We start from the raw sequence: 55,266 nt of genomic DNA, 5'->3' as shown, positions 1-55,266 counted from the left end.
TAGAGGGCTGCTTCCCCGGTTATTCGTCCGATTGCGGGTTGCGCCTCGCCCCTAATATCCATCCCATGTGAAAAAGCCTTCCCGGCGCGCGCATGCCGTACGCTTGTCGTCGCCCGGGAGCCGTCAACCGTCACTCGTCTCGCGCCGCGAGTCGAAGCCAAGCTTGGCTGGCAACGGAGAACGCTCGATGCTGGATCAACTCGATGCCAATTTCGCTTTCAACCGCGAGGCGCTCGATGTGCGCGCCTATCGGCAGGAATTGCTGTCGTCGAACATCGCGAACGCGGACACGCCGGGCTACAAGGCGCGCGACGTCGATTTCTCGTCGTCCCTCGCCGGCGCCCTGAAGAAGGCGGGTGCGTCGGGCAGCTCGAGCGCGACGACGATGGCCGGCACCTCGAACGCGGCGCCGCTGCCGATGGCGCAGCCGGCCGGCGTGACGGTGAGCATGTCGATGGCGGCGACCGAGGCCGGCCACATGTCGGGCAACGCGAAGCTGATCCCGGTCGGCGGCGACAGCGGAAGCTATGGCCAACTCGCGTACCGCGTTCCGAGGCAGCCCGCGCTCGACGGCAACACCGTCGATCTCGACGCCGAGCGCGTGCAGTTCGCCGACAACTCGCTGCACTACGAAGCGGGGCTCACGGTCGTCTCGCAGCAGATCAAGGGAATGCTCGCGGCGATCACGTCGGGCGGCTGACGCCGACGCGCGCCTAAAACGATGAACGATAAGCGACCGATGAATTCGATAAAACGCTACGGGGTTAATACCAAAGGCCGCAAGGAGGCTATGCCGCCATGTCATTGATGAACATCTTCACCGTCGCGGGTTCGGCGCTTTCGGCCCAATCCGAACGGCTCAACGTCACCGCGTCGAATCTGGCGAACGCCGACAGCGCGACCGGCCCCGATGGTCAGCCTTACCGCGCGAAGCAGGTCGTCTTCGCGGTGAAGCCGATCGGAGGCGCGGCCACGAGCTCGGGCCAGCAGGTGGGCGGCGTCGAGGTGACGAACGTCATCGACGATCCCACGCCGATGAAGACGACTTACGACCCGAGCAACCCGGCGGCCGACGCCAACGGCTACGTGACGATGCCGAACGTCGACCCGGTGCAGGAAATGGTGAACATGATCTCGGCCTCGCGCTCGTATCAGGCCAACGTCGAGACGCTGAACACCGCCAAGAATCTGATGCTGAAAACCCTGACGATCGGCTCGTAAGGAGAGACCTGTTGAGCTCCACTTCCAGCACTTCCAGCGCGAGCAGCGTCTCGCAGCAGCTGCTCAATACGATGAACGGCACGTCGTCGTCGTCTTCGACGACGAGCTCGTCATCGTCGACGGGCTCGTCGTCCGCGAGCGATCTGCAGACCACTTTCCTGAAGCTGCTCGTCACGCAGCTGCAGAACCAGGATCCGACGAACCCGATGGACAGCTCGCAGATGACTTCGCAGCTTGCCCAGATCAACACGGTGTCGGGCATCAGCCAGTTGAACACGACGCTCACGTCGCTCGCCTCGCAACTGCAGGCAGGACAGAACGCGCAATCGTCGCTGCTCATCGGCCAAAACGTGCTCGTGCCGGGCACTTCGGCGATCGTCTCGAGCGGCAAGTCGCCGGGCTTCGGCGTCGAGCTCACTTCAGCCGCAACCGACGTGCAAGTCACGATCAAGGACTCCTCGGGCAACCTCGTCAACACGATCGACCTCGGTGCGCAATCGGCAGGCACGATTCCCGTCTCGTGGACGCCGACCGATTCGTCGGGCAAGACACTCAGCGACGGCACCTACACGATTTCGGCCGCGGCGACGGTCGGCGGAAAGACGAGCAGCGTCACTACGCTTTCCGGCGAGCAGGTGCTCTCCGTCATCCAGCAAAGCTCTGGCACGACGGGCCTGCGGCTCTCGGACGGCTCGACAGTCGACGCGACGAGCGTCGCCGCGATCCTCTAATCGAATTCCGGACTATCCGAACGGAGACCAGCAATGGGCTACCAGCAAGGTTTGAGCGGCCTGGCCGCGTCGTCGAGCGACCTCGACGTGATCGGCAACAACATCGCCAATGCGAACACGGTCGGCTTCAAGCAGAGCACGGCCGAGTTCGCCGACGTCTACGCGAACACGATCGCCACGTCGGTCAATAACCAGATCGGCATCGGCACACAGCTCGCCAACGTTCAGCAGGACTTCGCGCAGGGCACGATCAACACGACGGGCACGGCGCTCAACGTCGCGATCAACGGCCAGGGCTTCTTTCAGATGTCGAACAACGGCGCGCTCGAGTACTCGCGCAATGGCGTCTTCCAGCTCGACAAGAACGGCTTCATCACGAACGCTCAGGGCCTGAAGCTCATGGGCTACGCGGCCAGCGCGGGCGGCGTCGTCAACACGGCGCAAACGGTGCCGATCCAGATTCAGACGGCGAACATCGCTCCCGTGGCGACGCAAAACATCACGGCGCAGCTGAACCTCAACTCGCAGGACACGGTGCCGACCGTCACGCCGTTCTCGGCCACGAACGCGCAGACCTACAACTACTCGACCTCCATACAAGTCTACGATTCGCTGGGCGGCTCACAGCAAGTCAACATGTACTTCGCAAAGACGGGCTCGGGTACTTGGGATGTCTACGCCGGCACGAGCGGAGCGGTGACCCAGATCGGGACGGTCGGATTCAACTCGTCGGGCGGATTGACGTCTACCACCGCGACCGGGACCGCCTCGACGTCGGGCACCGGCCTTCTGACGTTCCCGATTACGACCAGCGACGGCAGCACGTCGCCACAATCGGTCACGCTGAACCTGACGGGCACGACGCAATACGGCAGCACGGACGGCGTCAACAATCTCGCTCAAGACGGTTATGCAAGCGGCCAGTTGTCGAACTTCACGATCGGCGCGGACGGCACGGTCACGGGCAACTACTCGAACGGCAAGACGCAGACGCTCGGCCAGATCGTGCTCGCCAACTTCTCGAACCCGAACGGCCTGCTGAACCTGGGCGGCAACGAGTTCCAGCAGACGTCGGATTCGGGCGTGGCGCAGATCTCGGCCCCGGGCAGCACGAACCACGGCACGCTGACGGGCGGCGCGGTCGAGCAATCGAACGTCGATCTGACGACGCAGCTCGTCGACCTGATCACGGCGCAACGCAACTATCAGGCGAACGCGCAGACGATCAAGACGCAGCAGACCGTCGATCAGACGCTCATCAACCTGTAACGGCTGACGTTTCGATCGATATCGCGGGGAGTTGAGCGAATGGACCGATTGATCTACACGGCGATGACGGGCGCGAGCCAGGCGCTCGAGCAGCAGGACGTCGTCGCCAACAATCTGGCGAACGCGTCGACGACGGGTTTCCGGGCACAGCTCGCGGCGTTTCGCGACGCGCCGCTCGCGTTCGGCGACGGCACGACGATCAACACCGACACGACGCGCACGTTCGTGCTCTCGTCGACGCCCGGTGCCGACTTCTCGCCGGGTCCGATCTCGCAGACGGGCAACCCGCTCGACGTCGCCATCGAGGGCCCGGGCTGGCTCTCGGTGCAGACGCCCGACGGCAATGAAGCGTACACGCGCGCGGGCAATCTGCATGTCGATCAGAACGGTCAGCTCGTCACGCCGAACAACCTGCAGGTGATCGGCACCGGCGGCCCGATTTCGGTCCCGCCGGGCGCCGATGTGACGATCGGCAAGGACGGCACCGTCTCGGCGCTGATCCCGGGCAATCCGCCCACGGCGATCGCCACCATCGATCAGTTGAAGCTCGTGAATCCCGATCCCGCCACGCTCCAGCGCGGCAACGACGGGCTCTTCCGCACGGCCGACGGCCAGCCCGCGGACGCAGACCCGACGGTGCAGGTGGCCTCGGGCGCGCTCGAAGGCAGCAACGTGAACTCGGTTGCGGCGATGGTCGCGATGATCACGAACGCGCGGCAGTTCCAGATGCAGACGAAGCTGCTTCAGACCGCCGACCAGAACGACCAGTCGGCCAACCAACTGCTGCAGTTCAGCTGATCCGCGCACCTCGTGTGAGCCGATCGATCTACCAGGAGAAGTTTAACCGTGAACCGCTCGCTCTATATCGCCGCCACGGGCATGAACGCCCAGCAGGCCCAGATGGACGTGATTTCGAACAACCTGTCGAACGTCAGCACGAACGGGTTCAAGGGCTCGCGCGCCGTGTTTCAGGATCTGATCTATCAGACGCTGCGCCAGCCCGGTGCGAACTCGACGCAGCAAACCGAGCTGCCGTCGGGCAGCCAGGTCGGCACCGGCGTCGAGCAAGTGGCGACCGAGCGTCTTTACACGCAGGGCAACCTGCAGCAGACCGGCAACTCGACCGACGTCGCCATCAACGGTAACGGCTTCTTCCAGGTGCAGATGCCTGACGGCACCACGGCCTATACGCGCGACGGCGGGTTCCAGAAGAACGCGCAGGGACAGCTCGTCACGGCGAGCGGCTATCAGCTCATTCCGGCGATCACGATCCCGAACAACGCCACGTCCCTCACGATCGGCACTGACGGCGTCGTCAGCATCACGGTGGCCGGCTCCACGAACACGCAGAACATCGGCACGCTGCAGCTCGCTACGTTCATCAACCCGGCCGGCCTCGAGTCGAAAGGCCAGAACCTCTTCTCCGAGACAGCCTCGTCGGGCACGCCGAACGTGACAACGCCGGGCCTGAACGGCGCGGGCATGGTCCAGCAAGGCTACCTGGAGGCGTCGAACGTGAACGTCGTGCAGGAGCTCGTCAACATGATCGAGACGCAGCGCGCGTACGAAATCAACAGCAAGGCCGTTCAGACTTCGGACCAGATGCTGCAGACCCTCAGTCAGATGTCGGTGTAAGGGTCGGCCGTGTCGTCGTCGAAGATCAGGCGGTAGAAAAAGATGTCGCAAACGAGCCCCATTCCGTTTCGCATGCGCACCCTGCGCGCGGCGCTCTCGCTGGTTCATGCGGGCGCGTTGGCCGGCATGCTCGCGGGCACGCTGGCCGGTTGCGCCCAGATCGAGCACCGGCAGCCGATCACGCAGCAGCCGATGACGGCCACGCCGCCCGTGCCGCCGCAGCTTCAGCCGCCGGGCTCGATTTACAACCCCGGCTTCGCCGGCCATCCGCTCTTCGAAGATCAGCGGCCGCGCAACGTCGGCGACATCCTGACGATCGTTATCCAGGAAAACATCAACGCGACGAAGACGTCGGGCGCGTCCGCGAATCGGAACGGCTCGACGGGCTTCTCGGCAACCGGGCCCACCGGCGTGCTGCCCGGTCTCTTCAGCCACTTGAACGGCTCGGGCACCGGGACCAACACGTTCTCTGGCACGGGCGGCGCGAACGCGTCGAATACGTTCAGCGGCACGATCACCGTGACCGTCACGAACGTGCTGCCGAACGGCAATCTCGTCGTGAGCGGCGAGAAGCAGATGCTCATCAATCAAGGCAACGAGTTCGTCCGGTTCTCGGGCGTGGTGAATCCCAATACGGTCACCGGCGAGAACACCGTCTATTCGACGCAGGTGGCCGACGCCAAGATCGAATATTCGGCGAAGGGCTACATCAACGAAGCCGAGACGATGGGCTGGCTCCAGCGTTTCTTCCTCAACATAGCGCCGTGGTGATCATGAAGACGGACTTCGCCCGACGCGTACATGCAGTGTTGCACCGAATCGCCGTACTGACGCTTGCCGCCGCCACGATCACTTGCGGCGTTTTTGCCGGTGTGGACGCCGCGCACGCCGAGCGCCTGAAGGACCTCGTCTCGATCCAGGGCGTGCGCGACAACCCGCTCATCGGCTACGGTCTCGTCGTCGGACTCGACGGCACGGGTGACCAGACCTCGCAAACGCCGTTCACGACGCAAACGCTCGCGAACATGCTCGCGAACCTCGGCATTTCGCTGCAAAGCGGCAGCGTGAACGGAGGCAACAATACCGCGCCGAGCAGTATCTCGAACATGCAGCTCAAGAACGTCGCCGCGGTGATGGTGACGGCGACGCTGCCGCCTTTTGCGCGCCCGGGCGAAGCGATCGACGTGACGGTCTCCTCGCTCGGCAACGCGAGCAGTCTGCGCGGCGGCACGCTGCTGCTCACGCCGTTGAAGGGTGCCGACGGTCAGGTGTACGCGCTCTCGCAGGGCAACGTGGCCGTGGGCGGCGCAGGCGCGCGGGCCAACGGCAGCCGCGTGCAGGTCAATCAGCTCGCGTCGGGCCGGATTCCGGCGGGCGCCATCGTCGAGCGCGCGGTGCCGACGCAAGTCGCGCAGGCAGGCGGCACGATGCAGATGGAGCTGAACGACATGGACTACGACACGGCACAGCGCATCGTGTCGGCGGTCAACAGCCGGTTCGGCGGCGACACGGCCACGGCGCTCGACGGCCGCACGATCCAGTTGCGCGCGCCGGTCGACCCGACGCAGCAGGTGGCGTTCGTGGCCGAGCTCGAGAACATCGACGTCAAGCCGGCCCAAGCCGCGGCCAAGGTGATCCTGAACTCGCGCACCGGCTCGATCGTCATGAACCAGATGGTGACGCTGCAAAACTGCGCCGTCGCGCACGGCAATCTGTCGGTCGTCGTGAACACGACGACGGCCGTCAGCCAGCCCGGCGCGTTCTCGAACGGAACGACCGTGGCGACGCCGCAATCGCAGATCCAGTTGAAGCAGGACAACGGGGCGCTCAAGTACGTCACCGCCGGCGCGAATCTCGCCGACGTCGTGAAGGCGCTGAACGCGCTCGGCGCCACGCCGGCCGACCTCATGTCGATCCTGCAGGCAATGAAGGCCGCCGGCGCGCTGCGCGCGGACCTTGAAATCATTTGATGCGCGGCTTACGGAGACGCAGATGGACTCCAATCTACCGAATGCCAACGTCGACTTGACGCAGCGCTTCGCGCTCGATTTGCAGGGCTTCGACAGCCTGCGCGCGCAGGCAGGCGCCTCGCCGCAGCAAAGCCTGAAGACGGTCGCCAAGCAGTTCGACGCCGTGTTCCTGCAGATGATGCTCAAGAGCATGCGCGAGGCGACGCCGAGCGACGGACCGCTCGATTCGCAAGACGGCAAGCAATTGACCTCGATGCTCGACGAGCAGCTTGCGCAGTCGATGTCGTCCAAAGGCGTCGGCGTGGCCAATGCGCTGATTTCGCAACTGTCGCGCAACGCCGGGCTTGCCGGCAGCAATGCGAGCGCGGGCGGCGGCGCGGCCGGCATGCTCGGCGCGATGACGGGCGGCGGCAACGCCGGCGGCGCGGACGCGGGCAACACGGCCATGCTCAATGCGCTTGCGCGCGCCTACTCGAACTCGGCGGCGAACGGGGCGCTGGCTGGCGGCTCGGGCTACTCGGCGGCGAGTGCGCTGACGCCCCCGTTGCGCGGCAACGGCGAGTCGCCGAAAGTCGATGCGTTCGTCGAGAAAATGGCCGCGCCGGCCCAGGCGGCGAGCGCGGCGACGGGCATTCCGGCGCGCTTCATCATTGGCCAGGCCGCGCTCGAATCGGGCTGGGGCAAGGGCGAGATCAAGAATGCGAACGGCACGCCGAGCCACAACGTCTTCGGCATCAAGGCGACGAAGGACTGGACCGGCAAGACGGTCACGGCCGTTACGACCGAGTATGTGAACGGCAAGCCGCAAAAGGTCGTCGAGAAATTCCGCGCCTACGATTCCTATGCCGATGCGATGACCGACTACGCGAAGATGCTGCGCAACAATCCGCGCTACGCTTCCGTCGTCAACAATTCGCATGACGCGGCGAGCTTCGCGCGCGGGATGCAGCGGGCCGGCTATGCAACGGATCCGCACTATGCGCGAAAGCTGATTTCGATCATGCAGCAGATGGTTTGATCGAGCGGCAAAAAACGGGAAAAACTCACGCAACGCGCTGCGGCTATATCGAGTGCGACGGGGCCAAGCGGGAGAAAAGACGGTGAAGACCGGCCGTACGAAAGGCGGCCGGTCGAAACCGCAGTCGATGCCCAACCTGGGCGGGGTGCGCTCGTCGTCACGATTGCACCCAAAAAACAGAAAAATCAGTCAAACTATAAAAAATTTTCTGAAGGGCTACTAAACTTTGCACGTTTGATGCCGCTAATCAGATAGTCCCTGTTCGGATCGCTGTAAAGCATTCGAAAGCATGCGCGCAGGCGCCTTCGGGGCAGCGCGTTACTACGCATACGGCAAGACCATGGATACCAATCAGGCGAACGACTCGACTTCGGATGCCGCTCCGCACGCCGCTGAGCCCGAGTTCGATTTCGGCCGGCGCAACCCGCTCGAGATCGGCGTGCAGTTGCGCAACCTCGCCAATCGGGGAGACTTCCTGACCGTCCAATACAAGGGCGGCCAATTCGTGACGCGCATTCTCGAAGTCGACGTGCGCGCCCGCACGTTCCTGTTCGATTGGGGTGCGCTGCCCGAGCAGAATCGCGGCGCGCTCGCCTCGCCGGCGCTCACGTTCCGTGCCTCGCCCGAAGGCGTGCGCGTCGAATTTTCGACGGCCACGCCGACGGAAATGCGCTTCGAGGGGCTTCCCGCATTCGAGGCGGCGTTCCCCGAGGTGCTCTTCTACGTGCAGCGGCGCGAGTACTTCCGCGTCGACGCGCCCGTGCTCGATCCTTACTTTTGCCGCGGCACGCTGCCCGAGGGCGACACGTTTCGCTTCGAGATTCACGATCTCTCGCTCGGCGGCATCGGCCTGCGCACGACGGACGAGCGGGTCAGGGAACTGCCGATGGGCGTCACGCTGCCCGAGGTCGAGGTCAATCTTTCCGGGCACGGCACGCTTTCCGTCGACCTCGAACTCGTCTCGATGCGCTCGACAGAGCTGCCAAATGGCCTCAAGCGCTTCCAGCTCGGCATGCGCTTCGTTTCGCTGCCGGGCAGCGCCGAGAACACGCTGCAGCGGATCATCACGCAACTCGAAATGAAGCGGCGCTCGCTCGTCAGGGCGTAGGTCAGGGCGTAGCCGGCGGGGAGCGGCGTAACGCGACGAAATGCGCTCTCGCCCTTAAATTTTCTTACCGACGGCCGATATACATCTGTTGGCACTCTCTCAACAGGCGGCGGCACGTATGCCGGCCGCCCTCCAGGATGAAGCATGTCAAGCAGCGATATCTTCGGCATCGGCTTGTCGGGCCTCGCGGCCGCCCAATGGGGCTTGACGACGGCGGGCAACAACATCAGCAACGCGTCGACGGCGGGCTACACGGTCGAGACCAATGTCTACGCCGAGTCGGCGGGACAGTACACGGGTTCGGGCTATTTCGGCAGCGGCGTGACGACGGTCACGGTCCAGCGCAACTACAGCCAATACCTCAGCACCGAGCTCAATAACGCCAATTCGACGGGAAGCGCGCTGACCGCCAATTACACCATGGCGTCTCAGCTCAACAATCTCGTCGGCAGCCCGACGACGGGCATCTCGGCCGCGATTTCGGCCTATTTCACCGGATTGCAGAACGTCGCCAATGCGCCGAGCAATCTCGCCAATCGCCAGACGGCGATCAGCGACGCCCAAACGCTCGCGTCGCAGCTCAATGCCGCCGGTCAGCAATACGATCAGCTGAGGCAAAGCGTCAATCAGCAGCTCACGCAGTCGGTCAACCAGATCAACAGCTATACGCAGCAGATCGCACAGCTCAACGTTCAGATCAAGAACGCGAGCTCGCAAGGCCAGCCGCCGAACCAGTTGATGGATCAGCGCGATCAGCTCGTTTCGCAGCTCTCGCAGCAAGTCGGCGTGTCGGTCGTCCAGAATTCGGACGGCTACAGCGTCTTCCTCTCGAGCGGCCAGCCGCTCGTCGTCGCCAATTCGAGCTTCGATCTCGGGACGGCCGTGTCGGCGGGCGATCCGAGCGAGCTCGCCGTCACCTACAACGGCCTGCACGGTGCGGCCCCGGCGTCGGCGACGAAGCAATACGTGTCCGACAGCACGCTGTCGGGCGGCACCTTGGGCGGACTGCTCGCATTCCGCAGCCAGACGCTCGACCCCGCGGAGTCGCAGCTCGGCGCGATCGCGACGAGCTTCGCCGCTCAGGTCAACGCGCAAAACGCGCTCGGTATCGATCTATCCGGCAGCGCGGGCGGCAACCTGTTCACCGTGGCCGCGCCGACGGTTTATTCGAATTTGCAGAACACCGGTAACGCCACGCTCTCGGTTGCATTCGCGAATCCATCGACGCCGACAACCGACGACTATTCGCTTTCATTCTCGGGCGGCACCTACACGCTGACCGATACGACGACGGGCTCGGTCGTCGGCACCTCGGCGTCCATCGCGACAGGCAGCCCGGGCACGACGATCGGCGGCCTCGTGCTCACCATGCCGTCCGGCTCGATGAACGCCGGCGATTCGTTCACGATCCAGCCGACGCGCGGCGCGCTCAACAGCTTCGCGCTCGCGACGACGAACGCCTCGTCGGTCGCCGCCTCGTCGCCGGTGCTCGTCACGGCCTCGAGCACGAATACGGGCGCGGCGACGGTCACGCAAGGCACGGTCTCAGCCGGCTATTCGCTGCCGAGCAACGTCACGCTGACCTATACGGCCGGATCGCCCGGAACGATCACGGGTTGGCCCGCGGGCGAGCAGTTGTCCGTCAATGGCGGAGCGGCGATTACGACCACGGGGGCGACGTCGATCAGCTATGCGTCGGGCGACAGCTTCACGCTGAACGGCGTGTCGTTCACGATCAGCGGCACGCCGTCCAATGGCGACACGTTCACGATCGCCAAGAACACCGGCAATGACGACGGCCGCAACGCGCTCGCGATGTCGAACCTCGTGTCGAGCACCGTGTTCTCGAACAACACGACGCTCACGGGCGCCTACGCCAACTACGTCAACAACATCGGCAACGCCGCGAGCCAGCTCAAATCGGCGAACACGGCGCAATCGGCGCTCGTCTCGCAGATCCAGTCGGCCCAGCAGTCGGTGTCGGGCGTGAACCTCGACGAAGAAGCCTCGAACCTGCTCAAGTATCAGCAGCTTTATCAGGCGAACAGCAAAGTGATTCAGACCGCCGAGACGATGTTCCAGACGCTCATCGGCGCCATTCAGTAAAGGGTCCAGGCCATGCGCATCTCGACGGCACAGTTTTACAGCCAGAGCGTCCAGTCGATGGACAATCAGCAAGGCGAGCTCAATCAGCTCTACCAGGAGATTTCGACCGGCAAGTCGCTGCTGACGCCGGCCGACAATCCGGTCGGCGCCGCGCAGGCGGTGCAGCTCACGCTGACGTCGGAGACGCTCACGCAGTACACGACGAATCAGAACTCGGCGCTTTCGGCGCTGCAGCTCGAGGACAAGACGCTCCAGAGCGTGACGAGCGTCATGGCGAGCATCAAATCGCTGATCACGCAGGCGGGCGACGGTTCGCTCACGGACTCGCAGCGAGGGGCGATCGCGAAGACGATGGAGGGCTACCGCAGCCAGCTGCTCTCGCTCGCGAACACGAGCGACAGCAACGGCAGCTATGTCTTCTCGGGCTTTCAGTCGAAGACCGCGCCGTTCTCGAACAACGCGTCGGGCGGCGTGAGCTACCTCGGCGACAACGGCGTGCGCGAAGTGCAGGTGGCGAACACGACGACGATCGCAACGAACGACAGCGGAGCGAACGTCTTCCTGACGGTCCCGGGCCTCGGCACGTCTCCCGTGGCGGCAAGCTCGCCGTCGAACACGGGCAACGGCACCATCACGCAGCAACCTGTCATCACGGACCCGACCGCCGTGTCGAACAGCGACAGCTACACGATCACGATCGGCGGCACCTCGGCGGCGCCGACCTACACGATCGCGGACACCTCGCCGACGGGCGGCACGACGACGACGGGGCCGTTCACTTACAGCGCGGGGGCGTCCATTGCGCTCGGCACCGGCATGTCCGTGACGCTTTCGGGCAACCCGAACCCGAGCGACACCTTCACCGTGACGCCGTCGACGGCCTCACAGAACAGCAGCCTCTTCACGTCGATCGACTCGATCATCTCCGCGCTGCAGACGCCGACGACCGGCAGCGGGGCGGCGGGAGCGTCGCTGGCGAATGCATTGTCGGCGGGGACCGTGCGCTTTCAGAACTCGTTGTCGGCCATCAGCGTCGTCCAGGCATCGGTCGGTGGGCGCGAGCAGCAGCTCAACGCGCTGCAGACCGTGACGCAGACCAACTCGGTGCAGACGCAGAGCAACCTCTCGAACGTGACCGATATCGACATGACGTCGGTCATCAGTCAATACGAGCTTCAGCAGACGTCGCTGCAGGCCGCTCAGCAAAGCTTCGTCAAGATCCAGGGGATGTCGCTGTTCCAGTATCTGTGACGTGCGTCGACACGCTCGGGGCTAGCCCCGGCGTGCCAACATGAGGCAGGCCCCTTGCTGTGCGAGGGGCTTTTTTTCAACCGTTCAACGCATCCCCGCCGCGACGCGACCCATCGCCTCGGTGCCGAGATCGAACAGCCTGGCGAAGAACGGGATCATGTTCGGCAGCATCAGTTGCAAGAGCAGCAGGCCCACGAGCAGCGTCACCGAAAAGCCCACCTGAAAGATGCCGATCTGCGGCGCGGCGCGGTTGAGCACGCCCAGCGCGAGGTTCGCGATCAAGAGCGCGACGACGACGGGCAGCGCGAGCAGCAGCCCCGCCGAGAAGACGGCGCCGCCCCATTGGACGAGCGCGTTGAATCCGCCTCGGCCGAGCATGTCGGCGCTGACCGGTATCGTCTGGAACGAGGCGGCGAGCGAAGTGATGAGTTGCAGGTGGCCGTCGAGCGCCAGGAATGCGAGCATCGCGATCGTGCTCATGTAACGGGCGACGACTTCGGCCGAGGCGTTCGAGGTCGGATCGAAAAACGTCGCGAACCCGAGCCCCATCTGCAGGCCGACCAGCGTGCCCGCTTGTTCAACGGCCGCGAACGCGAGCTGCATCGTGAGCCCGAGCGCCGCGCCGATCACGAACTGGTTGACGAGAATCCAGATGCCGGTCGCCGAGAACACGGTCGCCTGCGGCAGCGGCGCGAGCGTCGGCGAGACGACGAGCGTCAGGAACGCGGCGAGACCGATCTTGACGCGTGCGGGCACCGACGACTGACTGACGACGGGTGCCGTCCCGATCACGGCCGCGATGCGCGCGAAAGGCCAGAGGAACGCCGTCATCCAGACGTTCAACTGCGCATAGGTGACGGTGAACATCGGGTCCGTTGAAGAGACAGAGCGGGAGACGAGCCGCGCCGGCCTACCCAGCCATCGAAGGAATGCTCGTCAGCACCTGGCGCATGTAGTCGAGCACGATCGAGAGCATCCACGGCCCCGCGATGACGAGCGTCAGCGCCACGGCGACGAGCTTCGGAATGAAGCTCAGCGTCGCTTCGTTGATCTGCGTCGCGGCCTGAAAGAAGCTCACGAGCAGCCCGACCACGAGCGAGATGACGAGCGGCGGCGCGGTAATGAGCAGCGCGACGTACATCGCCCGATGCGCGAGCGTGAGGACGGATTCCGGCGTCATTCTCTGCGACTCCTGGCGAATTTATGAGGCGAAGCTCTGAGCGAGCGAGCCGATCAACAGCTGCCATCCGTCGACGAGGACGAACAGCATCAGCTTGAACGGCAGCGAGATCGTGATCGGCGAGACCATCATCATCCCCATCGACATCAGCACGCTCGCCACGACCATGTCGATGATCAAAAACGGGATGAAGATCGTGAAGCCAATTTGAAAGCCGGTCTTCAGCTCGCTCGTGACGAACGCCGGCACGAGCAGCGAAAGCGGCACATCCTCGGGCCCTTGCATCGGCGGCGCGTGCGAGATCCGCGCGAAGAGCGCGAGATCCGATTCGCGCGTCTGGCGCAGCATGAACGTCTTGAACGGCGCCAGGCCGCGCTGCACGGCCACGTCCATCGAGACCGCGCCCTCCGAGAATGGCTTGTAGCCGTCGTTGTACGCCTTGTCGAGGACCGGCGACATCACGAACAGCGTGAGAAAGAGGGCGAGGCCGACGAGCACCTGGTTCGGCGGCGTCGTCGCCGTTCCGAGCGCCTGTCGCAGCAGCGAGAGCACGATCACGATGCGCGTGAAACTCGTCATCATCAGCACCATCGCCGGCAGGAACGACAGCATCGTCAACACGAGCATCGTCTGCACGGTCAGCGAATAGGTCGTGCCGCCGTTCGCGCCCGGTGTCGCGGTGAGGGCGGGGAGACCTGCGGCCTGCGCGAACGAGGAGGTGGGCGCGAGCGTAAGCGTCAGCGCGATCAGCGCGAAAGTGACGGACGATGCGGCTCGCGCGAGCCGCGCCGCCCGCGCGGTCGAGCACAACGACATTTACTTGCCTCCGCCCGAGGGCAGGAAAAAACGCTTCTTCGCCTCGGCCGCGAGCGCGGCGCGAAAGCGCGAGCTGAATGAGGTAGGAGACGCGGGATGCCCGCCGTCGGGCCCGCCCGAGCCCAATCCGCCGCCCGCGGTATGCGCGGCATCTTTCGAGCCCGCCGGCAGCGTATGGAGCAACCGCACGTTGCCGGGCGCGGCGCCGAGCACGAGCCAGGTGTCACCGATCTCGACGACGGCCACGCGCTCCTTGCCGCCGAGCGAGACGCCGCCGACCGTCCTCACGATGTGGCCGCGCGCACCCGGCGCGAAGCCGGTGCGCCGTGCGACCCATGCGCAGGCGAGCACGAGGGCCACGACGGCGGCGAGGCCGAAGAGCGTCTGCAAAACGGCGCCGATGCCGAGCGACGGCGCCGCGGTGCCGGCCCCGACGGCCGACGCGATGCTCGCGGCGTGATTGACGGCGTTCATGTCGGCGGCGAGCGCGCTGCCGGGCAGCGCGAACAACGCGAACAACACGAACAACACGGCCAGCGCGCCGGCCGCGGGCCGGCGCAGCACTTCGATCATCGGTTCAGCTTCCGGATGCGTTCGGACGGCGTGATGATGTCGGTGAGCCGGATGCCGAACTTGTCGTTGACGACGACGACTTCGCCCTGCGCGATGAGGCAGCCGTTCACGAGCACGTCCATCGGCTCGCCGGCGAGGCCGTCGAGCTCGACGACGGAGCCCTGTGCGAGCTGCAGCAGATTGCGGATCGCGATCTTCGTGCGGCCGAGCTCCACGGTCATCTGGACCGGGATGTCGAGGATCATGTCGATGTCGTTGCGCGTCGACGTCGGCGCGACTTTCGAGAGCGGCTGGAACACGCCGGCCGCGGCCGTCGGCGCCTCGTTCGAGTTCTGCTCGGCGAGCGCGCTCGCCCAGTCGTCGAGGCTCGCTTCGTCGCTTGCCGCGGCGGCGGCCTGGGGTTCCATCGCCGCGGCCATCTGGGCTTCGGCCGCGTGGGTGCCTTCGTTGGGCGTGGCGTTGAGGTCACTCATATCCAGCTTCCTTCATCGTATCGGCCGCGCTGATCATCTTTTGCACGCGCAGCGCGTATTGACCATTGAAAATTCCGTAGCCGCATTCCATGACGGGCACGCCATCGACCTTCGCCACGATGTGCTCGGGGATGTTGATCGGCAGCACGTCGCCGGCCCGCATGTTGAGAATGTCCTCGAACGTCACATCGATGGCGGCGAGCTCGGCCGTCAGCTCCACTTCGGCCGCCTGCACTTGCTGCGACAGCACGCGCACCCAGCGCCGGTCGACTTCGAGCGCTTCGCCCTGGATCGGCGAGGAGAGCACGTCGCGAATCGGCTCGATCATCGAGTACGGCATGCAGATATGGAGCGTGCCGCCTGTCGGCCCGAACTCGATCGAGAACTGTGTGACGATGACGATTTCGTTCGGCGTCGCGACGTTGGCGAACTGCGTATGCATCTCCGAGCGTACGAACTCGAATTGCAGCGGCCGCACGCTCTTCCAGGCCGTCGTGTAATGCTCGAAGACGAGGTTCAGCAGCTTGCCGATGATGCGCTGCTCGGTGGCCGTGAAGTCGCGCCCCTCGACGCGCGTATGAAAGCGCCCGTCGCCGCCGAACAGATTGTCGACGACGAAAAAGACGAGGTTCGGATCGAACACGAACAGCGACGTGCCGCGCAGCGGCTTCACGTGCACGAGATTCAGGTTCGTCGGAATCGGCAGGTTGCGCGTGAACTCGCTGTACTTCTGCACCTTCACAGGCCCGACGGAGATTTCCGCCGTACGGCGCATGAAGTTGAAGATGCCAATGCGCATGAGACGAGCGAAACGCTCGTTGATGATCTCGAGGCCGGGCATCCGGCCGCGGACGATGCGCTCCTGCGTGGCGATGTTGTAGGGACGTACGCCCGATTTGTCGCCGTGCTCGGCAGCGGAGTCGGACTCGCCCGTAACGCCCTTGAGGAGTGCATCGACTTCCTCTTGGGACATGAACTCTTCGTGGCCCATCGCGCTTGTTCGTCCCTCGTTTGATGAGATCGCTCAGGTGGCGTCGGTTGGTGCCCGGTGTGTCATGTCATGCACCCGGGCGCGCACGCCGCTACTGGACGACGAATTCCGTGAACAGCACTTCCTCGACCTGCACGGGCGGCGCGCCCGCATCGGTCGGTTGCTGCACGAGCGACTGCAACTCTTTCGCGAGCGCGCGCTTGCCGTCGAGCGTCGAGAGATCCTCGGGGTGCTTATTCGACAGGTCGAGCAGGATCCGGCTGCGCAGCTCGGGCATATGCTCCGTCAGGCGCGCTTGCATCTTTTCGTCGGCGAGCTTGAGCGTCAGGCCGACGCGCAGGTAATGCTGGCCGTCGTCGGAGAGCAGGTTCACCGTCATCGGCTCGAGGGCGAAGAAGACGGGCGGCGCGGGCGGAGGCGGCGGCGCCGGCTTGCCCGGGGCGCTCTTCGCCAAAAAGAAGTACATGCCGCCCGCCGCCGCGCCGGCCGCGACGAGAGCGATCAGGAGGATCAGCACGATGCGCTTAACCTTGCCCGTCGTGGCAGGCGGGGCGACGTTCTGCTGAGTGGCTGCGGTCGTGGAGGCCATGAAAATGCGTTGCGTGTGAGCGGTAGGATGGATTGTTGGCCAAACGGGGCGCCAACGATAAGCCGAAAAGAAGGGACATTCGACGCCATCTCGTCCGTTTGGCGCGGGCTGGCGAGCGGATCGCGCCCGCGTTGACGTCGGCCGCCGCCGGCGCGCCCAAATGCGACTTTCTCGGAGGGGCGACGCCGAGGGGCGCGTTCAGGGCGCGCGCTTATGCTGATTGCCTCAGCGGCGACACGCCCCGATGCATCGTCGATGCTTCAAGCGAACGTGTCGACGAGCCCCGTCGTGCGGCGCGAGGGTAGCGTGCTCGTCGTGGCGACGGTGCCGTCGATCGCATCGTCGGCGCCCGCGCGCCGCGAGCCGTTCCGGCCTCCGCCGCCCGATTGATATTGCTGGTTGGCCTGGCGCGCGGACCCGTCGCTGACGCTTGCGCTGCCGAGGCTCAAGCCCCCCGATTCGAGCGCGTCGCGCAGCTTCGGCAACGCCGCTTCGACGGCTTCGCGCACTTGCTGGTGCTGCGAGACGAAGAGCGCATGCGCATGGTTGTCGGCCACTTGCAGCACGACCTGCAGCGGGCCGAGCTCGGGCGGGTTGAGGGTGAGCTCGGCGCTTTGCTGATGCGCGTTCGAGAGGAAAACGACCTTCTGGGAGAACGCGTCTTCCCACTCGTCCGTGCCGACGGTCGGCGCAAGCGAGGCGGCGCTTGCTGCCGCGCTGGCCGTCGTCGTCGCGCCGGCCGCGCTCGATGCCTGAGCGGTCTGTGCCGCCTGCGCGGCTTGCGCCGTCTGGGCGTCCGTCAATGCGGCATGGGCCGCGTCGGCGACGCCCTTCAGCGCCGCGGCGTCCTGCGAATCGCCGCCGCTCGCCGCCACTGCCTGCGCGGCCGTCGAAGCGGCCGTGCCGTCTTGCGAGACGGTCGTGCCTTGCACTGCCTTCGCGGCTTCCGGCGTGCCCATCGCCGGCGCGCCATTGGCATTCTTGCCTTGGCCCGTGAGCGAAGCGAGCGCCTTCGAGGCCAGCGGGGAAGCGCCGGCGCCCGTCGTCGAGCCACCGCTGCCGCCGAGCATATGCGTGCCCGTGCTCGCTGCCGACGATCCGCTCGAGGTGGCGGCCATGCCGGCCGCGGTGGCCTGCGTGCCCATCTGCGCGGCAAGCGCGGCTTCGATCGCGTCGCGCACCGACTTCGGCGCCGTGCTTGCCGGCTTGGCGTTGCCCGTCGCCGTTACGCCGGCGAGAGCGGGGTCGCCGCCGTCGGAGCTCGACGACGTGCCGGCGTCCGTTTGCGTGCCGCCTTGTCCCGCGGCGTTGCCGGCCTGTGCCTGCGCCTGGGCGGCGGCAGCGGCTGCCGCCGCGGCGGCCGCGGCTTGGCTTGCCGCGTCGGCACCGGCGTTTTGGGCGGCGCTCGTCTGCCCGTCGCTCGATTTGCCGTTCGTCGCCTTGCCGGTGCCGCTTGCGCCGTTCGCGCCGTTTCCGCTCGCCTGAGTCGAGCCTTGCGCCGATGCCGAGCCGTCGCTGGCGCTCGTGCTGGCCGTGCTCGAGTTATCGCTCGCACTGCTAGACGCGTTCGCGCTGCCCGCGTTGCTTGAACCGCTAGCGCTGCTCGAGCTGCTCGATGCGGCCTGCGTGGACGATGAGGCATCCGACGAAGCGCCGGAACCGGCGTTGCTCGACCCGCTGCTTGGCGGTTGCGCCGCGGCCTGCTGCTGAGCGTCGATGCTTTGCTGCAAGGTTTGCGCGAACGACGGGCCGCCGGACGCGCTCGAGCTCGCCGAGCCATCGGCCGCGCTCGCCGGCGTGCCGGCGCCGACGCCCGTGAGCGAACCGAGGAAAGAAAAGAGCGACATGGGAAAAGTCCTCTGACAGTCAGTTCAGCTGATCGCGGCGCTCCATGCGCAGCATTTTCGCGGCATGCTCGTCCGCTTCGCGCTGCTCGCGCCGCGCGGCGACGCGCGCCTCGGCGGCTTCGCCGCGCGCGGCCAGCACCTCGTACGAGCCGAGCTTGCGCTTCTGACGCTGCCATTCGGGCTTGGCCGCCTCGACGCGCGAGGTGGCCGCCGCGAGCAGGCGCCGCTGTTGCTCGATGGCGCCGTCGAGCGTGTCGATGAACGCTTGGAAGTTGCGCCAGTTGCCGGCCGGCATGCCCGATTGCGCCGCCGTCGAAAAGCTCGCGTGGTATTCGTCGCGATAGCGGATCAGCGCTTCCAGCTGCGCTTCGACATCGGCCCGTTCGCGCTGGACGCGACCGAGCTGCCGCGCGGCCGCGTCGACATCGTCCTGGGCCAGATCGATCAGCGTCTTGATCGGAAAATCGTTCGTCATCGCCGGACTCCTGGGTCTGCCTCGTTACTCGAACAACGCGCCGAGCAAGTCGAGGCTCGGCGCGAACGGCGCACATTCGCGATAGCCTTGCTGCAGGAACGCTTCCATTCGCGGGTAGAGCGCGATTGCACGGTCGAGCAGCGCGTCGCGCCCGCTCGAATACGCCCCGACGTTGATCAGGTCGCGGTTGCGCTGGTAGCGCGAGAGCAACTGCTTGAACATGCGCACGCGCTCGAGATGTCTGTCGTCGATGAGTGCGGTCATCGCGCGGCTGATCGACGCCTCGATGTCGATGGCCGGATAGTGCCCCGACTCCGCGAGCGCGCGCGAAAGCACGATATGGCCGTCGAGAATCGCGCGGGCCGCGTCGGCGATCGGATCCTGCTGATCGTCGCCTTCGGTCAGCACCGTGTAGAACGCCGTGATCGAGCCGCCGCCCGCCGGGCCGTTGCCCGTGCGCTCGACGAGCGCCGGCAGCTTGGCGAACACCGAGGGCGGATAGCCCTTCGTCGCGGGTGGCTCGCCGATCGCGAGCGCGATTTCGCGCTGGGCCATCGCGTAGCGCGTGAGCGAATCCATCAGCAGCAGCACATGCTTGCCCTGATCGCGGAAGTATTCGGCGAGCGAGGTCGCGTAAGCGGCACCCTGCATCCGCAAGAGCGGCGAGACATCGGCGGGGGCCGCGACGACGACCGAGCGCGCCAGGCCGTCGCTGCCGAGGATCTGCTCGATGAACTCCTTCACTTCACGCCCGCGCTCGCCGATGAGACCGATCACGATGACCTCGGCGCTCGTATAGCGCGCCATCGTGCCGAGCAGCACCGATTTGCCGACGCCCGAGCCCGCGAAGAGACCCATGCGCTGGCCGCGCCCGACCGTCAGCAGCGCGTTGATCGCGCGCACGCCGACGTCGAGCACTTGCTGGATCGGCTCGCGCTGGAGCGGATTGATCGAAGGCGAGGAGAGCGGCGCATCAGCGCCGGCGTCGAGCGCGCCGAAGCCGTCGAGCGGCCGCCCCGATGCATCGACGACGCGCCCGAGCATGCCCCAGCCGACCGGCAGGCGCTTGGCCCCGGCGAGCGGATCGGCGACGGGTGCACTCTCGCGCGGAAAGACGCGTGCGCCGGGCAAGAGGCCGGCAACTTCGGTCGTCGGCATCAGGAAGAGCCGGTCGGCGGCGAAGCCGACCACTTCGGCCTCGGCCATCGGCAGTGAGCTGCCGGGCGGCAACTCGATCATGCATTCGGCGCCGACGCCGAGCCGCAAGCCCACGGCTTCGAGCACGAGGCCCGCGGCGCGTGTGAGGCGCCCGCACGACGAGAGCGGGCGCGCGAGCGCATTGCGCTCGCCGGCCGCGTTGAGCCGCGCGCGCCAGGCGGCGAGATGCGGATTGCCGGCGAGCGCCGGATCGGGAGTGGAAAGCGGCATGCGCAGCGACGGCGCGGCGGTTCGGGCCGTCACCATTGGCTCACCTTGCCGAGCGCGCCCGCCACGCGCTCCCAGCGTGTGGCGACGCTCGCGTCGATCTCGCCGCTCGCCGCTTGCGCGCGGCAGCCGCCGCGCTCGATGGCCGGGTCCGTGCGCACTTGCCAGCCGAGCGATTCGAGCTCTTCTTTCAGATAGGCTTCGACGACCGGCAAATCGGCCGGATGGACGATCAGTTGGGGCGAGCCGGTGAGGGCCGGCTCGGCGGCGAGCACCTCGCGGGCGCAGGCGACGAGCGCCGTCGGGTCATGCGCGATGTGCTGGCGGACGACTTGTTGAGCGATGTCGAGCGCAAGCGCGACGAGCGATTCGGCGAGCTCGCTTTGCACGCCCTCGAGCGCCGACTTGAAAACGCCTGCGAGCGCGCTGATCCGCGCGGCCTCGGCGAGCGCTTCTTGCCGGCCTTTTTCGAAGCCTTGGGCGTGGCCCTGGTCGAAGCCGGCCTGATAGCCGAGCGCCTGACCGGCGACGTGTCCCGACGCGAACCCTTGCTCGTGTGCCGCTTCGCGCAGCCGCTGCAGCTCCGCCTCGAGCGCGCTTTCGGCCGCCGGGTCGGGCAGCGGGGGCGGATCGAACGAGGCCATCTCCCAGCGCTGGTAAGCCGAGAGCTGTCCTTTGTCCGAGCCGCGCGAATCAGACATAGGCATCTTCCGCCTTTCCGCCGATCACAATCTGCCCGCTCTCGGCGAGGTTGCGCACGATCTGGAGGATGCGCCGCTGCTGGGTCTCGACTTCGGACACGCGCACCGGCCCGCGTGCGTCGAGGTCTTCGGCGAGCAATTCGGCCGCGCGCTGCGACATGTTCGACAGGAACTTCTGCCGCAGTGCGGGCTGCGCGCCCTTCAGCGAAATGATGAGCGCCTCCGACTCCACTTCCTTGAGCAGGAGCTGAATCGCGCGGTCTTCGAGGTCGAGCAGGTTTTCGAAGACGAACATCTGGTCGATGATCTTTTGCGCGAGTTCGGCGTCGTATTGCTTGATGTTCTCGAGCACCGTCTCTTCGTGGGAGCTCGACATGAAGTTGAGGATTTCCGCCGCCGTGCGCACGCCGCCCATCGGGCTGCGTTTGAGGTTGTCGCTGCCCGAGAGCAGACCCGTCAGCACGTCGTCGAGCTCGCGCAGCGCGGCCGGCTGAATACCGTCGAGCGTCGCGATCCGGAGCAGCACGTCGTTGCGCAGCCGGTCGGTGAAACAGGCGACGATTTCGGAAGCCTGATCGCGATCGAGGTGAACAAGGATCGTCGCGATGATCTGCGGATGCTCGTTCTTGATGAGCTCGGCGACGGCCGGCGAATCCATCCATTTGAGGCCTTCGATGCCGCTCGTGTCGCCGCCTTGCAGAATGCGGTCGATGAGCGCGCCGGCCTTGTCCTCGCCGAGCGCCTTCGTCAGCACCGAGCGGATGTACTCGCTGGAATCGAGCGACATCGCCGTGTGCTGCTCCGCCTCTTTGACGAAGTCCTGCAACACGTTCTCGACCTCTTCGCGCGTCACGTTCTTGAGCGCGGCCATCGCCGCGCCAATCTTCTGCACCTCGCGCGGCCCGAGGAACTTGAACACCTGCGCCGCTTCTTCCTCGCCGAGCGACATCAGCAGCAGCGCGCTCTTGGTGACCCCTTCAGCGCTCATCGGACACCCAATTCTTGACGACGGTGGCTACGATCTTCGGATCCTGGCGCGCGATCGTGCGCGCGTAATCGAGGTTCCGCTCGAATTTCTGCTTCTCGCTCTCGAACGCGAGCAGGTTGATCTCTCTGTCGCTATCGTGCTCGAGCGCCGTCGTGATGGGTGAAGAGTTGGCGGGCGAGCCGTCGAGCAGCACCGGCTCATCGGGCGAGCCGACGTTCGGGCGCGCCGCCTCGGTCGCCGCTTGCGGCGGCGGGAACGCGCGGCGCAGCACCGGCCGGACCATCATGAAATAGAGGACGAGGGCGACGATGCCGATGCCGATCCACTTGGCCGCCTGCATCGCGAGCGAGATCACATCGGGCTGGCGCCACCACGGCAGGTTCGCGAGCGGATCGACCTCGGTCTCGAATGCGCTGTTGACGATGTTGACCGAGTCGCCGCGCTTCGCGTCGTAGCCCATCGCGTCCTTCACGAGCTGCTCGACCTTCGCGAGCTGATCGGCGGCGAGCGGCTGCATCGTCACATGACCCTTGGCATCGACGACGCGCTGATAGTTGATGACGACCGCCGCCGAGATCCGGCGGATCCCGCCCATCGGCTGCTCCGTATGCGAGACGCGCTTGTCGAGCTCGTAGTTCGTCGTCGCGTCCTTATGCTCGCTTAGCGGCGTCGTGGCGGCCGTCGTCGCGCTGGTCCCGCTGGCCGCGACGATCGGCGCCGAGGCCGGCTGCGGCGGCGTGTTCGAGAGCGCGCCCGGCACGCCCGAGGCGCCCGTTTGCCCCATCTCCGTCGACAAGCTCGTCTGCTGGCTGCGGATCGCCGCCTGCTGCGGGTTGCCGTTCGGACCGTAGCTCTCGGCCGTCTGCTCACTCTGCGCGAAGTCGATGTCGGCGCTGACCTGCGAGTGAGCGTTGCCGGCGCCGAAGAGCGGCGCGAGGATCGCATCGATGCGGCGCTGCGTGTTGCGCTCGACCTGCTGCACGTATTTGAGCTGACTCGCATCGAGGCCCGAGCCCGTCGCCGGCTGCGTGAGCAGGTTGCCGTCTTGATCGATGACGGTCACGTTCTTGAACGGCAGGTCGGGCACGCTCGACGCCACCATGTGCGTGATCGCGGCGACCTGTCCTTCGTCGAGCGCGCGGCCCGGAAAGAGGTTGACGAGCACCGACGCCGTCGGCGCTTCCTTCTCGCGCACGAAGACCGTCGGCTTGGGAATCGCGAGGTGCACGCGCGCGCGGCGGACCACCGAGATCGATTCGATCGTCCGCTCGAGCTCGCCTTCGAGCGCGCGCTGATAGTTGATCTGCTCGGCGAACTGGCTGATGCCGAACCGCTCGTTGTCCATCAGCTCCATGCCGACGGAGCCGCTCTTCGGCAGCCCTTGCGAGGCGAGGCGCATGCGCACTTCGGCTACTTGATCGGACGGCACGAGAATCGCGGAGCCGTTTTCGGAGAGCTTGTAAGGCACATTGGCCTGCTGGAGCGCGGTAATGATCGCGCCGCCGTCCTGATCCGACAGGTTGCTGTAGAGAACACGGTAGTCGGGGGCCCGGCTCCAGAGGACGAGAGCAGCCACGACGGCGACGAATACGGCCACGGCGACGATCAGCGCCGCGCGCGGGTTGCCGCGCACCTGCGAGAGCGACGACAGGCGCTGGGCGAAGCCGCCGAAATCGGCCGCCCCCGCGCCGGCGCCGCCGGCGCCCGCCACGGCGCCCGCGGCCGGCGCGCCCGGCTGCGCGCCGGCCGCGAGGCCCATGCGGGCGTCGGGGTTGATCAAAGAGTTGGCCTGCGAATCCATGCGTCGGGGTTCTCCGGGATGCGGGGGTGTCCGTCCGGTGCGGGTGCAGGACTACGTGAAACGTAGGCCAGGCCGGCACGGGCAGACACTTTCACGAGGGGGATTATCCATGCCGGGCTGACAAGCCATCAGTCGAATAGAACCGGGTTTACCCCCCAGTTTCGCAAGTTTGGGAAAGGCGGCATTGCTATGCTTATCGTCCATAACCGCTACCAGGTCACGGATGGGCGAGGCGGCCAAAGCGCCAGGCCCGGACAACAGAGCAGAGGGAGAAACGATGACAGTGCCAGTCAACCCGCTCACATCCGCGCTGCAGCAGATGCAGGCGATGGCGGCCGAGGCCGCCGGCGGCTCGAAGGCGTCCGCGCTCGGCGAGCAGGCGGGCGCGGCCAATGCCGGCAGCTTCGCCGCCGCGCTCAAAAGCTCGCTCGATAAGATCAGCTCCGACCAGAAAAAGGCCGACAACGAGTGGAAGGCTTTCGAAGTCGGCGCTTCGAACGTCTCGCTCAACGACGTGATGGTCGACATGCAAAAGGCTGGCATCGGCTTCCAGTTCGGCCTGCAGGTCCGCAACCGGCTCGTCACGGCTTACAACGAGATCATGCAGATGTCGATCTGATCGCACGTTGCCGGCTTGCCCCCGCTCGGCGGCTCGCCGACGGCAGCCCCCCATGATGATTTTCCCAAGGCAGGGAGTCGCGAAAAGCGGGCTCTCTACAAGAGTATTACATCAGAAGATTGAATGCAGCTTTCAAAATGCCGTTTTTTGAAAGGTCATTTGCCTAAATTGCGTGTTATTACGGCTAAAGCTTTCCTTTTGCGATCCGATAACCGCCTTATAAGCGAGGCATGCACGGCGAGGCATGCCCGGGGCTGGCGCGGCCCCATGCTCGGCCTGCGGCGTGCGCGCGCCGCAGCGGGGCGGTTGCGCCTGGCGTTCAACATTGCGAACCATTGAAGAAGAAGGAGAAGCGCCGATGTTTTCCCAAGGCAACGCTGGAGCAAGCGCTTACGCGCGCGTCGGCGTCGAGACAGGGGTGATGGGCGCGGATCCGCATCGGCTGATCCTCATGCTTTACCAAGGGGCGCGCCAGGCGATCGCGCAGGCTCGCATGCACCTTCAGCAGGGCAATATCGGCCCGCGCGGTGAAGCGATCAGCAAGGCGATGAACATCATCGCCGGCGGCCTGCAGGCATCGTTGAAGAAGGACGTGGGCGGCGACCTCGCACTTCGGCTCGACGCGCTTTACAACTACATGGTTCGCCGCCTGCTCGACGCCAACCTGGAGCAAAGCGAGGCGATCCTCATCGAAGTCGATCGGTTGCTCGCGACGTTGGAGGAAGCCTGGATCGGCATCAGCGATCAAGTGGCAAAAAGAGCAGCGCAGGGAGCGCCGGACGCACAACGATGAACGCCAAAGCTGACTATTTCGCCCGCTACGAGGCGATTGCGGCCATTTCAGCACGCATGCTGACGGCGGCGCGCAAGTCGCTGTGGGACGAGCTCACCGAGCTGCAAGACGAGTATCGGGTGCTCGTCGACGCGCTTTGCGCCATCGACGCGGACGTCTCGCTCAACGAGAGCGAAAGGCTGCGCAAGTACGACCTCATCCGCCAGATTCTCGCCGACGATGCCGCCATTCGCGATCTCGCCAACCCGAGCATGGCGCGCCTGCAGGTTTTTTTTTCGGCGCCGCGTCCGGCTCACGTGTTGAAAGGGTTGTTCCGCGCGGGATAGCCGCGCCGTATCAGACGCCGCCAGCCGTCACTCCTTACGCACGCAGGTGACGCGGCACACGAGGCCCGAGCATGACCGGAATCGACTCGACGCTAGGCTCGATGCTGACGAGCCGCCTCGACGCCCTCATCGAGAACGTCGGCGCCGGTGCACGCACGGCCACGACGCAAACGGGCGCTTCCGCCGAGGCCACCGATACGAGCACCGCGCCCATCGGCGGCGCGATTCCGGTTGCCGACGCGCCGCCGCCGGCCTCGGCGCAAGCGATCTTGTCCGAGGTCGCGCTGACGCTCGACGCCATCTCGCGCTTCGGCGGCGAGGCTACGCAGCCCGTACTTGGCGAAGCGCCGATCTGGCCGGCACCGCCCGCGATCGACGCGCAACCGGCCACGGACGCGGGGTCGGTTGGCTCGGGCGCCGCCGCGACGAGCGCATCGGACGGCACCGCAATGTCGGGCGGGGCCGCCGCCTCCGCGAGCTCGACGGCGGCCACCGCCGCGACGTCGGCCGCGGCGCTTCCCGTCGAAGCCCTCGCGGCCGCGCTCGAAAAGACGGTGGCCGAAACGGGCCTCTTCTACGAATCGCATCTTGCGCAGTGGCTCGCCGGCAGCTATCCGGCTGACCTGCTTGCCAACGAACCGCAGACCCGCCTCGCCGCGGCGGCCGCCCAGCTTTCGTTCGATTGGGAGCAGCCGGCCTCCGCGGGCACTGACGGCTCCGAAGCGTTCTTCGGTGCGCCGCCAGCTTCATCGGCCTTTGCATCGGCGGCAGGCGTCCTCCGGGATGGCGCCGCGCTGGCCACTGCCTTGCTGCAGCACGCGACAGGTTCGCAGTCGTCCGCGTCGCCGATGCTGCCCGGCGATCCGCGCATGTCGGCTTCGGCCTATGCCGGCGCGCGCCCATTGCCGGGACAGCCGGGTGCGGCAACGGCCTTCGGCAACTCGGCCGACAGCTTGCGCTCCGCGGCGACGGGCGCAGCCGGCGCGTCGGCCCGCTCGGCGAGCGGGCTCGGCGCGTCCGGCGACCCCTTTGGCGGCGCGCCCGCGTCGGTCGCTGCGTCGATTCATCCGGCGACGATTCCACTCGTGCGCCAGCAACTCGATCTGCTCGCCACCGAGCAATTCCGCTGGACCGGCGAAGTCTGGCCGGGCACCAAGCTCGACTGGACGATCGAGCCCGAGCCCGACCGTTATCGCGGCCCCGGCGAGCAAGGGGCCCCGGACGAGCAGGCCTGGCGCACGCGCCTGACGCTCGCATTGCCGACGCTCGGGACCGTCGATGCCGATCTCGTCCTGAAGGGGACGAGCCTTGTCGTTCGCGTGCAGGCAAGTCCGGCCGGAGCGGCCCGGCTCGCCACGGGCGGCGAGGCGTTCGGCCGCCGGCTGCGCGCGGCCGGCATCGAGCTGACGGGGCTGACGATTCGGGAGGTCGGCGGAGCCGATCCCGCCGCGACGGCCGATGCCGTGCAGGCGGCGACAGCGGCCTACGCGCGCGCGGCGGCGGCCGCGACCGACGCGCAGGCGCACGACGCGACCGCCGCGCCGGACGCTGTCACCGCATCCGGTGCGGGAGAAGGATGGCGCGGGTCGCCGACGCCGCTCGAGGGTCTCTTCGACGATCCATTCGAATGGAGCGGCACGTGAGCCGCCCGCGACGCCGAAGCGCGGCGGCGCTTGCCTACGACGGCAAGGGCGAAGGCAGCGCACCGCGTGTGGTGGCGAAGGGCTACGGCCTTTTTGCCGACATGATCATTCAGCGAGCGCAGGAGTCAGGGCTCTACGTGCATCGCGCGCCCGAGATGGTCTCGCTGCTGATGCAGGTCGACCTCGACGCGAAGATTCCGCCCGAGCTCTATCAGGCGGTAGCGGAGCTGCTGGCCTGGCTTTACCGGCTCGAAAGCGGGGCCGCCGACGGCCCGGCGCCGCCCGAGGCCGGCGCACGATCGGAGCCGGCCGGCCCGATTTCGTATCCGTTGCTGCCTTCGGCGGAGTGATGGACGAGAAGGGCGGCACTCCCGCCCCTCGTTAACCAAAGACAGGAAGATTGGGCTAGGAAAGCGGCGACCGGCGCTCGAAAAGCCCAGCCGCCCGAGAAGCCATTGCCCAGAACCGGCCTTCGGGCCGGAGTCCCGGTTCGCCGCCTTGAAGGGCGGGGTTTCAAACCGAGGCTGGTTTTACGATGAGCGGGTCGTCCACGCTTTCCAGCACTTCGCTCCCTTTCCCGCGGGAGCCGATTCGGCAACGGCCGCATGCTGCACCGAAGGGTCGGACGGCAGCGGCGCATCGCCGACGACGCCGAAGCCGTCACCCGCCACACAAGCGGCAAAGCGCTTGCCGAACTCGTCGGCGAGCTTGCTCAGCCCCCCCGCTGAGCCATTCGCCTGGCTCTCGGCCTGATACGACAGTGTCGTCGACGCGTCCCCGTCGGCGTCGAGATGGACGCGCGCATTGCCGACGGCGCCGGCCTCACTGCCCGCATCGCTCTCGAAGCGTAGCGTGCAGGTGTGCGGCGGATCGGTGTCGAGCATGCGCATGTGTCCCGAGAAGCGCGCTCGGACCCCATCGACGGACAGATTGACCGCGAATGTGAAGGCGTCTTCGCCCTCCGCGCGTATCTGCTCGCAACCGGGGATCGCGGTGCGCAGGACTTCGGCATCGGTCAGCGCTTCCCACGCACGTTGCGGTGGCACGGGCAGCGTATAGCTTTGCGTCAATTCCATTGCGTTGTCTCCCACTTTGAAGGACGACCGACGACTGCCGATGCGACAGATCGCCGGCCAACATTCATTATGAACCTGGGATGACGAGACGCCAGCGAGACGCGCCGCCGCGGGCGGCACGCCCAAAAAGGGGCTGAAGACGTGGGCCGAAACGCTCAGCGCGAATTGACGGCGAGCAGCGAGCGACGACGCGAATAGCCGAAATAGACCGTCATGCCGATCACGAGCCAGACGAGGAAGGCGATCCAGGTGACGGCCTGCAGATTGACCATCAGGAAGACGCAGGCGGCGACGGCCAGGATCGGCACGACGGGAACGCCGGGGCAGCGGAACGCGCGCGGCAGGTGCGGATGCGTGCGCCGCATGATGAGCACGGCGATCGAGACCATCGAAAACGCCGCGAGCGTGCCGATGTTGATGAGCTCGGCCAGCACGTCGAGCGGCACGAGCGCGCCGATGAAGCCGAAGAAGAGCCCGACGAGCCACGTCGTCGTGAACGGCGTCGCGAAGCGCGGATGCACGTTCGAAAGCTTCTTCGGCAGCAGACCGTCGCGCGACATGGCGAAGATGATGCGGGTCTGGCCATAGCTCATGACGAGGATGACCGTCAGCATGCCGAGCACGGCGCCGAGATCGATGAAGCCGGCCACCCACTTCTGGCCGGCCACTTGCAGCGCGTACGAGACCGGATGCGAGATGCTCGCGAACTGCGCCGACGGCACGATGCCGGTCACGACGGCCGCGACCGCCACGTAGAGCACCGCGCAAACGGCGAGCGAGGCGATGATGCCGATCGGCAGGTCGCGCTTCGGATTCTTCACTTCCTCGGCTGCCGACGAGACCGAATCGAAGCCGATGAACGCGAAGAACATGACGGCCGCCGCGCCGAACACGCCGTGCCAACCGTTCGCCATGAACGGGTGCCAGTTGGCCGGCTCGACGTGAAAGGCGCCGACGGCGATCACGGCGAGCACGACGGTGACTTTGATCGCGACCATCAAGTTGTTCACGCGCGTCGATTCGCGCACGCCGACCGAGAGCAGCGTCGTGATGACCATCATGACGAGGAAGGCCGGCAGATTGAACAGCGTGGACGCGCCGGGCACCGTGCCGGGCGCGGCCGTGAGCGCGATCGGCAGTTTCAATCCGAAGCCGGCCAGCAGCGATTGCAAATAGCCCGACCAGCCGACGGAGACCGCAGACGTGGCGAGCCCGTATTCGAGCATGAGGTCCCAGCCGATGACCCAGGCGGCCAGCTCGCCGATCGTGGCATAGGAGTACGTGTAAATGGAGCCGGCGACGGGGATCGTCGAGGCGAACTCCGCGTAGGCGAGCCCGGCGAGCGCGCAGGCGACGGCCGCGATGAGAAACGAGACCATGAGCGCCGGGCCGGCCTGCACGGCGCCCGTGCCCGTGAGCACGAAAATGCCGGTGCCGATGATGGCGCCGATGCCAAGGAACGTCAGATCGAGCGCGCCGAGTGCTTTCCTGAGCCCGGTGCGCTGGGCCCCGGCGATCATCTGCTCGACATTCTTTTTGCGAAAAAGGGACATGGATGCGGTCTCCTACGGATTGCACCGGCTTGGTGCGTGCCGGCCGTTGGGAAAGCCTTCGATTTTATCCGATCCGGGTCGGCAAGCTTGCGCAGCCGTAAGAACTCAGACAGATCGCGCGTTCGGGCACCAAAACAGGGCGGGATAGGCAGGGGTGTCGAGCTATGCCGCAGACGGGGCAGGTGCGAGCATCAGCTAGCGGAACTGTCGATCGTGGCGGCGGGATTGAAGTCGATGAGGCGATTGCTCATGACGTAGAACGTCAGCTCGGCGTTGTTGCTGAGCTTCATCTTCTCGAGCAAGCGCGTGCGATAGACGCTGACCGTCTTCACCGAGAGCGAAAGCGTGTGGGCGATGTCGGTCAGCCGCTTGCCCGATGCGAGCATGCAAAGCGTCTGATACTCGCGATCCGAAAGCTTTTCGTGCGGCAGCGGCTCGTTCTCGATCGAGACGTATTCGGCCAGCGCCTGCGCAAGCGCGGGGCTGACGTACTTGCGGCCCGCCGCTACCTGGCGGATCGCGTCGATCATCTGGGTGGCCGTCACCGTCTTCGACAGATACCCGGCCGCGCCGGCCTTGAGCGCGCGAACCGCATACTGGTCCTCGCGAAACATCGAGAACATGAGGACGGGCGTGCGGGGCGCGCGGCGCTTCACGCGCTTGAGGACTTCCACGCCGTTGATGTCGGGCAGCGAGATGTCGAGCACGATGACATCGAACGGATGGTCGTCGTCGAGGCTCGCGAGCGCTTGCGCGCCGGTGTCGGCTTCGGCGACTTCGCGCGCGACATCGTGCGTCAGCAGCAGATGCCGCACGCCTTGACGCACGATCGCATGGTCGTCGACGAGCAAAATGCGCAATGACATAGCCCTAGCTCGCCGATGCGGCGTTGCCCCGCAGCGGCACCATGCGGACTTGCGTGTACGTCATGCCCGTCGTGCTGATGCTGCTGGTGGTGCTGGTGATGTCGGTCGTATTGGCCGTGCTGGCCAAAGTCCCGACGCGCTCGGCGAGTGCGCCGAGCAAGGCGTCCCAGGCGAAGCGGGCGCGCACCGTCGTCCCCGTCCCCGTCCCGCCGGATTTGGCTGTGCGCTGCCTGCACGTGGTCACGCGCAGCGAGCCGCCGAGCGCCTCGCAGCGCGCGCGCATGCCGGGCAGGCCAAAGCCTGTCGCGGACTCGTGATCTGGCTTGCGCGCGCCGCGCGGCATGCCTCGGCCGTCGTCCGCGATGACGAGCGTCAGATGGCGCTTGTCCGTTTCGATGCGCACGTCGGCGCATGACGCGTTGGCATGCTTGGCGACGTTGCCGAGCGCTTCCTGTGCGACGCGAAAAATAGAGAGGGCTGCATCGTGCGGCAACTGCGTCAGCCGGACGTCGGCTGCGCAGACGAAGCTCGTCCGCAGGCCCGTGCGTTCCGTGAAGGCGAGCGTCCATTGCGACAGCGTGTCGACGATGCCGCCTTCGAGCTGCGGCCCGTGGAGCTCCGCCACGATGCGGCGAGTGGCCTCGCAGGCGGCTTCGAGGGAGCGCTGAGCGAGCGCGAATGCCTGTTCGGCGCCGGGCCACGCTTGCGTGCCCGAAAGGACGGCCCCCATGCTGGCCAGCGCGAAGCGCGCGGCCGTGAGTTCGGGCCCCACGCCGTCGTGCAGCTCGCGAGCAAGATGAATGCGGGCGGCTTCGCTCGCCGAGACGAGCTCGCCGGCAAGCTCGCGCAGGCGAGCTTGCAGATTGGCCAGGCTTTCTTCGCTCATCACTGAAAAGGGCAGCTCAAACAGCGGATACGACTCGAGCGTTCCTGTTGAGCCGGCAGGAAAAACACCGACGGAACAGGTAACGATATTTACATTTTGTAACTAAGAATCACACAGTAGGAATCGATTCCGTCCGGTGACCGATGCGGCGGATGATATCTCAAAAACGCGAAATAGTCAGACGCAACAAGGCTTGCGGCGGGACCGCAAACGACCGCCGGCAAAGGCCGTCTCCTCCTTTCGTAGGAAAAGCCTTACGATAAAACAAGGCAAGCGGTGTGGCGCGGATGTAACAGACGTAACAGCGCAGGCGAGCAATGTCGCAGCGCCGCGGCTGAAAAGAAGACCGGAGCACAGCGGCTCCGATCGCGAGGTGAGTGTGTTTGTGTCTGTGGCGGTAGCTGTAGCTGTAGCTGCCAGCTGTCGGCGATTCGCCGCCCTTAGCCGACGAACGCCTTCTCGACGACGTAGTGGCCCGGCTCGTTGTTACTGCCTTCCTTGAACCCGAGCCCGTCGAGCAGCTCGCGCGTATCGCGCAGCATGTGCGGGCTGCCGCAGAGCATGACGCGGTCCGTCTCGGTCGAGAACGGCTGCATGCCCAGATCGGCGAAGAGCTTTTGCGTGTCGATGAGCTCGGTGATGCGGCCGCGGTTCATGAACGATTCGCGCGTCACCGTCGGGTAGTAGATGAGCTTTTCACGGACGATCTCGCCGATATGCTCGTGCGCCGGCAGATGCTCCGTGATGTATTCCTTGTAGGCGAGCTCGTCGACGAACCGGCACGTGTGCGTGAGCACGACCTTCTCGTAGCGGTCGTAGATGTCGGGATCCTTGATGATCGACATGAACGGGGCGAGGCCCGTGCCCGTGGAGAGCAGCCAGAGCGTCTTGCCGGGCAGCAGGTTGTCGGCCACCAGCGTGCCCGTCGGCTTCTTGCCGATGAGGACCTTGTCGCCCACCTTGAGGTGCTGCAGACGCGAGGTGAGGGGGCCGTCGGGCACCTTGATGCTGAGGAATTCGAGGTTTTCCTCGTAGTTCGCACTGGCCATGCTGTAGGCGCGGATCAACGGCTTGCCGTCGACCTCGAGGCCCACCATCGTGAACTGGCCGTTCTCGAAGCGGAACGAATCGTCGCGCGTGCAAGTGAAGCTGAAAAGCGTGTCGGTCCAATGATGGACGGTAAGGACGGTTTGCGGATTAAGGTTGCTCATGGGCTTCGAGAGTGCGACGCGTCTGGCTGACGCAGAATTCGCTATTTTAGCGCGCTTTGGACGGCTAGGCTTTGCGTGGCCCTTCCGTTCGCGCGCCGCCCGCCTCTCGAAGGCGCCGGGCCTTTAGTCGGGTCGTTAGTCGCGTCGTTAGTCGGGCCTTTATCGCCCGTTCCGTTCGATCGGCATTCGATGTCGCCCCGTCGCGAGTCGCCGCTCAATCGTCGAGCCGAAGACGCGCGACATACGGCAGATGATCCGAGAGCCAGGCCGTTTCCTGTGCAGGCGGAATCCATTCGACGGGGCGCATGCCGCGCACGAACATCTTGTCGAGCGCGAGCGCCGGCGAGAAGGCCGGGAACGTGCGCCCGTTCTCGCCGAGCTCGGTCGCGACCTCCCGGAGACCGTGCTCACCGAAAAGCGGAATCGAGTCGTTGCGCCAGTCGTTGAAATCGCCGGCGAGCACGAGTGGACCGTCGGGCGCTTCGCGCGCGATCCAGTGCGCGATCCAGTTCATCTGACGCAGCCGCGCCGAACGCGTGAGCGCGAGGTGGGCGCAAAGGAGCGTGACCGACCGGCCGCCGAACATCGCGCGCGCGACGAGGAGCCCGCGCTTTTCGAAGCGGTGCGCCGAGATGTCCCAACGGCCGCCGAGGTCGAGCGGATGCGGTGACAGGATCGCGTTGCCGTGCCGCCACGACGGCTTGAACACGTTGGGCCCGAGCGCGATTTCGAGCTCGAGCGCCTGCGCGAGCTCCGTCGCCTGACAGTCCCACACGTCGGCCAGCGGCTCGTGGACCGGCGCGCCAAAGCTCGTCGCGAGCGTCGGTCCGGGCATGCGCCGCGCCATCGCCTCCTGGAGGAAATAGGCGTCCGCATGCGTCGATTGGACCCAGCGCTGCATTGCCTTCCACGCCGTGAAACCGAGCGGCGAGCGCCCTTTGTGCAGATTCCAGCTCACCGCGACGAATTCCTTCTTCTCGCTCGCCGCGGCCGCTTGCACGAGTTCTTCGGGATTTCGCATGCCGAGCGGTTCCTGCTTCATTGATCCATATTAGTGAGAAGCGACGCTTGCGCGAACGCGATAGACGAGTGCCGGATGACTCTCGAGGATCGTCCAGTTCGTCCATTGGCCGCTCGGCACGACGAGGCCCGGATGCGAAGCGGTCAGGCGCCTCGGCTCGGGCGGCAGTGGACAGCCGTCGGGGGTGCGCTGCTCGGTATCGTCTTCGATCGTGTCTTGCGCCTCGATCGCGAGCGTGACGCCCGACGCATCGAGCCTGACCGGCGAGACCGTCAGCGAGCGCACGAGGTCGATGCGGGCGGCCGGCGCTTGCTTGCAGCCCACGCGGTGCACGGTTTCATGGTGATGCGTGGCCGCTGCCGCCTGGCCGATCGGCGTCGTGCCGTCGAACGTATCGATCGTGGTGCCATCGCGCACGACGTCGATCTCCCACGTCACCACAGGCGGCTCCGTCGTCGTTTGCGCGCAAGCGACAAACGAGACGCAACCGAACGCTGCCGCGATGACGGTTTTTGCTCTCATCCGCTGCACTCCTTTACTGCACCAATGCGTCGAAGCTTGAACCGCACATCTTACGCCTAACGACCCGCTCTCGCCGTATCGGGTGTTTACGCTGTCATTTGGCGTCGAGTTGCCGTGAGATGCATCGATTAGCGCACGTCGAACTATCAGCAGCACGGCACGCCCGCTGCTTGCTTTGCGCATGGAACTTGCATAGCTACACTTGAATCGTGATGTCGAAATGAAGCGAACTAGTGCGCGCCTTAGGCGCAGATGGGCGGGGTCGACCTGTGACCGAGTGGGGCGCTCGATTCGCGGGGTGAGGTGAGCAATGACAACAGCGATGGTGAAACAGGAACTCGCGGTGGCATCGTTCAGCAAGGTCTACGACCTGGATCAAGTCGAGACAGCGTTGAATGAACTGGGGGACAGTGCGAACGAAGCACTGCGCGCCACCTACGAGAAAATGCTGAAGGTCGGCAATCTGCGGTTTTGCGTCAAGCCGAACCGCATGCCGGCGATCGATGCGCTGCTCGATCGGCTGCCGAATTTTTCCGAGCCGCTCGAAGACGTGCGACGACAAGTCGCACTCTGCATGGAGACCGAGGACCGGCTCGAGCTGATGCCGATCCTGTTGCTCGGCGATCCAGGCATTGGCAAGACGCATTTCGCGAAGGCGCTCGCGCGGCTCTTGGGAACGGCTTATCAATATGTCGCGATGAGCTCGCTCACGGCCGGCTGGATTCTTTCGGGCGCCTCGTCGCAATGGAAGAACGCGAAGCCGGGGAAGGTCTTCGAGACGCTCGTGAATGGCAGCTACGCGAATCCCGTCATCGTCGTCGACGAGATCGACAAGGCCAACAGCGATTCGCAATACGATCCGCTCGGCGCGCTCTACGCGCTGCTCGAGCATGAAACGGCGCAATCGTTCATCGACGAGTTCGCCGAAGTGCCCATCAATGCCGCGCAGGTCATCTGGGTCGCCACGGCTAACGACGACCGGTCGATTCCCGAGCCGATTCTGAGCCGGATGAGCGTTTATGAAATCACGCCGCCCGATACGGAAGGCGCGCGGCGGATTGCGCAGGCTATCTACGAGGAGATCCGCTCGGCGCATGGGTGGGGGATGCGGTTCCCGGAGGTGCTCGGGGAGGACGCGCTCGAGGTGCTCGCGCGGGCCTCGCCGCGCGATATGCGGCGCGCGATCCTTCATGGGTTCGGCACGGCTAGAGTCGATGGGCGCGACGAGATTCGCGGCGACGATATTCGGTTGGAGCGGGGGACCCGGCGGAGGCCGATCGGGTTTTGAGTACAATCCCCCTTGCACGTGAGCGGCGCCATACCGCGATACGAAATGTGCGAATGAACGTGCGTTCGGGCAGCGCTAGCCGGAGCGTCCCGTCAACGGCCATACCGGCAACGACGCGCGGTCGCGGAGCCGCGACAGACAATCATGGATCAGATCGAATGCGTAGTGATCGGCGCAGGAGTGGTCGGTCTAGCCATCGCGCGCGCGCTCGCCGAGCGCGGCCGCGAGGTGATCGTGCTGGAAGCGGCCGAGGCCGTCGGCACGAGCACGAGCTCGCGTAACAGCGAAGTCATTCACGCCGGTATCTATTACCCGCGCGGCTCGTTGAAGGCAGCGCTCTGCGTGCGCGGCCGCGAGATGCTCTATGAATACTGCGCTGAGCGCGGCGTTCCGCATCAGCGTTGCGGCAAGCTGCTGGTCGCCACCGCGCGCAATCAACTGCCACAGCTCAAGACGCTCGCCGCCCGCGGCAAGGAAAACGGCGTTCTCGACCTGATGCCGCTCAGCGCGGACGAAGCCCAAGCCCTCGAGCCGGCGCTCGAGTGCGTCGCGGCGGTCTTCTCGCCGCAAACAGGCATCGTCGATAGTCATCAGCTCCTGCTGGCGCTCGAAGGCGATGCAGAGCGCGGCGGCGCCGTCTGCGCGTTCCACTCGCCCGTCGAATCGATCGAAGCAACGGCCGGTCGGTTCGTCGTGAAGGTCGGAGGATCGTCGCCGACGACATTGAGCGCGGCATGCGTCATCAACAGCGCCGGCCTTTACGCCAACGCGCTCGCGCGCAAAATCCACGGGCTCGATGCGCGTCACGTGCCGCCGCTTTACTTCGCGCGCGGCAACTATTTCAGCATCTCGGGCCGCGCGCCGTTCTCGCGTCTCATCTATCCGATGCCGAACGAAGCCGGACTCGGTGTCCATCTGACGATCGATTTGGGCGGCCAGGCGCGCTTCGGGCCCGACGTCGAATGGGTCGATTCGATCAACTACGATGTCGATCCACATCGCGCCGAAAGCTTCTATGCCGCCATTCGCGAATACTGGCCGGGCCTCGCCGACGATGCGCTGCAACCGGCCTATGCCGGCATACGGCCCAAGCTCTCGGGACCGGGCGAGCCGGCCGCCGATTTCGTCATCCAAGGGCCGGCCGCGCACGGCGTGCGCGGGCTCGTGAACCTGTTCGGGATCGAGTCGCCAGGGCTGACGGCGTGTCTCGCCATCGCGCAACGCGTCTGCGAAATTCTTGGACGCAACTGAAGGGCAACGGCTGCTGTCACGGCGCTCACTTCCTTCGGCGGAGCCCGCGCGGCGAGCGCGAATACTCGTTATCCCGGCCATTGCGGAATTCGGCGGTGCGCAAAACGTTCTTCGTTGTATGCTCGGTCTTGCCGTTCAACGGTGGCAGACAAGGTCCCTGACAAACGGGCCCGATACAACACTTGGAGAGTTCCCCAATGAAATCGTCTCGTCGCACGTTTTTGATCACGAGTCTCGGCGCCGCTTCGGCGCTCGCCCTCTCGCGCCAGTCGTTTGCCGATGCGCCGCACGTTGCCGAAAGCGATCCGACCGCCCAAGCGCTCGGCTATAAGGAAGATGCCACCAAGGTCGACAAGGCCAAGTACCCCAAGTATCAGGCCGGCGAGATGTGCGGCAATTGCCAGTTGTTCCAGGGCAAGGCAGGAGACGCGTACGGCCCCTGCGCACTCTTCGGCGGCAAGCAGGTCAACGCGAAGGGCTGGTGTAGCGGCTATACGAAGAAGGCCTGACGCTCGCCCGCAAAAGGCGCTTGCACTGGCAAGCGCCTTTGTCGCTTTTAAAGATGGGCGGACAGGAACGTCAGCGTCCGACCGAGCGCGAGGGCGGACGAGCGCTGATCGTAGGACGCCCGGTCCGTACAATTGAAGCCATGCCCCGCGCCAGGGTAAACGTGAAACTCGGCGTTCGTCTTCCCCGCGAAGCTCGCCTTGACGCGCTCGACGGCATCGAGCGGAATGGACCCATCCTTCTCGGCATAGTGGAACAGGATCGGCACGCGAACCTTGCCGGCTTCGTCGAGCTTGTTCTGAATCCCGCCGCCGTAATACGCCACGGCGGCATCGACCGAACCTTGCGCCGCCAGCAGATAGGCGAGCTGCCCGCCGAAGCAGTAGCCGATCGCGCCCACCTTGCCGCCCGTCACCTCGGGCCGGCTCTTCAACGTGCGCGCGGCGGCGCCGAGATCGGCGACGGTCTTGCTCACGTCGGTCTTTTGCATCAGCGCGATACCCTTGTCACGGTCGGCCCCCTCGTAAGTGAGTTCCACGCGCCGCTCGCTGCGCCAGAAAATATCGGGTGCCAGCGCGACATAACCCGCAAGCGCGTATTGCTCCACGACTGAACGGATATGCCCGTTCACGCCGAAAATCTCCTGAATGATGACGATGGCCGGGCCGTGGCCGGTGCGCGGCAGCGACAGATAGCCCTGGAAGCGCCCGCCGTCGTCGCTTTCGATGTCGATCCATTGGGAAGTCACGTTCATGGTCTTTCTCCACTCCAAGATAGATAGGCGAATCGGTCAGGCGCGACAGTTTGGCACCAATCGCGAACCGCTGCAGCGAGCCACCGGTTAGTGGATACGCTCGAACGCAAATTGAAAGGCGACTGAATCGTCCGCCGATTCTTCGCTAGCAATCAAGGTTGCACAAAAACGACGGCCCAAAACCCCCGATCGCCCAAGACCCGCGCCGGCCGCGCGTTCCGACCGATCCGGCCGGTCCGCCCTCGACGCCGCACGAACATCCGGCATAAACCTATTAGTACTCCTCCCAACTATCTCAAAAAAATCCCAAACTTTAATTTGTTGCCCTACACTTCTCGCGCAGCACGGAGTGCGGCTTGTCACGAACTTGCCACTTTCCGTGCAAGCAAAGTGCATGACGATGCATTCCGGCGTGTACGCCCCTCGAGTCGATCGAAAAAGAAGGCGAAGACGGGGTTCGGGCGGTAACGTCGTTTTTGGACCGAAACTGGAGACTTACATGAAAATGAAGATGCACAAGGTGTTGCCGATCAGCGCGGCTGCGATGTTGTTTGCTGCGATGGCAACGGGTGCCGCGGCGGACGAGGTCGTCAAGATCGGTCACGTCGCTCCGCTGACGGGGCAGATCGCTCACCTCGGCAAGGACAATGAGAACGGCGCGCGCCTTGCTGTGGAGGAAATCAACGCTAAGGGTCTCACGATCAACGGTCAAAAGATCAAGCTGGAGCTCGACGCGCAGGACGACGCGGCTGACCCGCGCCAGGCCACGCAGGTTGCCCAGAAGCTCGTCGACGATAAGGTCGTCGCGGTTGTGGGCCACTTGAACTCCGGCACGTCGATCCCGGCGTCGAAGATCTACAGCGATGCGGGCATCGTCCAGATCTCGCCTTCGGCGACGAACCCGCAGTACACGCTGCAAGGCTTCAAGACGACGTACCGTGTCGTGGCGACGGACGCTCAGCAGGGCCCGGCGCTCGCGCAGTACGCGGCCGACAAGCTCAAGCTGAAGAAGGTCGCGATCGTCGACGACGCGACGGCGTACGGCCAGGGTCTCGCGAACGAGTTCGAGAAGAAGGCCAAGTCGCTCGGCATGCAAGTGCTCTCGCACGACGCCACGAACGACAAAGCCACCGACTTCCGCGCGATTCTGACGAAGATCAAGGGTGAAAACCCCGACGCGATCATGTACGGCGGCATGGACGCCACGGGCGGCCCGTTCGCGAAGCAAGCGAAGCAGCTCGGCCTGCGTGCGAAAATCCTCGCGGGCGACGGCGTCTGTACCGACCAGCTCGCGTCGCTCGCTGGCGAAGCCACCGACAACGTCGTCTGCTCGGAAGCGGGCCGTTCGCTGCAAGCGATGGGCAAGGCAGGCGAAGAGTTCCAGGCCAAGTTCCAGAAGCGTTTCGGCGTGCCGATCCAGATCTATGCGCCGTTCACGTATGACGCCGTCTACATCATCGTCGACGCGATGAAGCGTGCGAACTCGACCGATCCGGCGAAGATTCTGGCCGCGATGCCGAGCACGGACTACAAGGGCGTCATCGGCGAGACGACGTTCGACTCGCACGGCGATCTGAAGCATGGCGTGATCACGCTGTACGACTATAAGTCGGGCAAGAAGACGCCGCTGACCGAAGTCAGCATGTAATCGGCGCGGCCGGCCCGATGCGGGTCGGCCAAGCTCAGAGCCGGAGCGGCCAGCTTAGTCGGCCGGCTGTGGCTTCAAGCGATAAACACGGGCGGGGCGAGCTTCTCGCAGTCCCGCGCGGCAGGGGAGCGGGCGTGCCTACGCGGGTACGCCCGTTTTTTTTGGGGGTGGCGCCCGCCTCGCCTCAGACGTTGAGCCGCTTCAGCACGCGCGGCCCGACGATCGCGACGAGCGCCGCGCACAACGCGACGACCGAGAGCCCGATCGTCAGATTCGTGACCTGGGCGACACCGCCGATCATGACGGGGCCGAACAGCAATCCGCAATAGGCGAGGCCGGCGACGTGCGCCATCCCTTCCGCCGCGTGGATGCCCTTCACGCGCATCGCGGCCGCGAAGAGCACCGGCATCATGTTGGCGAGACCGATGCCCATCAGCGCGAAGCCCGTCAATGCCGTCAGCGAGAACGGCAAGACCAGCGCGCCGACCATCCCGGCACAGGCGATCGTCGCACTCACGAGCACGAGCTGGACGGCGCCGAAGCGGGCGCGCACGGCGTCGCCGGCGAAGCGGCCCGCCGCCATCGCGCCCGAAAACGCCGCGTAGCCTGCGCTCGCGAAGGCGGGCGTCGCGTGGACGACGTCGCGCATATAGACCGTCCCCCAGTCGTACATCGCGCCCTCGGCCACGAGCGCGATCAGCGCGACGATCCCGAGCGCCCAGAGCGCGGGCGAGCGCCAGCGGTTCGTGCCGTGCTGCGGGGCGTTCGGATGCGCGTCGTGCGGAACGTGCGGCAGCACGGCCGGGCAAGCCCAGCCAAGCACGAGCGTGCCTAGGACGGCGACGAGCGCGAGATGAAGCGTCGGCGCCAATCCGAACGAGAGCAGAAGGCCGCCGCCAGCCGCGCCGGCCATGCCGCCGATGCTGAACATACCATGCAGCGAGGACATGATCGGACGCCCGATCGCCGCCTCGACGGCGCTCGCCTCGGCGTTCATCGCGACGTCGAGCGTGGCCATGCCGCCGCCGAATGCCGCAAGCACCGGCAGCAGCAGCCAATAGGAAGGCGTGACGAGAATCAGCGCCGTGCTCACCATCATGACGATCCCGCCGACGAGGCAGGCGCGGCGCGTGCCGACGCGCGCGATCCACTTGCCGTTGGCCGTCATCGTCGCGATCGAGCCGCCCGTCAGCGAGAAGAGGGCAACCGAGAGCCAGGCCGAATCGAGCCCGAACTTGTCGCGCACGGTCGGGACGTGGACGCCCCATGACGCGTACACCATGCCCGCGATGAAAAAGAGCGCCATGGTGGCGAGCCGCGCGCGGCGGCGCGCCGACATCGACAGATTGCGGTGGGCGGCGGGCAGCGCGGAGGTTTCGGCGGTCTGAGACACAGGGAGGAATGGCTAAATTTCGATGGAGAAACGCTACGATTAATGCAAGTCGTCGATTCTAACGGAGCGCTTTCATGGCTGCTCGGAGCCGGACGGTTTCCCGGACGTGGGGAACGCGGGGAAGCGTGCAAGCCATCGTGAGTCGCCCAACGCTGCGCAGTAATAGGAAGGAGCATCGCCCATGAATATCCCGAACCAAGCCCCACTCGATCTACTGCATCGCAGCCCGGTCGGCACACTGGCGACGCATCTGCGCGAGCCCGACGGTTTCCCCTACCCGACGATGCTGCCCTACGCGCCCGACGCTCGCCACCGTCCCGTCATTCTCGTGAGCGGACTGGCCGAGCACACGCGCAATTTGCAGGCCGATCCGCGGGCCGGGTTTCTCGTCGTCGATGCAGCGAACGCCGACGTGCTCGCCGGTGAGCGCGTCACGCTGATCGGGCGCTTCAGCCTGATCGAGCCCACGCCCGAGCTCGTGCGCCGCTATCTTCGCTACCACCCCGATGCCGAGCGATATCTGGCGCTGGGCGACTTCGCATTCCGTGCAATGAAAATCGACCGGCTTCGCTATATCGGCGGCTTTGGCGCGATGGGTTGGCTCAAGGGCGACGAACTCGACCCGCTCGAGCCGCTCCCGGACGAAGACGAGAACGCGCTGATCGAGCTTTTCGAGAGCCACCCGGCGCGGCCGGCGGGGCTCGAGTTACTGGGAATCGACCGTTACGGCGTCGACGTGAAACTACCGGGGGAGACAGAAAAGGCCGTCGTACGCCGACGCGTTAACTTCAATGGTGCGAAGACAACCTTTGCCGAATTGAAGCGTTCACTTACGGATTGGATTGAGTCGACGTGAGAACCTCTCACGTTATGAAAGCTTTAATTGAGATAGCCGCATCTCATTTCATGATTTGATAGAGATCACGTGCATCTATGGTGAAACCATCAATAGTGAGCGAAACGCGCACTGGGTAAATCCCGGATACGCCGAAGCAGGAAAGAATCGCGAAAGATTTCTTTACGATTTGTGTTTTTCGGGCTTTTCTCACGCTGCATTTTTGTGCTAATCTCCCCCCGAAATCTCCGAGGCACCAAGTATTCGAATGGCGAGCCGGCGTAGAGACCGGTGTCATTTAACGAAACCGCAAGGGAACTCATGTCTTCTTACAAGGAACTACTCGCACAGCGCGAAAAGCTCGAAAGGCAGATCGAAGAGGCGAAGGCGCGTGAATACGCCGAAGTGCTGAATGAGATCAAGCAAAAAATGGCCGACTACGGCATTACGCTCGCCGAACTCGGCGGCGGCCGCGGCAAACATGGCAAGGCTGGTCGTCCCCGTGCTGGCGTGGCTCCGAAATATCGCGATCCGATCTCGGGCGCGACGTGGTCGGGCCGTGGCAAGGCGCCCCGCTGGATTGCCGGCCAGAATCGCGACCAGTTCCTGATTCAACGATAACCACAGCGCTAAATCAGGCGCAAAACGCACAGACCCGTCTTTTCGGCGTTGCGGCAAATCAAAGCTCGGCGCCATCAGACGAATGTGCGAGAAAACCGCATGCCTTACGGTCGTGCGGTTTTTTCGTTTCTATAACGTTATCTCTCAGTGGTTCGTAAGTGGAATGCTTCGGGGAGTGGCCCAACGGGTTTGCCGGGCGGCAAACGCGCGATCTGAACGCAAATCGTTACTGTTCTCATAAGCATCTGATTTAAAACGGAAAATTCAAGCAATCGCCGGCATGGCGGCGTGAGGCTTGATAGAATTGAGGTGTTTGCGAGCGTTCCTCGCCTCGTCACTATCCTCGGGTTCCCATGCGTTCCGAACTCCAGTCTGAATCGGCCGTTAAGCAGACGGTTGCGCGCCGAAGCACGTTGGCGAGCGTTGCCGTCAACATCGTGCTGATGTCGCTGCAAATCGTCATCGGTTTTATCGCTCACTCCCAAGCGCTCGTTGCCGACGGCGTCCACTCGCTCGCCGATCTCGTTTCGGACTTCATCGTGCTCATCGCCAATCGCGCGAGCGGAGAGAAACCCGACGCCGACCACAATTACGGCCATGCTCGCTACGAAACGGTCGCCTCGCTGTTTCTCGGTGCGCTGCTGATTGCCGTCGGCGTGGGCATGCTTTGGCGCGCGGGCACGCGCATCGCCAACCTCGGCGATATTCCGCCCGTACACATCAGTGCGTTGGCTGTTGCCGCACTCGTGCTCGTCTCGAAAGAGGGACTTTTTCGCTACATGTTGCGCGAAGCTCAGCGCGTGCGTTCCGCGATGCTGATCGCCAACGCCTGGCATGCGCGATCGGATGCCGCCTCGTCGCTCGTCGTCGCGATCGGCACTATCGGAAGCCTCGCCGGCGTGCGGCTCCTCGATCCGATTGCCGCCGCCATCGTCGGTTTTCTCGTCGCGCGGATGGGTTGGACGTTCGGATGGAATTCGCTCCAGGATCTGTCCGATCGCGCGCTCGATGAAACGACGGCGTCCGATATTCGCAAACTGCTGGCTTCGACGCCCGGCGTGCTCGACGTTCACGAGTTGCGCACGCGAAAAATGGGCGATTTCGCACTCGTCGATGCGCATATTCTCGTCGATCCGATGATCTCGGTTTCCGAGGGACACTACATCGCCGAATCGGCTCGAACGCGCGTGATGACCGATAAACGCGTCCTCGATGCGCTCATTCACGTCGATCCTGAAAACGACGCCGTGACTCATCCGCCTGCCCGGATGCCGACGCGAGCGGCCGTCGCCGCGCTAGCCGATGCCGAATTGGCGAAACAGGGCTTACGCGCCGTCGGATATAACGTGCATTACCTCAGCACCGGACTCGACGTCGATATCACGCTTGCCGCCGATGCATCGGCCGGTCGGGAGCATGATGACGATCTCGCGAAACGCATCGATCTCAGCGGGCTCAAAAAGCGGCTCGGCGCGCGCAACGTCACGCTGCAACGGCGCGTCGAGTCGACGGCGCATTTCGCCACCGTCGCTACGACACGTCCTATGTAGACTTGGATTGGAGCGCACCCCTCCGCGGGCACTGCGCTAGATAGAAACGAGCTCGCCGCGCGGTTTCAAAGCGGCAATTGCGTATCGAATTTGATTTCGCGCAGCACGACGCTCGTGCGCACCTGAGCGACCGCCGGGATTTTGAAAATGCGCTCGTGCAGGAAAGCGTCATAGGCTTTGATATCGGGCGCGACGATCTTCAGGATGTAATCCGATTCGCCCGTCGTGCTGTAGCACTCCGTGACTTCCGGGCAGGTGGCGATCTCGCGCTCGAACTGCTCGACGCCGCCTTCCGTATGGCGAGTCAAATGGATATGCGCGAGCGCGCAGACGTGCAGACCGAGTTTTTCGCGATCGAGCAGCGCCGTGTAGCGCTGGATAATGCCCGACTGCTCCATGTCCTTGATGCGCCGCCAACAGGGCGTGCTCGAGAGGCCGACCTGATCCGAGATCTCCTGCACCGAACGGCGGGCATCGAGCTGCAAGAGGCGCAGGATTTTCTGGGAAAACGTATCGAGTGACATCCGCGCCTCCGGTTCGGCCGCAACGTTTTTTAATATTAGTGGCGGAAGAAACAAAAGGCAACCGAACGCGGGTTTAATGAGACAGATCGCCTAATTTGGCGGGCTCTCGGCGTCGTTTTGTCCTATCTCGTCCTGCTCGTGGGCTCGAGCTTCGGCTTCGTCGGCCTTGCCGATCGGCGGTGCGTTTTTCTGCCAGATGCGCAAGTCGGCCAACATATTGCAGAAGAGCGCGCCTTGCTCGATGGCGTCGTCGAGCGCGATATGCGTGTGCGGATGATCGTCGAACCAATGCTTCGGCATCCGCGGCTTGATGCATTTGCGATAGGGCAGCCCCGTCATCGCGAACGCGAGCGTCTTGATATCGAGCGCCGACCACGAGAACGGACACTTGCCCGCGAACCGCATCATGTACCAGAACATGAACGTGAAATCGAAGCCGGCCGGCATGCCGACGAACACCGGCTTGCCCGGCAACGCCTCGACCCACGCCACGTAGGCCTGCAACGCTTCTTCGGGCTTGCGCAGGTCTTTGCGACAGGCCTCCCACGCCTCGCGCTGCGTTTTCCACCAGGCCGCCTGGATCGGATGCGCCTCAGCGCCCGGCAACGTCTCGAGATTGGCCGAGAACGTGCCGATCAACTGCTTGTCTTCCGTGAACGCCGCCGAGGCGAAGCTCAGCATCGAATGCGGGCCGGGGATCGGGCCGTCCGCTTCGACGTCCGTGCTGACATAGATCTCGGGCGTGGGTTTCGTCGTCACGCGCGCACTCCGTCGGCCACGAACGGGTTCGTGCGCCGCTCTTCACCGAATGTCGACGTCGGGCCGTGGCCGGGGACGAACGTAATGTCGTCCCCGAGCGGCCAGAGCTTCGTGCGGATCGACGCAATCAAATCGGCATGATTGCCGCGCGGGAAATCGGTGCGGCCGATCGAGCCCGCGAACAGCACATCGCCGACCAACGCGATCCGATGAGCGCTGCTGACGAAGACCACATGCCCCGGCGTATGGCCCGGGCAGTGATAAACATCGAGCGACTCGTTGCCGAAGCGGACCGTATCGCCATCGACGAGCCAACGATCCGGCTCGAACGGCTCGGCCGGCGGGAAGCCGAAGCGCTGACTTTGCGTGGCCAGCTGATCGATCCAGAAACGCTCGTCGACTTGCGGACCTTCGATCGGCACACCGTAGCGAGCCGCGATCGCCTTCGCGCCGCCGCAGTGATCCAGATGGCCGTGCGTCAGAAAGACCTTCTCGAGCGTGACCTTCTCCTGCTCGATTGCCTGCACGATCCGCTCGACATCGCCGCCCGGATCGACGACAGCAGCATGGTGCGTTGCTTCACAGACGAGCAGCGTGCAGTTCTGCTGGAATGGCGTGACAGGGATGACGAAGACCTTCATGGAAATTGGAGATGCCGTGGGGGCGAGGGCGAAAACCACGATTGTACCGGCCGCGCCACGACCGTGCCGCGACTGGCCGATCGAACGAGGCTAGCGTCCTCGGCTAAGCGCCACGGATACATATTGTTACATCCATTGCTTTAATTAATATGAAAGAAGCCCGCCCTGGCGGGATTCCACCGCACCTTTGCTATAATCCTGGTCATCGAGCGCGGAGATCCGCGCCGCCAATGGGCGACCGGGTTTTTGAGTCACTTTCCGGTCGCTGTCATGTGGAGCGGTGGAAGACCGCTTCGCTCTGTATCGACAGTGTTCGATGCACACGTCTTTCCCGGCCGGGCGCCACGCGCCTGGAGCGGTCCTAGCCGGCCGCATGCCGGGGAGGCCTATGCCGCCGTTCCTCGCGTCGTGAAGACGACGCAAGCGGGCGTGGTTTGGACGACACGTCTGACGGTGGCATTTGGGGTCTGGGAAGGCTGCTGGGGACAGTTGCACCAGACGTGAATACCAACCGGGCAAATTGCGGCCGAGTGTGGCCGCACCCGAGCTCCAATCGCTGGCCGCGTTCGCGCGTCCCGCGCGGTTGCTGCTTGGTTGCCAGAGTCGCTCGTGCAAGCGGAGTGCTGCCTGCGCGACGGCTCGACACTGTGGCGTGCACGTCTTATGAAACGTCGATTACATCGATTCGTGGGGACACTGTTTGCCGCCGGTGTGCTGGGAGGCTGCGCGATGCCGCCGTCCCAAACCGGCGACGCGAAAGTGACCACGATCACCTCACGAACTGGCGCGGGCGCACCGCTCGCATTCGGCCAGAACAAGCCGGCGGCGCCGGCTCCCGCCGCGTCGGATTCGAAGCTGGCCGACGCCAAGCCGATCGATGAGAGCATTCCCGACATTTCGGGGTTCCATCAGGTCGGCCGGGCGTCGTGGTACGGCCCGTGGTTCCATGGCCGCCGCACCGCGAGCGGCGAGCGCTTCAACATGCACGCACTGACGGCCGCGCACAAGACGCTGCCGCTTTCGTCGTATGTTCGTGTGACGAATACCCAGAACGACAAGACCGTCGTCGTCAAGATCAACGACCGTGGGCCCTACGTGCGCGGCCGGATCATCGATCTGTCGTACGCGGCCGCGCGCGAGCTCGGGCTGCAGCACGACGGCACGGCGCATGTGAAGATCGTCGGACTCTCGCAGGAAGAGGCGAGTGAGGTCGAGCGCGGCGAGAAGCTCGCGTCGGCCGATACGCCGAAGAGCCCGCAGTAACGCGGTGGGCTCGGTAGTCGCGGTAGTCGAAGAAGGCTTGGGCTTGCTAGCCCTGGCCTCTCGAGGTCCGCTCGCGTCCTGCGGTCCCTCAGTTTCTCAGTTTGTCAGCCTTCTTCTTGCTCTTTCTTGATCTCGAGCGCGCGTGCGTAAAGCGCGTTGCGCGAGGCGCCCGTGATCGACGCTGCGATACGGGCGGCTGAACTGACAGTCACCTCCTCCAGCAGCAATCGAAGCAATCCATCGTGTGCTGCTGCGTCTTCGTTCGCCCCATGCGGTTGCGCGGGCGCACCTTCCACCACCAGCACGAACTCGCCGCGCTGACGATTCGCGTCCTCCTCCAGCCACGTTGGCCCTTCGGCCAGGGTGCAGCAATGCAGCGCCTCGTGTAGCTTCGTCAATTCGCGGGCGATCAGGATTCGCCGTTCACCACCCAGTGCTTCGCCAAGCGCGCGCACCGTTTCGACGATGCGATGCGGCGCTTCGTAGAAGACCAGCGCATGCGGATGGGCCGCGAGCGGCTGAAGAAAGGCCGCGCGTTGCTTCGCTTTGGTCGGCGCGAAACCGAGGAACGTGAACGTCGCGGCCCAGTCTCCGGCAACGGAGAGGGCTGTCGCGACAGCGCTTGCGCCCGGCAGGGGAATCACGGGATAGCCCGCGGTGCGCACCGCATCGACAAGCTTCGCGCCCGGGTCCGAAATGCCCGGGGTGCCCGCGTCCGAGACGTAGGCGATGCGCTCGCCCGCTTGCAGATATTCGATGATGCGCTCGGCCGCCGCGCGTTCGTTGTGCACATGAACGGCGACGAGCGGCTTCGAGATGCCGTAGCGAGCGAGCAATTGCCCCGTATTGCGCGTGTCTTCCGCGGCGATGCGATCGGCGAGGCCGAGCAGGTGGAGCGCGCGCAGCGTGATGTCGGCCGCATTGCCGATCGGCGTTGCGACGATGTAGAGCGCCGAGCCCGGGTACTGCTGCCGTTGGGCGAGTTCGAGGAGGTCAGACATGGAACGAAGAACGCGGCCAAGCGAAGCGAGGAGGTCGCCATTGTGCCACGCGGGGCAGAGCCGGCCTCGCGCGAGTGCGGCAGGGACCGCGATGCGGACGCCGAGCGATGCCGACAACTTTTCGACGCGTCGAGAGTCGAAGCGGCTCGGAGCCGTCTTCGAAGCGCGTGCGTGCGAGTATTTGCAGCGACAGCGCTTGCGCCTCGTTGCGCGCAACGTGACATGCCGCGGTGGCGAGATCGACCTCGTCATGCGAGACGAAGCGGGTGTGCTCGTGTTCGTCGAAGTGCGCGCGCGGGCGTGGCGCGGCTACGGCGGCGCGATGGCGAGCGTGGGGCACGAGAAACGTCGCAGGATCGTGCAGGCGGCGCAGTACTTTCTAGCGACGCGCGGCGCGATGAATAGCGTGTGCCGCTTCGACGTCGTAGCCTTCGATGGGTGTGAAGTCGTCTGGGTGCGAGATGCGTTTCGCGCCGATGGACTGTAGGTTTTTGGCTGTTATTTGAAGATCCGAGGTGCTGCGCCGCATGAGGAGTGGGTTAAACTTGCGCGCGAATGTAGTGGTCGAAGTCAGTAGTAGCGGTGCGCGGATACAGTCGATAAGCTCGCGCGCCGAATACGTAGAGAAGCGATGTCACTCGAACGGATTCAACAGCATTTCCGCGATAGCGCCGCGCTCCAGCTCCAAGCGTTGGATGCGCTCTCGATGCCGATTGCCGCGGCTGTCGACACCATGTTCGGCGCACTGGCGAACGGCAACAAGATACTGGCTTGCGGCAACGGGGCTTCGGCGACGGACGCGCAGCGCTTTGCCGCGCAGTTGACGGCGCGCTTCGAGCGCGAGCGGCCCGGGTTGCCCGCGATTGCGTTGACGGCGGATTCCGCGGTATTGACGGCGTTGGCGGCCGATGGCCCGTTCGACGACGTCTACGCAAGACAGGTCCGCGCGCTGGGACATTCCGGCGACGTGCTGTTGGCCGTGACGGCGACGGACGATTCGGCCAACGTGCTCGCGGCGATCGGCGAAGCGCACGAGCGCGAGATGTTCGTGATTGCGCTGACCGGCAACGGCGCTGTGAGCGTTGCGGGCGGTGCGGGCGGGGCGAACGGCAGCGGCCCCAACGGTGGCAATGGCGGGGGCAAGATTAGCGAAGCGCTTGCCGATACCGACATTCATATCTGCGTGCCGTCCGAGCGCGTGGCGCGCATTCATGAGCTTCACTTGCTGACGATTCATTGCCTCTGCGACGGCATCGACGCCATGTTGCTCGGCGAGGACTAACTTCACCTTTCTTTCGATAAAGGGGATACGGCTGATGAACGCGAAGTGCGTCGCGAAGACGCTTGTGCGGGGGACGCTCGCCGCCGGATTGGCGGCATCGCTGGTCGTGACGCTGCAAGGGTGCGTGCTGGCCGTGGCCGGTGCGGCGGGGGGCGGCGCGCTGCTGGCGACCGATCGGCGCACGATCGGCACGCAGACCGAGGACCGCGAGATTCAAGTCAAAGGGTATTCGCAGATCGCCAACGAGTTGGGCGATGCGTCGCATGTCGATTTGACTGTGTTCAATCGACGAGTGTTGTTGACGGGGGAGGTGCCTGACGATAACGCCAAGCGCAGGGCCGAGGAAATCGTGCGCGGGCTGCCTAATGTCGATGCGGTCATCAACGAGTTGGCTGTCGGGCCGAAGACCGATTTTGGGACGCGGGCTAATGATTCTTATCTGGTTGCGCGCGTGAAGGGCGGGCTCGTGGCCGAGAAGGGGATTTCGGCGAACGACTTCAAGATCGTGGGCGAGAACGGGAATATCTATTTGATGGGCTTGGTGACGCAGGATGAAGGGGATCGGGGGGCGAGTGTTGCCGCTTCGGTGCCCGGGGTCTCGCGCGTGGTGAAGGTGTTTCAGTACATCTCGCCGCAGGATCAGCAGGCGGTGGCGGCTGCGGCGGCGACGGCCGCTAGTGCGCCGAGTTCGGCGCAGTCGGCGGAAGCGGCGCCGACGGTCGGGGCGGTGCCCTCGTCAGCGATCAGCTCGCAGCCGTTGGGGCAAGCGCCGGCGCCGGTGTCGGATTCGACGCAGGTTCGGCCGGGGAATGGCTCGCGTAGTCAATGAGGGGCGGGATGGCGGGGGTTTGGGGTCGTCGGGTGTTGGTTGGGGGTTGGGTTGGGGTGTTGGGGCTTGCGGTGGTTGCGGGGTGGCCGGTTGGCGCGAGTGCGACGGCGGCGCCGGCTGGGTTGGATATCGCACGTAGCAATGCCTGTCTCGGGTGTCATGCGATCGATCGGAAGCTCGTTGGGCCCGGGTTTGCTCAAGTTGCTGCGAAGTACAAGGGTGATCCGCAGGCGCAGAAACGGCTTGAAGCTAAGGTTCGCGATGGCGGGAGCGGCGTTTGGGGCGTGATTCCTATGCCCGCGCATCCTCGGATGAGTGACGCGGACATTAAGACGGTCGTGCAGTGGGTGCTCGAAGGGGCGCCTTCCAAGTGATTCGGCCCACCGCACCGGTGCTGCGGCCGCCCCCGCTTGCAATAGGCCGGACCCGGTGTGCTACAATCGCAGCTTCGTTGGGGCGGTAGCTCAGCTGGGAGAGCGTCGCGTTCGCAATGCGAAGGTCGAGGGTTCGATCCCCTTCCGCTCCACCAGTAGTATTCCCGGAAACCCGCGTGGCGTAAGGCCTCGCGGGTTTTTGTTTTGTTCGTCAACATTCCTCTCAACTCCCAGAAATTCCACTAGCGGTGTCCCAGATTTGTCCCGCGATGGCGTTGCACAGAACGTGGAGAAGGGAAGCAAGGGGTTGCCTAGGCCATTTGTCGGAGGTATAAAGGCAATAATGCTGCGCTACCTTCGTTCGTAGCGGATCCTCAAGGGATGACCGATTAACTTGAGGGGCTGGTGTCTTCATAGCTGACGGGGGTCGGCTCCCTGGAGAGACTGGATGGCGTCAAACGTCGCGGGGTAACCCCCGGGCGGCCGTGCAGCAGGGATCGTCGCCAGCAGCTGTTGTGTGCTCGCAGGGGCAAGAAGGTGGGGCAAGGCCACGGCCGCAGAATCCCATTTTTGCACAGCAAATGTATGCGATCGGTACCTAGGCGTGGTTGTTCGAAGTTGCGCCCGGGGAAAGCCTCCACCCAGCTTTGGCTTGTGGATTATCCATGAGTCAATGCCCGTATCTTCAGCTTAGGCCCGTGGGCCAACCAGGTTGCTCCTGGTGCTGGGGATCGGTGCGTCCATCAAAAACCTGTCTCCAGCCTAGACCCGTGGTGGGCATCCACGGTTGCTCCTGGCGTGCTGGGGATAGTCGTGTCCAAAACCATAAAACCCGCAACGTCGACCGGTCTCGACCGGACTCTTGACGCACACGATCTCGGGGCGGAGTATCTCCTCCGGCCTGCAGAGACGATATTCAAAGATCTCACGCGAGCACCGCACCGGCTGCCGCCATCAATCCAGATCCCTGGCCGGCGTGGCCGCGTATGGCTCGAGTCTGAAGTTGTCCGTTGGCTGAGGGAGCATCAGGAATCGCAGCGACAGGGGGCTGATGCTCAAGCAGTCGAGACTTCTCGCCGGCAAGGTGCTCGCGCACAAAGCACACAAAACGATAACGGGCGCCGGGTTGGCCGACCCACCAAACGGCAACAGTTGGAAAAAGCGCGGCGGTTGGCCGCCCGGGGAGGCAAATGAAATGAGCCTCCAACTTTCAAATTGTCGGCCCGACTCGGCAACGATCGAGGTGTCCGAGGAGCTTGCTCTACGTGACGTTAGGGCCGATCGACGTCGCGTGAGAAGCACGCTCGACAGAGATCGTGTCCTGCAGCAGTCTACTGCTGAAGCAATCGCACGCATCGACGCTTGGCCGTGCATGAGCCATGGCTGAAGCACGCCTGATACACCTCATAGCCCAGCTACTGGGAAATCGCGAGGTCATTTCCTATTCGCCGCCACTCGCACGCGCGATTGGCGACGTTGAGGCGACAATATTCCTTTGCCAAGCGTGCTACTGGCAGTCCCAAATCGGCGTTGACGAATGGTTTTACAAGCTGCGTGATGCAGAGCGGAATGCGGATGGCCGGATGCAGGCGCCCCGTGACGCCAGCCGACAAAGTTGGGAATGGGAAACAGGCCTATCTCGTACACGCCAGGAATCGGCACGGCGGCGCCTTAAATTGCTTGGGCTACTGGAAGAGAGCCTGCAAGGCATTCCGGCCAAGCTGTACTACAGAGTGAATCTCGATCGTCTAACGGAATTCTTGCTCGAGACGCGTGAGCACCAGTTGGCAGGAATCCTGCCAACTGGCCGGGAGGGATGTTCCCGACAAGGAGGGCGCAAAGCATCCAGCAAGCCAGACGAAACGACGCCGACTAATACAGAGACTACCGCAGAGATTAGCAACACCGACACAACTACCACGCCGCCAGCTATTCCCGCTCGAAGTGCAAGCGGGTCGGCCGATGCCGGTCGTAGTAGTGGTGGTATCGCGGATTCGCCCAATCTTATATTGGAGAAGTCGGTCGAGGCCCACCGGGAGCTGCTGAAGAACCTGCTCGCTGGCCTCCCAGCTGAAGTTGCGCAGGGTATCGCTGACGAACTGGCAGGCGCATTGGAGGCTGCATCGGCGGGCAAGCGAGTGCCGATCAACAGCGTGCGAGGGTGGGTGCTTTCGCTGATTGAACGGCATCACGTTAGGCAATTCACACTCGAACATGGTCGGACTGTCGCTCTCTGAAGGCAGCGCGCTACGGCAACCGGCTCCGATCTACCCGCTGGAGATCGTGAATCCGCGCCGACAAGCCGAGAGACAGCTAGGCAGAAACTTCACGAATTGAAGGAACGGATGCGAGCAATACCGTCAGTGCTGCCATTCGAATCCGGAGGCTAGAGACAGCGCTTGCATGGTCGCCTACGCGAATTCGAATTCGCTCAGCCATGTCTCCTTTTGGTAAGTCATCCGGCGCGCGTCAGGCCGTGGGCAGAAGTCGCGGGGAGCGAGTCGGCGGGTGCGGCACGCAGGCATGCAGGCCATCGAGACGGTGCTGCCCCCTTCTGCGCGGGGTGGGCAGCGCAGCCGACCGTCTGCACGAGCGAGAACGGTGAGTGGGTCAACAGGTAGTTTGCGACAGCAATCTCGCTCGTAGAAACCTGAGTGCGGCGATCACGTTCTTCTCGATGGATACGAACTAATAGTGATTTCTAGCAAGCCGAAATCATGTCGGTCTCTTCTCCGATGACGATGTCGGAGAAGAGGGGGCTTAGCGGTTTCCGGCGGCAACTCAGACATGCGAAGGCATGGCGAGTTGTTGCCGGAAATCGCTAAGCCCGCACCCCTCAGGGGTCGAGATGCGTAGCGGCTCGGGGGAATCGATTTCTATCACACCAGACATCAAACTAGACCAGGTACCCGGTTAGCCGAACCCTAATGAGAATGGAGGCGAGCAATGGGGAAAGCCAAAAAGCCAGCACTCAAATCACTGCCGCCAACGTGGCAGGAGGACATGTGGAACATGGCATCTAAACCAGAGTGGCGAGAAGCTCGTCCACAACTGCTGCCCGCTCTGGCGGTGCTCTGGCTGACTGGATGCCGAAATGCCGAGATCGAGCACGGGATCCAGATTCGTTGCCGCGATGACCGCCTCAGAATGCGAATTATGGGTGCCAAGTGCGTGGATGCGGCTGGGCGAGAAAGAGGCCAGCCTAAGCGGTACTACGAGTTCAGGGTAGGGGAAGACGCTGATGCGATAGCAGAACACCCTGCGCTTACGTACTTGCGGTCACTGGCAGCCCTGAACGTGGTCGATGGCGTGGGTTGTGCAGAGATTAAGCACGAGGCTGACTACCTATACAACTCGATCGTCGCGCTGGGCAAAGCGACTTTCCCCAAGCTCAGGACGCGTGTGAGCCCCTACTGCTTCCGCCATCAGGCGGCTTCGGACCTAAAGGCTGACCCAGGTGTAACGCTAGAAGAGGCAGCCAAATTCATGGGACATCTCTCTGACTACAGCATCGGAAAATATGGACACGCGACCCACGGTAGGAGAACTCGCGGACAGCAGATTCGTGCAGTCGTGCTCCAGACTTCGCGATCAGTCAAGCATTCGCGGAAGGTCGACCGGCTGGCCCGCTTCAAGATCATCAGCGCTGAAAAGCGGCAGAAGCCGAAATTGTGACTCGCGGCACAGGCACGACGTCTGTAGGCGTCGTGGACTCGAGAATCGGCGGTAGCGATTGAGCGTACGACGCCTGCAAGCGTCGTGGACTCGGCAATCGGCATCGGGAGGTCGGCTCACGACGCTTGCAGGCGTCACGGGCAGTCGACCCACGACGCCTTACCGTGGCGCTAACCTCGACATGATTGCTTTGCCACCCTGAATACGCCCTTCCGAGAATGGCCGGTTCCGAGTGTCACGAATTGGTGCTATCGACCTGCCGCGGCCTTTCGGCATCGCGCGGCAGCAACGGATGTCTGGCGTCAACTACAACCGCCGCCGACGACAACTAAAATTGCCGCCCTATGCTGCTACCGGGGCTGACGCCGTCGGCTTCGCGCCGGCAGC

General features: G+C 64.7%; 57 protein-coding genes and 1 tRNA gene. 32 read left to right on the top strand and 26 right to left on the bottom strand.

Annotated elements, in window-relative coordinates; translation table 11 throughout:
- The first annotated feature begins 187 nt into the window (after window positions 1–187).
- The 12 genes from flgB (at window position 188) to flgL (ending at window position 12,309) form a co-directional block, all read left to right on the top strand.
- On the top strand, window positions 188–700 hold the full coding sequence (flgB, locus tag B0G57_RS28295; RefSeq protein ID WP_018443271.1) for a flagellar basal body rod protein FlgB: 513 nt from the start codon (window positions 188–190) through the stop codon (window positions 698–700).
- 98 nt (window positions 701–798) lie between these two features.
- Window positions 799–1,221, top strand: coding sequence for a flagellar basal body rod protein FlgC (gene flgC / locus B0G57_RS28290; protein ID WP_020566496.1), 423 nt, complete (start codon window positions 799–801; stop codon window positions 1,219–1,221).
- A gap of 8 nt (window positions 1,222–1,229) precedes the next feature.
- Window positions 1,230–1,952, top strand: coding sequence for a flagellar hook assembly protein FlgD (locus B0G57_RS28285; protein WP_026230150.1), 723 nt, complete (start codon window positions 1,230–1,232; stop codon window positions 1,950–1,952).
- A gap of 33 nt (window positions 1,953–1,985) precedes the next feature.
- The gene (gene flgE / locus B0G57_RS28280) at window positions 1,986–3,221 is read left to right on the top strand and encodes a flagellar hook protein FlgE (protein ID WP_018443268.1); all 1,236 of its coding nucleotides are present in this window, start codon (window positions 1,986–1,988) and stop codon (window positions 3,219–3,221) included.
- Window positions 3,222–3,260: 39 nt separating this feature from the next.
- Window positions 3,261–4,019, top strand: a complete 759-nt coding sequence (gene flgF, locus B0G57_RS28275) for a flagellar basal-body rod protein FlgF (protein ID WP_018443267.1) — start codon at window positions 3,261–3,263, stop codon at window positions 4,017–4,019.
- Window positions 4,020–4,067: 48 nt separating this feature from the next.
- Window positions 4,068–4,856 (top strand): flagellar basal-body rod protein FlgG, encoded by a 789-nt coding sequence (gene flgG / locus B0G57_RS28270; protein ID WP_018443266.1) that lies wholly within the window; start codon window positions 4,068–4,070, stop codon window positions 4,854–4,856.
- A gap of 72 nt (window positions 4,857–4,928) precedes the next feature.
- Window positions 4,929–5,627: a flagellar basal body L-ring protein FlgH gene (locus tag B0G57_RS28265; protein WP_018443264.1), complete on the top strand. Its 699-nt coding sequence runs from the start codon at window positions 4,929–4,931 to the stop codon at window positions 5,625–5,627.
- A gap of 2 nt (window positions 5,628–5,629) precedes the next feature.
- The gene (locus B0G57_RS28260; RefSeq protein ID WP_026230149.1) at window positions 5,630–6,826 is read left to right on the top strand and encodes a flagellar basal body P-ring protein FlgI; all 1,197 of its coding nucleotides are present in this window, start codon (window positions 5,630–5,632) and stop codon (window positions 6,824–6,826) included.
- A 22-nt stretch (window positions 6,827–6,848) separates the two neighbouring features.
- Window positions 6,849–7,844 (top strand): flagellar assembly peptidoglycan hydrolase FlgJ, encoded by a 996-nt coding sequence (gene flgJ, locus B0G57_RS28255; RefSeq protein ID WP_018443262.1) that lies wholly within the window; start codon window positions 6,849–6,851, stop codon window positions 7,842–7,844.
- 340 nt (window positions 7,845–8,184) lie between these two features.
- On the top strand, window positions 8,185–8,952 hold the full coding sequence (locus B0G57_RS28250; RefSeq protein WP_026230148.1) for a flagellar brake protein: 768 nt from the start codon (window positions 8,185–8,187) through the stop codon (window positions 8,950–8,952).
- A gap of 144 nt (window positions 8,953–9,096) precedes the next feature.
- Window positions 9,097–11,058 carry a flagellar hook-associated protein FlgK gene (gene flgK, locus B0G57_RS28245; protein WP_018443260.1) on the top strand — a complete coding sequence of 654 codons (1,962 nt, stop codon included), beginning with the start codon at window positions 9,097–9,099 and terminating at the stop codon, window positions 11,056–11,058.
- A 12-nt stretch (window positions 11,059–11,070) separates the two neighbouring features.
- Window positions 11,071–12,309, top strand: coding sequence for a flagellar hook-associated protein FlgL (gene flgL / locus B0G57_RS28240; RefSeq protein ID WP_018443259.1), 1,239 nt, complete (start codon window positions 11,071–11,073; stop codon window positions 12,307–12,309).
- An 84-nt stretch (window positions 12,310–12,393) separates the two neighbouring features.
- On the opposite strand, the gene fliR is transcribed toward flgL, so the two are convergent.
- The 13 genes from fliR to fliF all read right to left on the bottom strand — a co-directional run bounded on the left by fliR (window position 12,394) and on the right by fliF (window position 24,168).
- Entirely contained in the window at window positions 12,394–13,176 is a 783-nt protein-coding gene (gene fliR, locus B0G57_RS28235) for a flagellar biosynthetic protein FliR (RefSeq protein WP_018442640.1), read from the bottom strand.
- 43 nt (window positions 13,177–13,219) lie between these two features.
- Window positions 13,220–13,489, bottom strand: a complete 270-nt coding sequence (gene fliQ / locus B0G57_RS28230; RefSeq protein WP_018442641.1) for a flagellar biosynthesis protein FliQ — start codon at window positions 13,487–13,489, stop codon at window positions 13,220–13,222.
- Window positions 13,490–13,510: 21 nt separating this feature from the next.
- Complete coding sequence (gene fliP, locus B0G57_RS28225; protein ID WP_018442642.1) at window positions 13,511–14,305, bottom strand: flagellar type III secretion system pore protein FliP; 795 nt, start codon at window positions 14,303–14,305, stop codon at window positions 13,511–13,513.
- A complete protein-coding gene (gene fliO / locus B0G57_RS28220) occupies window positions 14,306–14,878 on the bottom strand; it encodes a flagellar biosynthetic protein FliO (protein ID WP_018442643.1) in 573 nt (190 codons plus the stop codon).
- Window positions 14,875–15,351 (bottom strand): flagellar motor switch protein FliN, encoded by a 477-nt coding sequence (gene fliN, locus B0G57_RS28215; protein ID WP_018442644.1) that lies wholly within the window; start codon window positions 15,349–15,351, stop codon window positions 14,875–14,877. The genes fliO and fliN overlap by 4 nt, the downstream gene beginning before the upstream one ends.
- Complete coding sequence (fliM, locus tag B0G57_RS28210) at window positions 15,344–16,342, bottom strand: flagellar motor switch protein FliM (RefSeq protein WP_018442645.1); 999 nt, start codon at window positions 16,340–16,342, stop codon at window positions 15,344–15,346. Before fliM ends, fliN begins: the two co-directional genes overlap by 8 nt.
- Before the next feature lie 91 nt (window positions 16,343–16,433).
- Window positions 16,434–16,931 carry a flagellar basal body-associated protein FliL gene (fliL, locus tag B0G57_RS28205; protein ID WP_018442646.1) on the bottom strand — a complete coding sequence of 166 codons (498 nt, stop codon included), beginning with the start codon at window positions 16,929–16,931 and terminating at the stop codon, window positions 16,434–16,436.
- A gap of 260 nt (window positions 16,932–17,191) precedes the next feature.
- Window positions 17,192–18,778 (bottom strand): flagellar hook-length control protein FliK, encoded by a 1,587-nt coding sequence (locus B0G57_RS28200; protein WP_018442647.1) that lies wholly within the window; start codon window positions 18,776–18,778, stop codon window positions 17,192–17,194.
- 19 nt (window positions 18,779–18,797) lie between these two features.
- Window positions 18,798–19,253, bottom strand: a complete 456-nt coding sequence (gene fliJ, locus B0G57_RS28195; RefSeq protein WP_018442648.1) for a flagellar export protein FliJ — start codon at window positions 19,251–19,253, stop codon at window positions 18,798–18,800.
- 24 nt (window positions 19,254–19,277) lie between these two features.
- Window positions 19,278–20,807, bottom strand: coding sequence for a flagellar protein export ATPase FliI (gene fliI, locus B0G57_RS28190; protein ID WP_085952740.1), 1,530 nt, complete (start codon window positions 20,805–20,807; stop codon window positions 19,278–19,280).
- Window positions 20,711–21,385, bottom strand: coding sequence for a flagellar assembly protein FliH (gene fliH, locus B0G57_RS31985; RefSeq protein ID WP_026230035.1), 675 nt, complete (start codon window positions 21,383–21,385; stop codon window positions 20,711–20,713). Before fliH ends, fliI begins: the two co-directional genes overlap by 97 nt.
- Window positions 21,372–22,367, bottom strand: coding sequence for a flagellar motor switch protein FliG (gene fliG / locus B0G57_RS28185; RefSeq protein ID WP_018442651.1), 996 nt, complete (start codon window positions 22,365–22,367; stop codon window positions 21,372–21,374). Before fliG ends, fliH begins: the two co-directional genes overlap by 14 nt.
- On the bottom strand, window positions 22,357–24,168 hold the full coding sequence (fliF, locus tag B0G57_RS28180) for a flagellar basal-body MS-ring/collar protein FliF (protein WP_102607409.1): 1,812 nt from the start codon (window positions 24,166–24,168) through the stop codon (window positions 22,357–22,359). The genes fliG and fliF overlap by 11 nt, the downstream gene beginning before the upstream one ends.
- Before the next feature lie 277 nt (window positions 24,169–24,445).
- Here fliF and fliE point away from each other — a divergent pair, with 277 nt between their 5' ends.
- The 5 genes from fliE (at window position 24,446) to B0G57_RS28155 (ending at window position 27,899) form a co-directional block, all read left to right on the top strand.
- Entirely contained in the window at window positions 24,446–24,787 is a 342-nt protein-coding gene (gene fliE, locus B0G57_RS28175; RefSeq protein ID WP_026230036.1) for a flagellar hook-basal body complex protein FliE, read from the top strand.
- Window positions 24,788–25,145: 358 nt separating this feature from the next.
- Window positions 25,146–25,580: a flagellar export chaperone FliS gene (fliS, locus tag B0G57_RS28170; protein ID WP_018442654.1), complete on the top strand. Its 435-nt coding sequence runs from the start codon at window positions 25,146–25,148 to the stop codon at window positions 25,578–25,580.
- Entirely contained in the window at window positions 25,577–25,906 is a 330-nt protein-coding gene (locus B0G57_RS28165) for a flagellar protein FliT (protein ID WP_018442655.1), read from the top strand. Before fliS ends, B0G57_RS28165 begins: the two co-directional genes overlap by 4 nt.
- 71 nt (window positions 25,907–25,977) lie before the next feature.
- On the top strand, window positions 25,978–27,549 hold the full coding sequence (gene fliK, locus B0G57_RS28160; protein WP_018442656.1) for a flagellar hook-length control protein FliK: 1,572 nt from the start codon (window positions 25,978–25,980) through the stop codon (window positions 27,547–27,549).
- Window positions 27,546–27,899 (top strand): EscU/YscU/HrcU family type III secretion system export apparatus switch protein, encoded by a 354-nt coding sequence (locus B0G57_RS28155; protein WP_051090098.1) that lies wholly within the window; start codon window positions 27,546–27,548, stop codon window positions 27,897–27,899. The genes fliK and B0G57_RS28155 overlap by 4 nt, the downstream gene beginning before the upstream one ends.
- A gap of 180 nt (window positions 27,900–28,079) precedes the next feature.
- Here the strand turns inward: B0G57_RS28155 and B0G57_RS28150 are convergent, their stop codons facing one another.
- The 7 genes from B0G57_RS28150 to B0G57_RS28120 form a co-directional block, all read right to left on the bottom strand.
- Entirely contained in the window at window positions 28,080–28,625 is a 546-nt protein-coding gene (locus B0G57_RS28150; RefSeq protein WP_018442658.1) for a CoxG family protein, read from the bottom strand.
- Between the two features lie 155 nt (window positions 28,626–28,780).
- The gene (locus B0G57_RS28145) at window positions 28,781–30,178 is read right to left on the bottom strand and encodes an amino acid permease (RefSeq protein ID WP_018442659.1); all 1,398 of its coding nucleotides are present in this window, start codon (window positions 30,176–30,178) and stop codon (window positions 28,781–28,783) included.
- 191 nt (window positions 30,179–30,369) lie between these two features.
- Window positions 30,370–31,044, bottom strand: coding sequence for a response regulator transcription factor RqpR (gene rqpR / locus B0G57_RS28140; protein WP_018442660.1), 675 nt, complete (start codon window positions 31,042–31,044; stop codon window positions 30,370–30,372).
- Window positions 31,045–31,048: 4 nt separating this feature from the next.
- On the bottom strand, window positions 31,049–31,930 hold the full coding sequence (locus tag B0G57_RS28135; protein WP_018442661.1) for a sensor histidine kinase: 882 nt from the start codon (window positions 31,928–31,930) through the stop codon (window positions 31,049–31,051).
- Window positions 31,931–32,370: 440 nt separating this feature from the next.
- Entirely contained in the window at window positions 32,371–33,141 is a 771-nt protein-coding gene (locus B0G57_RS28130) for a ferredoxin--NADP reductase (protein ID WP_018442662.1), read from the bottom strand.
- A gap of 214 nt (window positions 33,142–33,355) precedes the next feature.
- Entirely contained in the window at window positions 33,356–34,162 is an 807-nt protein-coding gene (locus B0G57_RS28125) for an endonuclease/exonuclease/phosphatase family protein (protein ID WP_026230037.1), read from the bottom strand.
- A gap of 30 nt (window positions 34,163–34,192) precedes the next feature.
- Window positions 34,193–34,684: a hypothetical protein gene (locus B0G57_RS28120; protein ID WP_018442664.1), complete on the bottom strand. Its 492-nt coding sequence runs from the start codon at window positions 34,682–34,684 to the stop codon at window positions 34,193–34,195.
- A 310-nt stretch (window positions 34,685–34,994) separates the two neighbouring features.
- Between B0G57_RS28120 and B0G57_RS28115 the strand changes: the two genes are divergently transcribed.
- The 3 genes from B0G57_RS28115 to B0G57_RS28105 all read left to right on the top strand — a co-directional run bounded on the left by B0G57_RS28115 (window position 34,995) and on the right by B0G57_RS28105 (window position 37,732).
- The gene (locus B0G57_RS28115; RefSeq protein ID WP_026230038.1) at window positions 34,995–35,972 is read left to right on the top strand and encodes an AAA family ATPase; all 978 of its coding nucleotides are present in this window, start codon (window positions 34,995–34,997) and stop codon (window positions 35,970–35,972) included.
- Window positions 35,973–36,116: 144 nt separating this feature from the next.
- Window positions 36,117–37,223: an NAD(P)/FAD-dependent oxidoreductase gene (locus B0G57_RS28110; protein WP_018442666.1), complete on the top strand. Its 1,107-nt coding sequence runs from the start codon at window positions 36,117–36,119 to the stop codon at window positions 37,221–37,223.
- Window positions 37,224–37,420: 197 nt separating this feature from the next.
- Complete coding sequence (locus B0G57_RS28105) at window positions 37,421–37,732, top strand: high-potential iron-sulfur protein (protein ID WP_018442667.1); 312 nt, start codon at window positions 37,421–37,423, stop codon at window positions 37,730–37,732.
- A gap of 47 nt (window positions 37,733–37,779) precedes the next feature.
- On the opposite strand, the gene B0G57_RS28100 is transcribed toward B0G57_RS28105, so the two are convergent.
- The gene (locus tag B0G57_RS28100) at window positions 37,780–38,478 is read right to left on the bottom strand and encodes a dienelactone hydrolase family protein (protein ID WP_026230039.1); all 699 of its coding nucleotides are present in this window, start codon (window positions 38,476–38,478) and stop codon (window positions 37,780–37,782) included.
- A 505-nt stretch (window positions 38,479–38,983) separates the two neighbouring features.
- Between B0G57_RS28100 and B0G57_RS28095 the strand changes: the two genes are divergently transcribed.
- On the top strand, window positions 38,984–40,132 hold the full coding sequence (locus B0G57_RS28095) for a branched-chain amino acid ABC transporter substrate-binding protein (RefSeq protein WP_018442669.1): 1,149 nt from the start codon (window positions 38,984–38,986) through the stop codon (window positions 40,130–40,132).
- A gap of 184 nt (window positions 40,133–40,316) precedes the next feature.
- On the opposite strand, the gene B0G57_RS28090 is transcribed toward B0G57_RS28095, so the two are convergent.
- Complete coding sequence (locus B0G57_RS28090) at window positions 40,317–41,471, bottom strand: MFS transporter (protein WP_051090099.1); 1,155 nt, start codon at window positions 41,469–41,471, stop codon at window positions 40,317–40,319.
- Window positions 41,472–41,706: 235 nt separating this feature from the next.
- Between B0G57_RS28090 and B0G57_RS28085 the strand changes: the two genes are divergently transcribed.
- The 3 genes from B0G57_RS28085 (at window position 41,707) to B0G57_RS28075 (ending at window position 44,531) form a co-directional block, all read left to right on the top strand.
- Window positions 41,707–42,381 (top strand): HugZ family pyridoxamine 5'-phosphate oxidase, encoded by a 675-nt coding sequence (locus tag B0G57_RS28085; protein WP_018442671.1) that lies wholly within the window; start codon window positions 41,707–41,709, stop codon window positions 42,379–42,381.
- Window positions 42,382–42,681: 300 nt separating this feature from the next.
- Window positions 42,682–42,981, top strand: coding sequence for an H-NS histone family protein (locus tag B0G57_RS28080; RefSeq protein ID WP_018442672.1), 300 nt, complete (start codon window positions 42,682–42,684; stop codon window positions 42,979–42,981).
- A gap of 353 nt (window positions 42,982–43,334) precedes the next feature.
- On the top strand, window positions 43,335–44,531 hold the full coding sequence (locus B0G57_RS28075) for a cation diffusion facilitator family transporter (protein ID WP_018442673.1): 1,197 nt from the start codon (window positions 43,335–43,337) through the stop codon (window positions 44,529–44,531).
- A gap of 65 nt (window positions 44,532–44,596) precedes the next feature.
- On the opposite strand, the gene B0G57_RS28070 is transcribed toward B0G57_RS28075, so the two are convergent.
- The 3 genes from B0G57_RS28070 to B0G57_RS28060 all read right to left on the bottom strand — a co-directional run bounded on the left by B0G57_RS28070 (window position 44,597) and on the right by B0G57_RS28060 (window position 46,455).
- Window positions 44,597–45,055 (bottom strand): Lrp/AsnC family transcriptional regulator, encoded by a 459-nt coding sequence (locus tag B0G57_RS28070; protein ID WP_018442674.1) that lies wholly within the window; start codon window positions 45,053–45,055, stop codon window positions 44,597–44,599.
- A 90-nt stretch (window positions 45,056–45,145) separates the two neighbouring features.
- Window positions 45,146–45,814 (bottom strand): 3'-5' exonuclease family protein, encoded by a 669-nt coding sequence (locus B0G57_RS28065; protein WP_018442675.1) that lies wholly within the window; start codon window positions 45,812–45,814, stop codon window positions 45,146–45,148.
- The gene (locus B0G57_RS28060) at window positions 45,811–46,455 is read right to left on the bottom strand and encodes an MBL fold metallo-hydrolase (RefSeq protein ID WP_018442676.1); all 645 of its coding nucleotides are present in this window, start codon (window positions 46,453–46,455) and stop codon (window positions 45,811–45,813) included. The genes B0G57_RS28065 and B0G57_RS28060 overlap by 4 nt, the downstream gene beginning before the upstream one ends.
- A gap of 663 nt (window positions 46,456–47,118) precedes the next feature.
- On the opposite strand from B0G57_RS28060, the gene B0G57_RS28055 reads away from it, so the two are divergent.
- Window positions 47,119–47,718: a septal ring lytic transglycosylase RlpA family protein gene (locus B0G57_RS28055; RefSeq protein ID WP_026230040.1), complete on the top strand. Its 600-nt coding sequence runs from the start codon at window positions 47,119–47,121 to the stop codon at window positions 47,716–47,718.
- A 104-nt stretch (window positions 47,719–47,822) separates the two neighbouring features.
- On the opposite strand, the gene rsmI is transcribed toward B0G57_RS28055, so the two are convergent.
- Window positions 47,823–48,719 carry a 16S rRNA (cytidine(1402)-2'-O)-methyltransferase gene (rsmI, locus tag B0G57_RS28050; protein ID WP_026230041.1) on the bottom strand — a complete coding sequence of 299 codons (897 nt, stop codon included), beginning with the start codon at window positions 48,717–48,719 and terminating at the stop codon, window positions 47,823–47,825.
- Between the two features lie 91 nt (window positions 48,720–48,810).
- Between rsmI and B0G57_RS28045 the strand changes: the two genes are divergently transcribed.
- From B0G57_RS28045 to B0G57_RS28010, 7 genes are all read left to right on the top strand, one after another.
- A complete protein-coding gene (locus B0G57_RS28045) occupies window positions 48,811–49,206 on the top strand; it encodes a YraN family protein (protein ID WP_018442679.1) in 396 nt (131 codons plus the stop codon).
- A gap of 144 nt (window positions 49,207–49,350) precedes the next feature.
- Window positions 49,351–50,001, top strand: coding sequence for an SIS domain-containing protein (locus B0G57_RS28040; protein ID WP_018442680.1), 651 nt, complete (start codon window positions 49,351–49,353; stop codon window positions 49,999–50,001).
- Between the two features lie 34 nt (window positions 50,002–50,035).
- On the top strand, window positions 50,036–50,830 hold the full coding sequence (locus B0G57_RS28035; RefSeq protein ID WP_018442681.1) for a BON domain-containing protein: 795 nt from the start codon (window positions 50,036–50,038) through the stop codon (window positions 50,828–50,830).
- Window positions 50,827–51,204, top strand: a complete 378-nt coding sequence (locus B0G57_RS28030) for a c-type cytochrome (protein ID WP_018442682.1) — start codon at window positions 50,827–50,829, stop codon at window positions 51,202–51,204. Before B0G57_RS28035 ends, B0G57_RS28030 begins: the two co-directional genes overlap by 4 nt.
- A 79-nt stretch (window positions 51,205–51,283) precedes the next feature.
- A tRNA-Ala gene (locus tag B0G57_RS28025) sits at window positions 51,284–51,359 on the top strand.
- 1,224 nt (window positions 51,360–52,583) lie between these two features.
- On the top strand, window positions 52,584–53,441 hold the full coding sequence (locus B0G57_RS28015; protein WP_104489609.1) for a hypothetical protein: 858 nt from the start codon (window positions 52,584–52,586) through the stop codon (window positions 53,439–53,441).
- A gap of 709 nt (window positions 53,442–54,150) precedes the next feature.
- Window positions 54,151–54,879 carry a site-specific integrase gene (locus B0G57_RS28010; protein WP_018442685.1) on the top strand — a complete coding sequence of 243 codons (729 nt, stop codon included), beginning with the start codon at window positions 54,151–54,153 and terminating at the stop codon, window positions 54,877–54,879.
- The last annotated feature ends 387 nt before the right edge of the window (window positions 54,880–55,266 follow it).

Source organism: Trinickia symbiotica, assembly GCF_002934455.1.
Lineage (GTDB): Bacteria > Pseudomonadota > Gammaproteobacteria > Burkholderiales > Burkholderiaceae > Trinickia > Trinickia symbiotica.
The sequence above is the reverse complement of the archived record's forward strand: the minus strand, read 5'-3'. Positions and strand labels throughout refer to the sequence as shown.

Excerpts from the sequence above, each read along its gene's own strand:
- flgB (WP_018443271.1), top strand. The coding sequence starts at position 188 with ATGCTGGATCAACTCGATGCCAATTTCGCTTTCAACCGCGAGGCGCTC.
- flgC (WP_020566496.1), top strand. The coding sequence starts at position 799 with ATGTCATTGATGAACATCTTCACCGTCGCGGGTTCGGCGCTTTCGGCC.
- flgE (WP_018443268.1), top strand. The coding sequence starts at position 1,986 with ATGGGCTACCAGCAAGGTTTGAGCGGCCTGGCCGCGTCGTCGAGCGAC.
- flgF (WP_018443267.1), top strand. The coding sequence starts at position 3,261 with ATGGACCGATTGATCTACACGGCGATGACGGGCGCGAGCCAGGCGCTC.
- B0G57_RS28265 (WP_018443264.1), top strand. The coding sequence starts at position 4,929 with ATGCGCACCCTGCGCGCGGCGCTCTCGCTGGTTCATGCGGGCGCGTTG.
- B0G57_RS28260 (WP_026230149.1), top strand. The coding sequence starts at position 5,630 with ATGAAGACGGACTTCGCCCGACGCGTACATGCAGTGTTGCACCGAATC.
- flgJ (WP_018443262.1), top strand. The coding sequence starts at position 6,849 with ATGGACTCCAATCTACCGAATGCCAACGTCGACTTGACGCAGCGCTTC.
- B0G57_RS28250 (WP_026230148.1), top strand. The coding sequence starts at position 8,185 with ATGGATACCAATCAGGCGAACGACTCGACTTCGGATGCCGCTCCGCAC.
- flgK (WP_018443260.1), top strand. The coding sequence starts at position 9,097 with ATGTCAAGCAGCGATATCTTCGGCATCGGCTTGTCGGGCCTCGCGGCC.
- flgL (WP_018443259.1), top strand. The coding sequence starts at position 11,071 with ATGCGCATCTCGACGGCACAGTTTTACAGCCAGAGCGTCCAGTCGATG.
- fliR (WP_018442640.1), bottom strand. The coding sequence starts at position 13,176 with ATGTTCACCGTCACCTATGCGCAGTTGAACGTCTGGATGACGGCGTTC.
- fliQ (WP_018442641.1), bottom strand. The coding sequence starts at position 13,489 with ATGACGCCGGAATCCGTCCTCACGCTCGCGCATCGGGCGATGTACGTC.
- fliP (WP_018442642.1), bottom strand. The coding sequence starts at position 14,305 with ATGTCGTTGTGCTCGACCGCGCGGGCGGCGCGGCTCGCGCGAGCCGCA.
- fliO (WP_018442643.1), bottom strand. The coding sequence starts at position 14,878 with ATGATCGAAGTGCTGCGCCGGCCCGCGGCCGGCGCGCTGGCCGTGTTG.
- fliN (WP_018442644.1), bottom strand. The coding sequence starts at position 15,351 with ATGAGTGACCTCAACGCCACGCCCAACGAAGGCACCCACGCGGCCGAA.
- fliM (WP_018442645.1), bottom strand. The coding sequence starts at position 16,342 with ATGGGCCACGAAGAGTTCATGTCCCAAGAGGAAGTCGATGCACTCCTC.
- fliL (WP_018442646.1), bottom strand. The coding sequence starts at position 16,931 with ATGGCCTCCACGACCGCAGCCACTCAGCAGAACGTCGCCCCGCCTGCC.
- B0G57_RS28200 (WP_018442647.1), bottom strand. The coding sequence starts at position 18,778 with ATGTCGCTCTTTTCTTTCCTCGGTTCGCTCACGGGCGTCGGCGCCGGC.
- fliJ (WP_018442648.1), bottom strand. The coding sequence starts at position 19,253 with ATGACGAACGATTTTCCGATCAAGACGCTGATCGATCTGGCCCAGGAC.
- fliH (WP_026230035.1), bottom strand. The coding sequence starts at position 21,385 with ATGCCTATGTCTGATTCGCGCGGCTCGGACAAAGGACAGCTCTCGGCT.
- fliG (WP_018442651.1), bottom strand. The coding sequence starts at position 22,367 with ATGAGCGCTGAAGGGGTCACCAAGAGCGCGCTGCTGCTGATGTCGCTC.
- fliF (WP_102607409.1), bottom strand. The coding sequence starts at position 24,168 with ATGGATTCGCAGGCCAACTCTTTGATCAACCCCGACGCCCGCATGGGC.
- fliE (WP_026230036.1), top strand. The coding sequence starts at position 24,446 with ATGACAGTGCCAGTCAACCCGCTCACATCCGCGCTGCAGCAGATGCAG.
- fliS (WP_018442654.1), top strand. The coding sequence starts at position 25,146 with ATGTTTTCCCAAGGCAACGCTGGAGCAAGCGCTTACGCGCGCGTCGGC.
- B0G57_RS28165 (WP_018442655.1), top strand. The coding sequence starts at position 25,577 with ATGAACGCCAAAGCTGACTATTTCGCCCGCTACGAGGCGATTGCGGCC.
- fliK (WP_018442656.1), top strand. The coding sequence starts at position 25,978 with ATGACCGGAATCGACTCGACGCTAGGCTCGATGCTGACGAGCCGCCTC.
- B0G57_RS28150 (WP_018442658.1), bottom strand. The coding sequence starts at position 28,625 with ATGGAATTGACGCAAAGCTATACGCTGCCCGTGCCACCGCAACGTGCG.
- B0G57_RS28145 (WP_018442659.1), bottom strand. The coding sequence starts at position 30,178 with ATGTCCCTTTTTCGCAAAAAGAATGTCGAGCAGATGATCGCCGGGGCC.
- rqpR (WP_018442660.1), bottom strand. The coding sequence starts at position 31,044 with ATGTCATTGCGCATTTTGCTCGTCGACGACCATGCGATCGTGCGTCAA.
- B0G57_RS28135 (WP_018442661.1), bottom strand. The coding sequence starts at position 31,930 with ATGAGCGAAGAAAGCCTGGCCAATCTGCAAGCTCGCCTGCGCGAGCTT.
- B0G57_RS28130 (WP_018442662.1), bottom strand. The coding sequence starts at position 33,141 with ATGAGCAACCTTAATCCGCAAACCGTCCTTACCGTCCATCATTGGACC.
- B0G57_RS28125 (WP_026230037.1), bottom strand. The coding sequence starts at position 34,162 with ATGCGAAATCCCGAAGAACTCGTGCAAGCGGCCGCGGCGAGCGAGAAG.
- B0G57_RS28120 (WP_018442664.1), bottom strand. The coding sequence starts at position 34,684 with ATGAGAGCAAAAACCGTCATCGCGGCAGCGTTCGGTTGCGTCTCGTTT.
- B0G57_RS28115 (WP_026230038.1), top strand. The coding sequence starts at position 34,995 with ATGACAACAGCGATGGTGAAACAGGAACTCGCGGTGGCATCGTTCAGC.
- B0G57_RS28110 (WP_018442666.1), top strand. The coding sequence starts at position 36,117 with ATGGATCAGATCGAATGCGTAGTGATCGGCGCAGGAGTGGTCGGTCTA.
- B0G57_RS28105 (WP_018442667.1), top strand. The coding sequence starts at position 37,421 with ATGAAATCGTCTCGTCGCACGTTTTTGATCACGAGTCTCGGCGCCGCT.
- B0G57_RS28095 (WP_018442669.1), top strand. The coding sequence starts at position 38,984 with ATGAAAATGAAGATGCACAAGGTGTTGCCGATCAGCGCGGCTGCGATG.
- B0G57_RS28090 (WP_051090099.1), bottom strand. The coding sequence starts at position 41,471 with ATGTCGGCGCGCCGCCGCGCGCGGCTCGCCACCATGGCGCTCTTTTTC.
- B0G57_RS28085 (WP_018442671.1), top strand. The coding sequence starts at position 41,707 with ATGAATATCCCGAACCAAGCCCCACTCGATCTACTGCATCGCAGCCCG.
- B0G57_RS28080 (WP_018442672.1), top strand. The coding sequence starts at position 42,682 with ATGTCTTCTTACAAGGAACTACTCGCACAGCGCGAAAAGCTCGAAAGG.
- B0G57_RS28075 (WP_018442673.1), top strand. The coding sequence starts at position 43,335 with ATGCGTTCCGAACTCCAGTCTGAATCGGCCGTTAAGCAGACGGTTGCG.
- B0G57_RS28070 (WP_018442674.1), bottom strand. The coding sequence starts at position 45,055 with ATGTCACTCGATACGTTTTCCCAGAAAATCCTGCGCCTCTTGCAGCTC.
- B0G57_RS28060 (WP_018442676.1), bottom strand. The coding sequence starts at position 46,455 with ATGAAGGTCTTCGTCATCCCTGTCACGCCATTCCAGCAGAACTGCACG.
- B0G57_RS28055 (WP_026230040.1), top strand. The coding sequence starts at position 47,119 with ATGAAACGTCGATTACATCGATTCGTGGGGACACTGTTTGCCGCCGGT.
- rsmI (WP_026230041.1), bottom strand. The coding sequence starts at position 48,719 with ATGTCTGACCTCCTCGAACTCGCCCAACGGCAGCAGTACCCGGGCTCG.
- B0G57_RS28045 (WP_018442679.1), top strand. The coding sequence starts at position 48,811 with ATGCGGACGCCGAGCGATGCCGACAACTTTTCGACGCGTCGAGAGTCG.
- B0G57_RS28040 (WP_018442680.1), top strand. The coding sequence starts at position 49,351 with ATGTCACTCGAACGGATTCAACAGCATTTCCGCGATAGCGCCGCGCTC.
- B0G57_RS28035 (WP_018442681.1), top strand. The coding sequence starts at position 50,036 with ATGAACGCGAAGTGCGTCGCGAAGACGCTTGTGCGGGGGACGCTCGCC.
- B0G57_RS28030 (WP_018442682.1), top strand. The coding sequence starts at position 50,827 with ATGAGGGGCGGGATGGCGGGGGTTTGGGGTCGTCGGGTGTTGGTTGGG.
- B0G57_RS28015 (WP_104489609.1), top strand. The coding sequence starts at position 52,584 with ATGGCTGAAGCACGCCTGATACACCTCATAGCCCAGCTACTGGGAAAT.
- B0G57_RS28010 (WP_018442685.1), top strand. The coding sequence starts at position 54,151 with ATGGGGAAAGCCAAAAAGCCAGCACTCAAATCACTGCCGCCAACGTGG.